This window comes from Citrobacter sp. wls708, from assembly GCF_005281255.1.
GTDB classification, from domain to species: domain Bacteria; phylum Pseudomonadota; class Gammaproteobacteria; order Enterobacterales; family Enterobacteriaceae; genus Citrobacter; species Citrobacter werkmanii.
The window spans coordinates 1-44,202 of sequence record NZ_SZXE01000035.1; the positions used below are offsets into that span (position 1 = coordinate 1).

Annotated in this window: 62 protein-coding genes; 44 read left to right on the top strand and 18 right to left on the bottom strand. The window is 49.5% G+C overall.

Annotation, left to right across the window (positions count from 1 at the left end; translation table 11 throughout):
• From FDW97_RS19230 to bfr, 5 genes are all read left to right on the top strand, one after another.
• Positions 1-516, top strand: a 516-nt coding sequence (locus FDW97_RS19230; RefSeq protein ID WP_249359805.1) for an EF-Tu/IF-2/RF-3 family GTPase, incomplete at its 5' end; no start/stop codon positions are given.
• A 263-nt stretch (positions 517-779) separates the two neighbouring features.
• Positions 780-3,203, top strand: coding sequence for a glycosyl hydrolase family 18 protein (locus FDW97_RS19235; RefSeq protein WP_137351492.1), 2,424 nt, complete (start codon positions 780-782; stop codon positions 3,201-3,203).
• Positions 3,204-3,774: 571 nt separating this feature from the next.
• A complete protein-coding gene (locus tag FDW97_RS19240) occupies positions 3,775-6,030 on the top strand; it encodes a glycosyl hydrolase family 18 protein (RefSeq protein WP_085049681.1) in 2,256 nt (751 codons plus the stop codon).
• A gap of 134 nt (positions 6,031-6,164) precedes the next feature.
• Positions 6,165-6,359, top strand: coding sequence for a bacterioferritin-associated ferredoxin (gene bfd, locus FDW97_RS19245; RefSeq protein ID WP_038634750.1), 195 nt, complete (start codon positions 6,165-6,167; stop codon positions 6,357-6,359).
• 71 nt (positions 6,360-6,430) lie between these two features.
• Complete coding sequence (bfr, locus tag FDW97_RS19250; RefSeq protein ID WP_038634748.1) at positions 6,431-6,907, top strand: bacterioferritin; 477 nt, start codon at positions 6,431-6,433, stop codon at positions 6,905-6,907.
• 46 nt (positions 6,908-6,953) lie between these two features.
• On the opposite strand, the gene FDW97_RS23725 is transcribed toward bfr, so the two are convergent.
• From FDW97_RS23725 to gspC, 12 genes are read right to left on the bottom strand one after another with little or no spacing between them, the layout of a single operon-like run.
• Positions 6,954-7,733, bottom strand: a complete 780-nt coding sequence (locus tag FDW97_RS23725) for an A24 family peptidase (protein ID WP_137351493.1) — start codon at positions 7,731-7,733, stop codon at positions 6,954-6,956.
• Positions 7,726-8,208, bottom strand: a complete 483-nt coding sequence (gspM, locus tag FDW97_RS19260) for a type II secretion system protein GspM (RefSeq protein WP_161668184.1) — start codon at positions 8,206-8,208, stop codon at positions 7,726-7,728. The genes FDW97_RS23725 and gspM overlap by 8 nt, the downstream gene beginning before the upstream one ends.
• A complete protein-coding gene (gene gspL, locus FDW97_RS19265; RefSeq protein WP_170973711.1) occupies positions 8,201-9,331 on the bottom strand; it encodes a type II secretion system protein GspL in 1,131 nt (376 codons plus the stop codon). Before gspL ends, gspM begins: the two co-directional genes overlap by 8 nt.
• 10 nt (positions 9,332-9,341) lie before the next feature.
• On the bottom strand, positions 9,342-10,319 hold the full coding sequence (gene gspK, locus FDW97_RS19270) for a type II secretion system minor pseudopilin GspK (protein ID WP_069325304.1): 978 nt from the start codon (positions 10,317-10,319) through the stop codon (positions 9,342-9,344).
• Positions 10,316-10,909: a type II secretion system protein J gene (locus FDW97_RS19275; RefSeq protein ID WP_051594490.1), complete on the bottom strand. Its 594-nt coding sequence runs from the start codon at positions 10,907-10,909 to the stop codon at positions 10,316-10,318. Before FDW97_RS19275 ends, gspK begins: the two co-directional genes overlap by 4 nt.
• Positions 10,906-11,262: a type II secretion system minor pseudopilin GspI gene (gene gspI, locus FDW97_RS19280; RefSeq protein WP_137351495.1), complete on the bottom strand. Its 357-nt coding sequence runs from the start codon at positions 11,260-11,262 to the stop codon at positions 10,906-10,908. Before gspI ends, FDW97_RS19275 begins: the two co-directional genes overlap by 4 nt.
• Entirely contained in the window at positions 11,259-11,759 is a 501-nt protein-coding gene (gene gspH / locus FDW97_RS19285) for a type II secretion system minor pseudopilin GspH (protein WP_137351496.1), read from the bottom strand. The genes gspI and gspH overlap by 4 nt, the downstream gene beginning before the upstream one ends.
• Positions 11,760-11,761: 2 nt before the next feature.
• The gene (gspG, locus tag FDW97_RS19290; protein WP_038634727.1) at positions 11,762-12,205 is read right to left on the bottom strand and encodes a type II secretion system major pseudopilin GspG; all 444 of its coding nucleotides are present in this window, start codon (positions 12,203-12,205) and stop codon (positions 11,762-11,764) included.
• Between the two features lie 9 nt (positions 12,206-12,214).
• On the bottom strand, positions 12,215-13,414 hold the full coding sequence (gspF, locus tag FDW97_RS19295) for a type II secretion system inner membrane protein GspF (protein WP_137351497.1): 1,200 nt from the start codon (positions 13,412-13,414) through the stop codon (positions 12,215-12,217).
• On the bottom strand, positions 13,411-14,886 hold the full coding sequence (gene gspE, locus FDW97_RS19300; RefSeq protein WP_121529622.1) for a type II secretion system ATPase GspE: 1,476 nt from the start codon (positions 14,884-14,886) through the stop codon (positions 13,411-13,413). The genes gspF and gspE overlap by 4 nt, the downstream gene beginning before the upstream one ends.
• Positions 14,883-16,880: a type II secretion system secretin GspD gene (gene gspD / locus FDW97_RS19305; RefSeq protein WP_137351498.1), complete on the bottom strand. Its 1,998-nt coding sequence runs from the start codon at positions 16,878-16,880 to the stop codon at positions 14,883-14,885. The genes gspE and gspD overlap by 4 nt, the downstream gene beginning before the upstream one ends.
• On the bottom strand, positions 16,881-17,807 hold the full coding sequence (gene gspC, locus FDW97_RS19310; RefSeq protein ID WP_137351499.1) for a type II secretion system protein GspC: 927 nt from the start codon (positions 17,805-17,807) through the stop codon (positions 16,881-16,883). It lies immediately after the preceding gene.
• Between the two features lie 41 nt (positions 17,808-17,848).
• Between gspC and FDW97_RS19315 the strand changes: the two genes are divergently transcribed.
• The 33 genes from FDW97_RS19315 (at position 17,849) to FDW97_RS19475 (ending at position 34,787) form a co-directional block, all read left to right on the top strand.
• The gene (locus FDW97_RS19315; protein ID WP_137351500.1) at positions 17,849-19,330 is read left to right on the top strand and encodes a peptidoglycan-binding domain-containing protein; all 1,482 of its coding nucleotides are present in this window, start codon (positions 17,849-17,851) and stop codon (positions 19,328-19,330) included.
• Positions 19,327-19,704 carry a hypothetical protein gene (locus FDW97_RS19320; protein ID WP_137351501.1) on the top strand — a complete coding sequence of 126 codons (378 nt, stop codon included), beginning with the start codon at positions 19,327-19,329 and terminating at the stop codon, positions 19,702-19,704. Before FDW97_RS19315 ends, FDW97_RS19320 begins: the two co-directional genes overlap by 4 nt.
• A 245-nt stretch (positions 19,705-19,949) precedes the next feature.
• A complete protein-coding gene (gene rpsJ, locus FDW97_RS19325) occupies positions 19,950-20,261 on the top strand; it encodes a 30S ribosomal protein S10 (RefSeq protein WP_001181005.1) in 312 nt (103 codons plus the stop codon).
• Positions 20,262-20,293: 32 nt separating this feature from the next.
• On the top strand, positions 20,294-20,923 hold the full coding sequence (gene rplC / locus FDW97_RS19330; protein ID WP_003031117.1) for a 50S ribosomal protein L3: 630 nt from the start codon (positions 20,294-20,296) through the stop codon (positions 20,921-20,923).
• A 10-nt stretch (positions 20,924-20,933) separates the two neighbouring features.
• Complete coding sequence (gene rplD / locus FDW97_RS19335) at positions 20,934-21,539, top strand: 50S ribosomal protein L4 (RefSeq protein ID WP_000424395.1); 606 nt, start codon at positions 20,934-20,936, stop codon at positions 21,537-21,539.
• A complete protein-coding gene (gene rplW / locus FDW97_RS19340; RefSeq protein WP_000617546.1) occupies positions 21,536-21,838 on the top strand; it encodes a 50S ribosomal protein L23 in 303 nt (100 codons plus the stop codon). The genes rplD and rplW overlap by 4 nt, the downstream gene beginning before the upstream one ends.
• A 17-nt stretch (positions 21,839-21,855) precedes the next feature.
• Positions 21,856-22,677, top strand: a complete 822-nt coding sequence (gene rplB, locus FDW97_RS19345; protein WP_038634702.1) for a 50S ribosomal protein L2 — start codon at positions 21,856-21,858, stop codon at positions 22,675-22,677.
• Positions 22,678-22,693: 16 nt separating this feature from the next.
• On the top strand, positions 22,694-22,972 hold the full coding sequence (rpsS, locus tag FDW97_RS19350; RefSeq protein WP_001138115.1) for a 30S ribosomal protein S19: 279 nt from the start codon (positions 22,694-22,696) through the stop codon (positions 22,970-22,972).
• Between the two features lie 14 nt (positions 22,973-22,986).
• A complete protein-coding gene (rplV, locus tag FDW97_RS19355) occupies positions 22,987-23,319 on the top strand; it encodes a 50S ribosomal protein L22 (protein WP_000448832.1) in 333 nt (110 codons plus the stop codon).
• 17 nt (positions 23,320-23,336) lie between these two features.
• Entirely contained in the window at positions 23,337-24,038 is a 702-nt protein-coding gene (gene rpsC, locus FDW97_RS19360) for a 30S ribosomal protein S3 (protein ID WP_000529945.1), read from the top strand.
• A 12-nt stretch (positions 24,039-24,050) separates the two neighbouring features.
• Positions 24,051-24,461, top strand: a complete 411-nt coding sequence (rplP, locus tag FDW97_RS19365; RefSeq protein WP_000941208.1) for a 50S ribosomal protein L16 — start codon at positions 24,051-24,053, stop codon at positions 24,459-24,461.
• Entirely contained in the window at positions 24,461-24,652 is a 192-nt protein-coding gene (rpmC, locus tag FDW97_RS19370) for a 50S ribosomal protein L29 (RefSeq protein WP_000644742.1), read from the top strand. The genes rplP and rpmC overlap by 1 nt, the downstream gene beginning before the upstream one ends.
• Positions 24,652-24,906 carry a 30S ribosomal protein S17 gene (gene rpsQ / locus FDW97_RS19375; protein WP_003031120.1) on the top strand — a complete coding sequence of 85 codons (255 nt, stop codon included), beginning with the start codon at positions 24,652-24,654 and terminating at the stop codon, positions 24,904-24,906. The genes rpmC and rpsQ overlap by 1 nt, the downstream gene beginning before the upstream one ends.
• Positions 24,907-25,069: 163 nt before the next feature.
• The gene (rplN, locus tag FDW97_RS19380; RefSeq protein ID WP_000613954.1) at positions 25,070-25,441 is read left to right on the top strand and encodes a 50S ribosomal protein L14; all 372 of its coding nucleotides are present in this window, start codon (positions 25,070-25,072) and stop codon (positions 25,439-25,441) included.
• A gap of 10 nt (positions 25,442-25,451) precedes the next feature.
• Positions 25,452-25,766: a 50S ribosomal protein L24 gene (gene rplX, locus FDW97_RS19385; protein WP_004106345.1), complete on the top strand. Its 315-nt coding sequence runs from the start codon at positions 25,452-25,454 to the stop codon at positions 25,764-25,766.
• Positions 25,767-25,780: 14 nt separating this feature from the next.
• Positions 25,781-26,320, top strand: coding sequence for a 50S ribosomal protein L5 (rplE, locus tag FDW97_RS19390; protein ID WP_003031123.1), 540 nt, complete (start codon positions 25,781-25,783; stop codon positions 26,318-26,320).
• A 14-nt stretch (positions 26,321-26,334) separates the two neighbouring features.
• Positions 26,335-26,640: a 30S ribosomal protein S14 gene (gene rpsN / locus FDW97_RS19395; RefSeq protein WP_003031125.1), complete on the top strand. Its 306-nt coding sequence runs from the start codon at positions 26,335-26,337 to the stop codon at positions 26,638-26,640.
• A gap of 30 nt (positions 26,641-26,670) precedes the next feature.
• Positions 26,671-27,063, top strand: coding sequence for a 30S ribosomal protein S8 (gene rpsH, locus FDW97_RS19400; RefSeq protein ID WP_003031127.1), 393 nt, complete (start codon positions 26,671-26,673; stop codon positions 27,061-27,063).
• A gap of 12 nt (positions 27,064-27,075) precedes the next feature.
• Positions 27,076-27,609, top strand: a complete 534-nt coding sequence (gene rplF / locus FDW97_RS19405) for a 50S ribosomal protein L6 (RefSeq protein ID WP_006687355.1) — start codon at positions 27,076-27,078, stop codon at positions 27,607-27,609.
• A 9-nt stretch (positions 27,610-27,618) separates the two neighbouring features.
• Complete coding sequence (gene rplR, locus FDW97_RS19410; RefSeq protein ID WP_000358956.1) at positions 27,619-27,972, top strand: 50S ribosomal protein L18; 354 nt, start codon at positions 27,619-27,621, stop codon at positions 27,970-27,972.
• Between the two features lie 14 nt (positions 27,973-27,986).
• Positions 27,987-28,490 carry a 30S ribosomal protein S5 gene (gene rpsE / locus FDW97_RS19415; protein ID WP_003031131.1) on the top strand — a complete coding sequence of 168 codons (504 nt, stop codon included), beginning with the start codon at positions 27,987-27,989 and terminating at the stop codon, positions 28,488-28,490.
• A 3-nt stretch (positions 28,491-28,493) separates the two neighbouring features.
• A complete protein-coding gene (gene rpmD / locus FDW97_RS19420) occupies positions 28,494-28,673 on the top strand; it encodes a 50S ribosomal protein L30 (RefSeq protein ID WP_001140434.1) in 180 nt (59 codons plus the stop codon).
• 3 nt (positions 28,674-28,676) lie between these two features.
• The gene (gene rplO / locus FDW97_RS19425; protein WP_001238917.1) at positions 28,677-29,111 is read left to right on the top strand and encodes a 50S ribosomal protein L15; all 435 of its coding nucleotides are present in this window, start codon (positions 28,677-28,679) and stop codon (positions 29,109-29,111) included.
• Positions 29,112-29,118: 7 nt separating this feature from the next.
• The gene (secY, locus tag FDW97_RS19430) at positions 29,119-30,450 is read left to right on the top strand and encodes a preprotein translocase subunit SecY (RefSeq protein WP_001118864.1); all 1,332 of its coding nucleotides are present in this window, start codon (positions 29,119-29,121) and stop codon (positions 30,448-30,450) included.
• Positions 30,451-30,480: 30 nt separating this feature from the next.
• Positions 30,481-30,597: a 50S ribosomal protein L36 gene (gene rpmJ, locus FDW97_RS19435; RefSeq protein WP_000868187.1), complete on the top strand. Its 117-nt coding sequence runs from the start codon at positions 30,481-30,483 to the stop codon at positions 30,595-30,597.
• Positions 30,598-30,743: 146 nt separating this feature from the next.
• Positions 30,744-31,100 (top strand): 30S ribosomal protein S13, encoded by a 357-nt coding sequence (rpsM, locus tag FDW97_RS19440; RefSeq protein ID WP_003031135.1) that lies wholly within the window; start codon positions 30,744-30,746, stop codon positions 31,098-31,100.
• Between the two features lie 16 nt (positions 31,101-31,116).
• On the top strand, positions 31,117-31,506 hold the full coding sequence (gene rpsK / locus FDW97_RS19445) for a 30S ribosomal protein S11 (RefSeq protein WP_003031137.1): 390 nt from the start codon (positions 31,117-31,119) through the stop codon (positions 31,504-31,506).
• A gap of 33 nt (positions 31,507-31,539) precedes the next feature.
• Positions 31,540-32,160 carry a 30S ribosomal protein S4 gene (rpsD, locus tag FDW97_RS19450; RefSeq protein WP_003031138.1) on the top strand — a complete coding sequence of 207 codons (621 nt, stop codon included), beginning with the start codon at positions 31,540-31,542 and terminating at the stop codon, positions 32,158-32,160.
• A gap of 25 nt (positions 32,161-32,185) precedes the next feature.
• On the top strand, positions 32,186-33,175 hold the full coding sequence (rpoA, locus tag FDW97_RS19455; protein WP_003031139.1) for a DNA-directed RNA polymerase subunit alpha: 990 nt from the start codon (positions 32,186-32,188) through the stop codon (positions 33,173-33,175).
• Between the two features lie 40 nt (positions 33,176-33,215).
• A complete protein-coding gene (gene rplQ / locus FDW97_RS19460; protein ID WP_001216370.1) occupies positions 33,216-33,599 on the top strand; it encodes a 50S ribosomal protein L17 in 384 nt (127 codons plus the stop codon).
• 105 nt (positions 33,600-33,704) lie between these two features.
• Entirely contained in the window at positions 33,705-34,073 is a 369-nt protein-coding gene (locus FDW97_RS19465) for a DUF1992 domain-containing protein (protein WP_038634662.1), read from the top strand.
• 10 nt (positions 34,074-34,083) lie between these two features.
• Positions 34,084-34,509: a Zn(2+)-responsive transcriptional regulator gene (zntR, locus tag FDW97_RS19470; protein WP_038634659.1), complete on the top strand. Its 426-nt coding sequence runs from the start codon at positions 34,084-34,086 to the stop codon at positions 34,507-34,509.
• A gap of 59 nt (positions 34,510-34,568) precedes the next feature.
• Positions 34,569-34,787: an alternative ribosome-rescue factor A gene (locus FDW97_RS19475; protein ID WP_137351502.1), complete on the top strand. Its 219-nt coding sequence runs from the start codon at positions 34,569-34,571 to the stop codon at positions 34,785-34,787.
• On the opposite strand, the gene mscL is transcribed toward FDW97_RS19475, so the two are convergent.
• From mscL to def, 5 genes are all read right to left on the bottom strand, one after another.
• The gene (gene mscL / locus FDW97_RS19480; RefSeq protein ID WP_003031152.1) at positions 34,784-35,197 is read right to left on the bottom strand and encodes a large-conductance mechanosensitive channel protein MscL; all 414 of its coding nucleotides are present in this window, start codon (positions 35,195-35,197) and stop codon (positions 34,784-34,786) included. The genes FDW97_RS19475 and mscL overlap by 4 nt on opposite strands.
• A gap of 141 nt (positions 35,198-35,338) precedes the next feature.
• Positions 35,339-36,715: a Trk system potassium transporter TrkA gene (gene trkA / locus FDW97_RS19485; protein ID WP_006687350.1), complete on the bottom strand. Its 1,377-nt coding sequence runs from the start codon at positions 36,713-36,715 to the stop codon at positions 35,339-35,341.
• Between the two features lie 21 nt (positions 36,716-36,736).
• Complete coding sequence (rsmB, locus tag FDW97_RS19490) at positions 36,737-38,026, bottom strand: 16S rRNA (cytosine(967)-C(5))-methyltransferase RsmB (protein WP_137351503.1); 1,290 nt, start codon at positions 38,024-38,026, stop codon at positions 36,737-36,739.
• A 51-nt stretch (positions 38,027-38,077) separates the two neighbouring features.
• Complete coding sequence (gene fmt, locus FDW97_RS19495; RefSeq protein WP_121529618.1) at positions 38,078-39,025, bottom strand: methionyl-tRNA formyltransferase; 948 nt, start codon at positions 39,023-39,025, stop codon at positions 38,078-38,080.
• 14 nt (positions 39,026-39,039) lie between these two features.
• Positions 39,040-39,549: a peptide deformylase gene (def, locus tag FDW97_RS19500; RefSeq protein ID WP_038634641.1), complete on the bottom strand. Its 510-nt coding sequence runs from the start codon at positions 39,547-39,549 to the stop codon at positions 39,040-39,042.
• A 129-nt stretch (positions 39,550-39,678) separates the two neighbouring features.
• Between def and dprA the strand changes: the two genes are divergently transcribed.
• Genes dprA through FDW97_RS19530 form a run of 6 tightly spaced genes read left to right on the top strand, consistent with a single transcriptional unit; the run spans position 39,679 to position 43,471 of the window.
• Positions 39,679-40,803 (top strand): DNA-protecting protein DprA, encoded by a 1,125-nt coding sequence (gene dprA / locus FDW97_RS19505; protein WP_085049666.1) that lies wholly within the window; start codon positions 39,679-39,681, stop codon positions 40,801-40,803.
• Positions 40,775-41,248: a DUF494 family protein Smg gene (gene smg, locus FDW97_RS19510; RefSeq protein ID WP_038634635.1), complete on the top strand. Its 474-nt coding sequence runs from the start codon at positions 40,775-40,777 to the stop codon at positions 41,246-41,248. Before dprA ends, smg begins: the two co-directional genes overlap by 29 nt.
• Before the next feature lie 26 nt (positions 41,249-41,274).
• The gene (locus FDW97_RS19515; protein ID WP_069325294.1) at positions 41,275-41,817 is read left to right on the top strand and encodes a type I DNA topoisomerase; all 543 of its coding nucleotides are present in this window, start codon (positions 41,275-41,277) and stop codon (positions 41,815-41,817) included.
• Positions 41,818-41,821: 4 nt separating this feature from the next.
• On the top strand, positions 41,822-42,394 hold the full coding sequence (gene tsaC, locus FDW97_RS19520) for an L-threonylcarbamoyladenylate synthase type 1 TsaC (RefSeq protein ID WP_137351504.1): 573 nt from the start codon (positions 41,822-41,824) through the stop codon (positions 42,392-42,394).
• A 1-nt stretch (position 42,395) separates the two neighbouring features.
• Complete coding sequence (gene aroE / locus FDW97_RS19525) at positions 42,396-43,217, top strand: shikimate dehydrogenase (RefSeq protein WP_137351505.1); 822 nt, start codon at positions 42,396-42,398, stop codon at positions 43,215-43,217.
• Entirely contained in the window at positions 43,214-43,471 is a 258-nt protein-coding gene (locus tag FDW97_RS19530; protein WP_038634625.1) for a DUF1488 domain-containing protein, read from the top strand. Before aroE ends, FDW97_RS19530 begins: the two co-directional genes overlap by 4 nt.
• On the opposite strand, the gene FDW97_RS19535 is transcribed toward FDW97_RS19530, so the two are convergent.
• On the bottom strand, positions 43,447-44,001 hold the full coding sequence (locus FDW97_RS19535; RefSeq protein ID WP_137351506.1) for a gamma carbonic anhydrase family protein: 555 nt from the start codon (positions 43,999-44,001) through the stop codon (positions 43,447-43,449). The two genes, FDW97_RS19530 and FDW97_RS19535, sit on opposite strands and share 25 nt — an antisense overlap.
• Positions 44,002-44,202 lie beyond the last annotated feature (201 nt).

The window sequence follows — 44,202 nt, forward strand, 5'->3', positions numbered from 1 at the left end:
CGTGGTACCGTTGTTACCGGTCGTGTAGAACGCGGTATCATCAAAGTTGGTGAAGAAGTTGAAATCGTTGGTATCAAAGAGACTGCTAAGTCTACCTGTACTGGCGTTGAAATGTTCCGCAAACTGCTGGACGAAGGCCGTGCTGGTGAGAACGTTGGTGTTCTGCTGCGTGGTATCAAACGTGAAGAAATCGAACGTGGTCAGGTACTGGCTAAGCCGGGCTCTATCAAGCCGCACACCAAGTTCGAATCTGAAGTGTACATCCTGTCCAAAGACGAAGGCGGCCGTCATACTCCGTTCTTCAAAGGCTACCGTCCGCAGTTCTACTTCCGTACTACTGACGTGACTGGCACCATCGAACTGCCGGAAGGCGTAGAGATGGTAATGCCGGGCGACAACATCAAAATGGTTGTTACCCTGATCCACCCGATCGCGATGGACGACGGTCTGCGTTTCGCAATCCGTGAAGGCGGCCGTACTGTAGGTGCGGGCGTTGTTGCTAAAGTAATGAGCTAATATTACGTTTATTTAACGTAGTTAGTTTAAAAGCCCCGAATATATTTCGGGGCTTTTTTATTTGTGTTTATTTAAAGATTTCAGAAATATTAGTTAATCTCAATATATAAATAATTTATCTGGTAGGATAAGTTTGTTCATTTCTTAAAGCATTGCGATTTGTATTTTATTAATTGAACTTGTTTGTTGTTATATCTACCTTATGCGTTATTACATACATATGTAATAAATTGATGGATTTATAACAACAGGAATGTTTAATAATGCAATTAAATCTCGCAACAAAAGCCTTATTTTGTATGGGGCTGACATGTGCTGCCTTGCCAGCATTTGCCCTGGAAGCATGGAGCGGTCAGGAAGGCGGCAGTACGTATGAAGTGATTTTCGACAGCGGCGTGTATAGCAATGCGTGGTGGGTAGGTGCATCGGATTGTCCGGGAAACGCCGCGGGCGACGAAGCGAATAACCCATGGCGCTACGAGCGAGCAGCGACCGCTGATGAAATAACGAAATATGGTAATCCAACAACCTGCGATACGGGTGGCGGTACGGTAACTTACCCAGCATATGACAATAGTATCGCTTATAATGCTGGTGATATTGTTATTTATAATAATGCGACGTATAAAACGTCTGTCGCGCAAAGCGCTTATGGTTTTGCTCCTGGTCAGGAAAATCCATGGGAGGCTTATGCCGTTGTCACGCAATGGGCGTCCTCGACCGTCTATAATAAAGGCGATAAAGTTCAGAAAAATGGCCAGGAATATGAAGCCCTGTTTTATACCGTAGGGGATGATCCTTCTCTTCCAGCTAATCAAAACCCAACCGGCACAAATGGTCGTCCATGGAAACCACTGGGCACTGTTGTCTCTTATACTCAGGACCAGTTGAATAAAGCTCCAGAATATAATTCCTCCACTGTATATGAAAGCGGCACGCTGATCCGCTATAACGGTGGTAATTACGTTTCGCAGTCCAAAGTACAGAAAGTCTCCCCATCTGATACCAATCCATGGCGCGTGTTTATCGACTGGACCGGCACCAAAGAAAAAGTAGGCACGCCGAAGTCACCATGGCCTGCGCATGTCTATGCCCCATATGTCGATTTTACCCTCAACTCACAGCCGGATCTGGCAAGCCTTGCGCAGAACCAGAATGTCACCCACTTCACCATGGCTTTCGTGGTCAGTAAAGATGCTGATACCTGCCTGCCGACATGGGGTACCGCATATAACGTTAACGACTACGCTCAGTACAGCAAAATTAAAGCGCTGCGTGAAGCAGGTGGCGACATCATGGTTTCCATTGGCGGAGCGAATAACTCCCCACTGGCAGCGTCTTGTAAGAATGTGAATGACCTGAAGCAGCATTATTACGATATCGTAGACAACCTGAATCTTAACGTGCTGGACTTCGATATTGAAGGCACCTGGGTTGCGGATCATGAATCCATAAACCGTCGTAATGAAGCGGTGAAGGCTGTTCAGGACACCTGGAAAGCAGAAGGTCGTAGCGTCGGAATTTGGTACACCTTGCCTATTCTGCCGACGGGCCTGACGGCTGAAGGTCTTTACGTGCTTGAAGATGCGAAAACCAAGGGCGTTGAACTGGCTGGTGTCAACGTCATGGCGATGGATTACGGTAACAGCATCTGCCAGTCTGATGGTACTGAAGGCCAAAACATTCATGGCAAATGTGCGACATCCGCCATTGAAAACCTCCATAGCCAGATGAAGCAAATTTTCACTGACAAGAGCGATGCGGAAATCAACGCCATGATGGGCACGACGCCGATGATCGGTTACAACGACGTTCAGGGCGAAGTGTTTTATATGTCTGATGCGAAACTGGTGATGCAGGATGCCACTGATCGTGGTCTGGGCATGATTGGCATATGGTCCATGATGCGCGATCAGCCTGGCGTGGCCAGGCAGGTTTCCCCTGAGCACAGCGGTCTGACCGAACAGCAGGCTGCGAAATACGCCTTTAGCGAAGTCTTTGCCCCGTTTACCCAAAGCGAAACTGCAGGTGATTTAGCGGGTGATGTCAAAGCCGTTTACATTGATGTTTTTGATGGCTCACAGCGAGTCAATGTGAACTTTGATGCCAGCAAGCTGAGTGATTCTAATAACTACCGTGTTGAGGTCGATGGTAAATATGTTTTCTCGACGGAAGGGAAGAAGAATTATTACAGCTACCGTTATAACTATGGCGAACAGTCGACTCTGCGTACTGGCGGCTTGAGTTATATGCTTCATCCTGGCAGCGTGGTGACAGTGAAGCGTACTCACCCTGATGCTCAGGTACTGGCGACGCTCACCGTGACGGATGACATGCTGGCAGGCAATAATCCACTGGTAGGCAGTGCGGATGTGTCTTCTCTGACGGTGAAGAAAGAGAATGGCATTCCTATGGTGTATGTCGATTTTGCCGCTGATAAAGTTGCTGCAGGCACCAACAGCGCATATATGGTTAAAGTTATGGGGGATGAGAAAAACGGTAACTACGTCTTCAGCTGTGATAATGGCAAATGTTACTACTCTTCGAAATCAACCAAAAATGGTGTGACAACCGTAAAATCTGATGAGCGTGCAATTTCAGTGGGTGAAACGGTGGTTGTCGAGCGTGTGACACCAAATCCGGCGACCATTGCGAAAGTAGTTGTTACGGAAGATATGCTGAAATAACTGAAAACAGTTTATGCCCTTAATCATTCGGGTTACAGGCTAAAAACATCCAAAGGTTGCCTTTGAACGAGGGACAAGGAGGTTCCTCATTCATCCTCAGCAGCAAAAGGTTACTGTGTGATTGTGGAGAGTGAGCGCGGTCATTGCAGTTGTAACCTGAAGTATTACAAATCGAGTTAGTCTCAAGGCCTGAGTCAGATAACCTATTCTGCTCAGGCTTTTTTATGATGCTCCCATCTGTAATAAAAAATTACACTTTTTATTATTCACACTACCTATTTTATTTGGATGGCGTAGGGGTGAATGAAGTGATATCGGTTATCGTTTTTCTTTGACATGCGTGATTGGCCAGATATGTAACGGATCTTTATATTGTGATTATTGACTGCTGTGATGATATTTTTGCCAGTAATACTCCCTTTCTGACGGTATATTAGTGAGGTTTATATATAGCAATAATCGCTGGTTTGATGAGAAATGTATTAATTGTTATTGCTGGTTCTATTACCTATTCTAACATTGCCAAAAATGGCTATTTACCGAGCGATAATTTTATCATTAAGGATAATGTATGAAACTAAATAAATTAACAGCGGCAATACTTGCTGCTGGGATGTCATTGTCTTTTTCATCATTTGCTGCAACGTTGTCGATGAATGACGACACTAATACAATCAGCGGCCTTGATAATAGTCAGATGTTGACGAAGGATAATGGTAATACCTGGGTCGCTTATACAGACAGTAGTCAAAATAATTTTCCGGGTACGGTGACGGTAACCGTAGCGGAAAAGGATAATAACGCAATTAATTCTGTAGACTATGATCCCACTGCCACTTATGGTACGACAGGAACAATTGTTCGATATAATGGCTATTACTGGAAAAGTCAGTGGTGGGTTGATCCCGGTATGGTTCCAGGAAGTGACTCTGTATGGCTGAAGGTCGGTCCTATTCAAATACAAAATCTTGCCACGTTCAGTTTTACGCCTTATACCGGCCAGAAAGCGGCAGATCTGCAAAAACAAGGTAAAGATAAGGCTGCCGCGCAACGTAAAGTTATCGGCTATTTCCCTGAGTGGGGCGTTTATGAAGCACATAACTATTTCACGCCGGATAAAATTGACTTCAGTCAGTTAACCCACCTTAACTATGGCTTTGCGGTTATTAAGGATGGTGAAGTTATTGTCCATGATACCTATAAAGGCCCGGATCTGCTCCGTCAGCTGGACAAACTGACTGAGCAAAACAACGTCACAAATATGGTCTCCGTTGGCGGATGGAATAACTCTGAAGAAGGTGTATTCGAAGAAGCCACCAAAACGGATGACGGTATCAATAAACTGGCAGACAGCATGATTGCTTTCATGCAGGAGTGGGGGTTTGATGGTATTGATGTAGACTGGGAATACCCGGATAGCGATACTGAAAAGACCAATTTCACTAAACTTATCCAGACGCTCAGAAGTAAACTGGATACCCTTGGTTTACAGAGCGATAAGTACTTCCAACTTTCCGCAGCAGTAACAACCAACCATAATAATATTGAGTACATCAACCCAGAGGTCACCGCACCATTGCTGGATAGCGTCAATGTCATGGCATATGATATTCATGGCGCTTTTGACCCTATCACAGGCCACAATGCTCCGCTCTATGCCAACAGCCAGGATGCCGATCAGTTGCTAAATGTCGCTTCCACGATGCAGGAATACAGTTCGAAATGGCATGTGCCCAAAAGTAAGCTGATGATGGGGATCCCGTTCTACGGCCGTGGCTGGGGTAGCGTGGCGCCGACGGAAATCGTTAAAGGTCTGCCTGGTCTGTTCGCTTCAGGTTCCGCTACCGTACACGGCGCGTGGGATGATGAAGATCAGTATACCGGTACTAACCCCTACTATCTGTTAAAACAGTATTCTTCGTCTGCTGACTACACTCGCTACTGGGATCCGGAATCACAGGTTCCTTACTTGTATAATGCGAAAACGCAAGAGTTCTTGACGTATGACGATCCGGAGTCGATTCAGAAAAAAGTTGCTTACATTAACCAGCAAGGATACGGCGGAGCGATCATCTGGGATATTAGCGGTGATACTCCAGAACATGAATTGGGTGAGATTGTCGATGATATAATGGAAGTGCCTTTATCCGAATGCCGCGCGAATCTGTCAGATTTTGGCATATATCTGCGAGACGGTACGCCGATGACGGAATTCACCATCACCAAAGCGGCACATGAGGCCAGGAATATGAACTATTCTGTTTATCAGAATGGAAAATATTACGGTAAGAGCCAGTACGGCACCATTTATGATTGGGGTAAAAAAGAAATTAATGAAGAGGAAGGTACTGTTACCGCGAGCTGGGGAATGCCGCTGAAGGTTGGCGATCTTATTGAACTGAGCTGCTACAGCAATGGTGTACTCTACCCACTGGAGCAAGTAACGGTGACAGAAGAAACTCTGGCAGGTAAAAAAGATATGCGTCCGGAGATTGCCAGTGAACTGAAAGAGTTCCAGGTTGTTATTCAGGACGACAAGCCTGCGTTAAGTATGACTCTGACTACTGCCGCTCATGAGGCAAGAAATAAAAACTACTCTATTCAGTTAAATGGAAAATATATCGGCAAAAGCCAGTTTGGTTCAATCAGTGGTGGTCAGAAACGCGTTAATAAGGCGAATGATACCGTCACGGGGACCTGGGTCAAAGAATTGAAAGCGGGAGATACTGTTCGCTTGTATCGTTTCAGTAATAGCGTTGAAACGACTATTGCAGAAGTGGTACTCACAGACGATATTCTGAAGGATGGTGGTGCTCTGGTCCATTAATGATTAGTTGTTAACTCGTTGAAATAAATCCCAAACCCGATTCTGTGCAGGGGGAGGGATTTATTTCTTTTAGATGACGTTGTATTGAGAACAATAATCATTTATCCTGATGGTGTTCATGGTTGGGAGCATATATGTACATTTGTTTATGTAACGGCATCAGTGATAAAAAAATTCGTCAGGCGGTACGCCAGTTTCACCCACAGTCATTTCAGCAGTTACGCAAGTTTATTCCTGTTGGAAATCAATGTGGTAAATGTATTCGGGCCGCGCGCGAAGTGATGCAGGAAGAATTAATGCAAATGCCAGAATTTAAAGAGATCGCCTGAGTCACACTCTTTTTTTTGACATCCCGCTAGCCCCATCTACTCTCTAAGAGTGGAAGCGGAGGGACTATATAATGAAAGGTGATGTTAAGGTAATAAATTATCTCAATAAATTATTGGGAAACGAGCTTGTCGCCATCAACCAGTATTTTCTTCATGCGAGAATGTTCAAAAACTGGGGTTTCAAACGTCTGAATGACGTTGAATATCATGAATCTATCGACGAGATGAAACACGCCGATAAGTACATTGAGCGTATTCTTTTTCTTGAAGGTATTCCCAATCTCCAGGATCTGGGCAAACTTGGCATCGGTGAAGATGTTGAAGAGATGCTGCGTTCGGATCTGGCTCTTGAGCTGGAAGGTGCAAAAGACCTGCGTGAAGCAATCGCCTATGCCGACAGCGTATTTGATTACGTCAGCCGTGACATGATGATTGAAATTCTGGCGGATGAGGAAGGCCATATCGACTGGCTGGAGACCGAGCTGGATCTTATCGATAAACTGGGGATCCAGAATTATCTGCAGGCGCAAATTCGCGAAGAAGAGTAGAAGCAGAGTCGTTAATACAGGAAGGAGTTAATCCTTCCTGTTGAGTTCACCAACTTATCCAACAAAAGTAACCCCACCCACTTACGGCCAGTGCCGGACCAAAAGGAATCAGCGCGCCGCGACGTCCTTTTTTTGCCCATAACAGAAGACCATACATAATCCCTGTGATGGAAGCTGCGTAAAGAATCATTGGTATACTTTGCCAACCGCTCCAGGCCCCGGCAGCGGCCAGCATTTTGAAGTCCCCGTAGCCGATCCCCTCTTTATGCCATAACAACCTGACTAACCAGTAGATCAACCACAAAATCATATATCCCGCAACGGCTCCAATGATGGCGTCTTTGCCGGGTATAACACCGAAACTGGCGTTGAATAACAGCCCGAGCCACAGCAATGGCAGCGTGAGTTTGTCAGGCAGAAGATAATGCTGCAGGTCGATTACGCTGAGTGCGAGCGCAAACCAAAAATAGATAAAGAGCGCCAGCGCCAGCAGGATTTCGTTGGGATGTAGGGCGTAACAGAAAACGGCCATAACAGCACAGAGCGCTTCGAGCAAAGGATAGCGTTTCGAGACAGGAAGACCACAATGACGACACTTCCCCTTCAGACATAGCCAACTCAGTAGGGGAATGTTGTCATACCACGCCAGCGGGGTTTGGCAGTGGCAGCAATGCGAACCAGGCAGCCATAAATTAAAAGGGGAGAGCGCTCCGTCTGCGGGGGAGGGGGGGAGCACCATCAGAGGCAGGCGCCAGGTGAGCATTCCCATGGTGCTGCCCGCCAGTAGTCCAACGACAAGGGACAATATTGCTAACCCGTTATCCATTTTTTTTCGCTCCAATCGTCAGTCGTGTCAGCGTAATACTGTCGGCATCGTCTTTACTGGCGTGAAACTCAAGCGCCACGATGTGCAGACCATATTCGCCCTGTAACACCGCCAACCAGCGTACGAAGGTGTCCATCTTGATGGTGGAGGCGCTGATATTGAGTCCACCACCGTGAGCCGGCTGGAGTGTTGCGTTAAGTCCCGATTTTTTAAGACTGCGCTTCACCAGCGTTTCCAGGGAGTCCGATTGCGTCCGCTGTGGAAGAAGACCGGCTGCTGAAGCCTGTTTGTGAAGCCACTGTATGTCGAGCTGTAACTTTTCGTCCCGGGATTGCATTGTATCGATAGCCTGACCTAAAGGCTGCCAGGCGCCAAACCAAAAAATGGCCAACAGGCAGCATCCGAACAACGTTATAAAGATGCGTTGCTCATGCGTATTTTTATGATGAAACCAGACCTGAGCACGTTTAATCATTTCGAAGTGTCCACATTCCCTGTTCATGTTTTTCGACTTTTAATGGCAAGCCATAGATGCGCGCTTTGATGAATGCCTGTACCTGGCTTTCATCACTGGCGTAGATGAAAAGCTGCAAAGATTTACTCGCCGGATCATAGTTCAGTCCTTCCAGCGCCAATCCCGGGAATGCTGACAGCTTTGACTGCAACTGCTGCAAGAACAAATAGGGGGCGGGGATATGTTGTTGTAACTGTTTCGGCAGATAGGTTCGCAAATTGCTACTGTGTCTGTTCTCAGGAATGTATCGCTGCCACTGCTGTACCAGATCCTGACTGAGCTGCTTCTCCAGGCTATGGAGTTGCCAGTAGGTAATAGAGCGGGTAAGCAGTGCGACACCCGCAGCCAGCATGATGCTGAATAGCGCGACGCGCTTCAGGAGCGCGGTCGTGGGCGAGCGTGGAGAAGGGGCGCGAATCTTATCGTGTAGAAGATTAGGTACATTGCCGTTTGGGTAGAGAGTCAGAATATGGCGTTCAGGTTGACTCTCTGTACTGGAACAGGCCAGTGGTAACGAACCGTAGTTTACCAACTGCGGAGGGCCGAAATGCGTAAGCAGGTGGGTAAGCCACGCCTCCGTCAGGCAGGAGAGATAATTTTCCTGTGTTCTGAGCAACCACCGATCGCCCTCTCTTAATACCGTCCAGCCATTGTCGCATGCCGGCAGGCAACAGGCGTCAAACGTGACACATGTGGTGTTAATACCTGCATCGGCAAGGGTTCGGAGCTGAGACGCAAGCCAGCCGGCATCAATGCCTGCAACAGTGAGACGAGACCCCTGACGGGACAGTAATGTCCAGTGCAATGAGGGCGCCCCTTCGTCGAGCGTTTCATCAGCGAGCCAGTGAAGCTTTTGGTCAGTCAGTTCATACTCTTCATCCGGTATGACGATTGTTTTACATGTCGCCATACTGGCGGAAAGAAGCAGATGTGCGGACTGCGCCGCTGGAAGTGTACCAAGCTCCGCTAACAGTTCCATGGACAGATGCTGGATTTCACCTCCGCCACCTTCAGTATATTCCACCCATTCCACGGGGGCTGACGGCTGTTTTTGCAGGCGGATAAGCAGTTTTGGTGAGGACACTGAAACTGCTTTACTCTTCGCTGCTGCCATCCGTAAGTTGGCGTAAATAGATTTTAATTGTTTTATTTTTTTCATCATAAAAGAAAAATGTGCGCATACCGGAAGTAAGGTCACCCTCGTGGGCTGTAGATGTGGTCAAAAAAAAGGTGCTATTGGCGGTTAACTGTTTTTTAAGCGAATCCGTCAGGGGTTTGGCGGCGCTGTAATCTTGTTGTGCCTGATAGAGAAAGGCATCTACCGTTTTCCAGCCACCTTCAGGGCGTTTCTTCAGCAGTGTTTTTGCATCTGAGTCACTGAGGTTATTGAGAAATAGCGCAGCTAATAGAGGGGCCTGCTGCTCAGTAAGAGTATTAATATTTATGGCGAGTTCATTGCTGAATGTCGCGCAGATAAAAGGGGATAATTTTTGATAAATAGCGTCGGTCATTCCTTTGAGCTTGCGTATTTCGGCAGGTAAAAAGATCATCTGGCCTGCTGTAAGAAAACCCGGTTGGCTGGACTTGTAATACTCATCTTCAGCGCCTTTGACACGGGGCGTCACGTCAGCGTCAATGTAATCTGCGCCAGATTGAGCGATCTCGTCTGCGCGATACTTTTCCACGCCGATTTTTTCCAACAGGGCTGCGAACACCTCGATTTTATAGGGCAGAGTGGTCATCGGGTCCGTCGGCACATCTGCTAATGCATTCAGATTGAAGCAATGTTGTAGATCGCTGGTTTGCCAGCTTACCGTTGTGTTGTCGCGAAGTTCTGCAAACTGGGGGAGCTCATCAAATTGGCTAAGCTTATCCTTGGCATTCTGCAGCGTTTGTGCAGTGGCTTGCGCTTCGGCATACAGCAGCGCATATTTCCCCTGGATACTGTCATTTGTGCGTCGGCTGCGCTGCAACTGAGTCTGAAAGCTGATCGTCATTTCTGAAGCCAGCGCGGCCATCAGCGCCAGAATCATCAACACGATCAGTAACGCCGATCCCCTTTGATTACTCATTTAGCTGTCCCTGTAGCCGCCCCTGAAGTCGGGCTGGATTTCTGTTTCTCCGGGAACCAGCCGGGCAGAATAAAAAGACGAGTAAGAATCTCTCCGTTTTCACGCTCCAGCGTTATTTTAGCCGTTGTGGATGCACTGTCGCCCTCAGCGAGAGCCATTGTTGCGGACAGATGAGCGATGTCGGAGAGTAACGCTTGTGGCGGTGCCTCCTTTTTGCCATCGGGCGAGCGTCTCATCGCGCGGTATAACGTGCCGTTGTCCACATACCAGTGGACGGTAGTGAGAATGAAAGCGGCCTCGAAAGGCATGGCTGGGTCTCGTGTCTGGGTAGTGAAAATCGCGCCATCTTTTTCGCTGAAAAAAGGCTGATTCGTCTGACGGTTTTTTCGCGGAACGTACTGCATCAAATCGTTTTCAAACAGCAGCATCGTATGCTGAATAGCATCAAAATTATCGGCTGTCTTTTTTGCACGCTGATGCTGCTCTGAGGCCTGGGAAAAAACCATTGAGGCCAAAAAACTGAGCGTCGAGAAAATGGCAATTGCCAGCATCACTTCCAGTAACGTGAAGCCCCGCGGCATCTTACTCATTTTTTGTCTCCGTTTTCTGGCGTCCAGGAGTACAGATTAAGCGTCCGTCCGCTGGCGGAGGTTACGCTGGCTTGCTTTTGATTAATGGCTGACTGGTTTTGCAGGCTACCCGACAACTGCCAGGAGAAAGTCTCTTTCAGCAGTATTGTCTGACCTTTTCCCGAGGTGGTCTGGTCGTTAATGGTTCCAATCAAGGCGTTGTCCGCAGCCCAGAGTGCCAGAGTTTCTTGCTTCAGCGTGTCGAGAGCAGAGAGTTGCCATTGCATACTGCTAATCAGCCCTATTACAGCGGTCGCAAAGATTGCCATCGCCAGCAATACCTCAAGCAGGAGCATTCCGCTTTGTTGCTTCATTGCGCATCCTCAAGACGAGTGATATCCAGCGGTAGCGATCCGTCACACCGCAGAGTCACGAATTTTGCACCGTCTTCATCTCTGAACATCACGGTAAAAGGCGTCAGTTGACCATCGGGTAAGATCATAATTTGTGGATTTGCATTTTCTGCTGAAGGCGTTACTTCAGGTTTCGCTGGCGCATCCCAGTCACCGTAAAGCGGTAAACTGTCGCTGTCGGCCAGCTCTTGCCAGTTCCATTTGTGGGTTGAATCCTTTTGCGGTAGGTAAAAAGCCCAGCCTTCAGTGGTCAACCGCAAACCGACCACATGCTTTTCCAGCAACGCCAGGTCTGACGCGTATTTCACCGTCTGCCTGAAGGTGTCGATCCGCTGTAGTAGCTTTCCGCCTGATCCCAGCCGGTCACTTTGCATGGCGATAATGCCCGTAGCTGAGATGGCGATAATGACCACAACCAGCATCACTTCCAGCAACGTGAATCCTTTCTGATGCGTCATGTTTATTGCGATTTTTTGTTATTATCCCAGTTGTTAATGTCATCCGCCGTTCCAGCTTCTCCATCTGGCCCTACGGAGCTGATATCAATAGCGCCATGTTCGCCGGGGCTTATCAGGATATAGTCGTTCCCCCAGGGGTCTGCAGGGAGACGTCGGATATAACCGTCAGTATTGTAATTCTCGGCCTTGGGAGAGAGCTCCGGCGCGGTGATGAGTGCTTCCAGACCTTGTTCCGTCGTGGGGTAGCGATGGTTGTCCAGCTTGTACATGTCCAGCGCATTTTCGAGCGCGACAATGTCGCTGACCGCCTTTTGTCTGTCCGCGCGATCTTTGTTGCCCATCAGATTCGGCACGACCAGGCTTGCCAGAACCCCCAAAATCACAATGACCACCATCAATTCCATGAGGGTAAAGCCACGCTCTGTGGCCCGTGTCTGTTGTTCCATAACCTTTCCTTAGTTCATTAATGAGTTAAGTTGTAAAATTGGCTGCATAACCGAGACGACAATGAACAAAACGATCATCGCCATCACAACGATCAACGCAGGTTCAAAAATTGCCAGCGTCAGTGCGATGCGGTTTTGTAGCTGGATTTCCTGATTTTCTGTTGCCCGCTGCATGAGTTCTCCAAGCTGACCGCTTTTTTCCCCGGAGGCGATCATGTAGAGCATCATCGCGGGAAAAATCTTCGTCTTCTCCAGCGACTGGCTAACGCTGTTGCCCTGGCGAACGCTCTCAGCCGCTTCACCCAGACGCTGGCGTATTTCCTGATTACTCACCCCCTCAGCGGAAAGCGACATAGCTTGTAAAAGAGGAACGCCGCTGCTGTTAAGAATGCTCAGGGCGCGTAAGTAGCGAGCGCTATTGATGGCGCATACTAAAGGCGACGTTAAGCGAAACTGAATTAACCAACGGTGAAATCGATGCCGGTTTCCCTTTTGTTTAAGCCAGAAAGAAAACAGGCAGCCACCGCCAATGAGGGTGAGCAGGATCCAAGGGCCATATGCCGACAAAAAATTGCTGATCGCGAGCAGGATCCGAGTGGTGAGCGGCAATGCGTGTTTGAGGTGGATAAACTGCGCTGCAACTTTAGGCACCACGGTGGTGAGCAAAATAATAACCACCAGAATAGCGACCGTAGTGAGCAGGGAAGGATAGATTAAAGCCTGCGTAAGCTTGCTGCGCATTCGCTGGCGCGCTTCGTTAAAATCCGCCAGTCTTTCCAGAACTGCGCCTAACTGACCCACCGTTTCGCCCGCTTTAACGAGCGTACAAAAGACGGCATCAAACAGGCGGGGATACGCCTGCATCGCAGTTGACAGTGATTGTCCTTCAAGAATGGACTGCCGAAGAGTCGTAATCACATCGGCAAGTTTCTTATTTTCTTTTTGTTGCCGAACCACGTCGAGGGCTTCATCCAGCGGTAATGCTGCGGCGATTAGCGTTGCAATCTGACGCGTAAAAAGCGTTAATTCACTGTGACTGACTCGTGCAGGGAAGGTCTTCAGGGGGATCCCGCGTCGTTGGGGTTTTATCGTTTGCGGCAATAGGGCCTGGCTACGCAGTTGCGCCACCATGTCCCGTTCGTTTGCGGCCTCGCTAACGCCAGTAATACGATTTCCCTTCACATCTGTTGCGGTCCAGCAATATTTCATTCAGGCTGCTCCGTCGGTGTTTGCCCTTCCGATGTCACTCTTAGCACCTCCTCCAGCGATGTAATGCCTTCTGCGGCGACGCGGAGACCGTTTGCCAGCAAACTACGATGGTGACGACGCTGAATTTGCTCCAGATGCTGTTCGTTGGTCTCTGTGTGAATGGCTTCGCGCAGTTCAGGCGTAACAAGTAACAGCTCGTGAATTGCCAGTCGCCCCTGATAGCCGCTATGCCTGCATGCCTCGCAGCCCCCGGCATGCCAGACCTGAGAGGTATTGACCCCTTGAGCCAGCAGGAGTTGTTGTTGCTGGTGGGTGGCGGGGCGCGGTATTTTGCAGTGGTTACACAGTCGTCTTACCAGACGCTGGGCAATAACCCCGACAAGTGATGAAGAAAGCAGAAACGATTCCACCCCCATATCCCGCAATCGTGTTACGGCTCCGCTGGCGCTGTTTGTATGGAGAGTCGAAAGAACCAGATGTCCGGTCAACGACGCCTGAACAGCAATCTGCGCTGTTTCGGCGTCGCGAATTTCACCTACCATCACGACATCAGGATCCTGACGTAAAATGGCGCGTAGCCCACGGGCAAAAGACATATCTACGCGACTATTGACCTGTGTTTGACCTATCCCTTCCAGTTCATATTCAATCGGATCTTCAACGGTGAGGACGTTACGCTCCGGGCTATTCAGTGCGGAAAGGATGGCGTATAGCGTGGTACTTTTTCCTGAACCCGTTGGGCCGGTGACCAGAATAATGCCGTGGGGGAGGGCAATCAGATCTTTCAGGCTGCGTGTGTCTTCTGCTGACATATCCAGCTTATCGATTGATAACCGCAGGCTGGTTTTATCCAGCAGACGCAAAACGACACGTTCGCCATGCTGTGAGGGGAGCGTAGAGACGCGCACATCCACATTTCGCTGGCCTATTTTTAACGTTATGCGGCCATCCTGTGGGAGGCGCTTTTCGGCAATATCCAGCTTGGCCATCACTTTGATACGTGAGATCAGCAGGGCCGCCAGCTTTTTATTAGGCTGAACCACTGGACGCAGAACGCCATCGACGCGAAAGCGGATCCCCATCGTTTTCTCAAATACTTCGATATGAATATCGGATGCATGTTCCTTGATTGCTTCACTGAGTACGGCATTAATCAGCCGTATGACTGGCGCATCGGATTGTTCGTTAAGCAGATCTTCATTGGACTGGATCTCTTCAGAAAGAATGTTGAGATCATCAAGGTTATTCATATCTTCTGCGATCAACTGGGCAGTGCCGCTGTTCTGTTGATACAGGTGCTCGAGTTTTTCCTCAAACTGTTGCGCAGAGAGCCGGGTAAACCGGCTACATTCAGGCGCTGTTGCGGCTACGTCCAGCATAGATTCAAGCGAGGTATTTTCAGCATAAATCAGCTCTTCCTGCTGTACGGCAATACCGTATCGCTGTGCTTTTTTCCACGTAAAGGCTGTCATTTTGCACTGCCGTTATGGAACGGATTTTTGCTGTTTGACGTAGCTGGTGTGGCCACAGAGGAGTCAAATGCGTGGTCATCTAATGATTCAATGGCATCGACATCAATCAGGCTACCGTTTTGCTTGCTACTCCTGTTTTGTTGCATCTCCTTGAAGCCAGTATATTTATCCCTCGAAAGCGAATGGTAGACTTCATCATCTCTGATGATGGTTGGTCGGATGAACACCATCAAGTTGCGTTTATTTTTTTCATTTGAGGTATAGCGAAAAAGTTGCCCAATGAGGGGGATATCACCCAGTAAGGGAACTTTCGAAACCTCTTGTTTACTTGAGTCATCCATCAATCCGCCCAATACCACGGTTTCACCGCTTTTTACCAGGACGGCGTTTTGAATAGTACGGGTATTAAATGTAGGGCCGAGAGTGGATGAGGTTGCCGTAGAATCGACACTGGACACCTCTTGCTCAATTTCCATTAATACGGAATCGCCTTCATTGATTTGCGGCGTAACCTTTAGCTTAGTGCCGACTGTCTTACGTTCGACGGTGCTGTAAATATTATCGCCCGAGGTGGTTTGCGACCCGGAAAGCACCGGAACGTCTTGTCCGGCGTTGAAAGATGCCTCTTTGTTATCAAGTGTCACGATACTCGGAGTAGAAAGAATATCATTCTTGCTATTGCTACTCAGCGCGGTAAGGAGCACCCCCCAGTCACCGTTGAAGAATCCTGCGGCAAGGCCGTTGAAGTTACTGAACAAATCATATGCAGGGTTATCGCTGGTGGTACCGCCCTGTCTCTTGAATTCTTGAACCCCTTGTGCGGCATTGAAAATGGGAAGATTGGTCTTGGTAAACTGCTGCACGCCGACGTTTTTGTTGGCCCACTGGACCCCAAGATTAATGCCTTTACCATCCTGAACTTCCACGATGATAGCTTCGACCAGAACCTGGGCGCGGCGAATGTCCAGTTTGGCGATGACATCTTCTAACTGCTGGAGAATACTTTGGTCTGCGGTAATAACCAGCGAGTTGGTTTGTTCATCTGCCGTGATGGATATATCGTTATTGCTGCTGCTGGCAGATGATTTTGAAGCGCTGCTTTTTTCATCCTTCATCTTTTGCGTGACGCCGGTTAAAACTTCAACCAGTTTATCTGCTTTGGCATATTTCAAATACCAGACACGGGTGTTGCCTTCACCTTGATCTTGCGTATCCAACCGGGAAATAAGTTGTGCCATGCGCGCCCGGGCACGATCGGAACCGCTGACAATTAACGCATTACTACGTTTATCTGCAACGATGCGCGTCTGAAGCGTGGCCGGTTTAGCCTCTTTGCCATTTTCTCGCGCCAGGTCATTGAGGACGTCGGCCAGGTCGGTCGCTGAGGCATACTTCAGTGTGAAAACCTGTTCTTTGGCATCACCCATCACATCGACACGTTTAACCACCTCCAACAGACGATTGACGGTTGAGGCTTTGCCGGTGATGATCAATGCATTTGATGGTTCGTAATGCACAACATTACCGACCTTACCGCCATCAAGCATTTGTCGAAGCAAGGGGGACAATACGCGAGCAGGAACGTTTTCCAGTGACACAATACGCGTCACCAGTTCATCTCCTTTGCCGGGTTTCGTCCCGCTAATGAGTCTTCCTGGCATTGTTTTGACTTGCTCTGAACGCACTACCTTAAGTAACCCATTATCAAGAGTAATAATTGAGAAACCGTAGAGATCAAGTACGCTCAGGAAAAACTGATAATATTCATCCTCATTGAAGGTATCATTGCTTCTGACGGATATTGAAGCCTTAACATCGGGATCAATCAGAATGGTTTTACCCATATTTTGGCCGACAATATTGACAAATGTCTGAATGTCCGCATTGTCAAAGTTAGCGGTATAATCGACTGCGAATGCAGTGCGGCAGGAGGCTGCGAGTAAAAGTATCAACGACCAACTTTTCAGTCGCCGATGTAAAACAGTTCTCTCCATTTAGTCTTCCTTTCCATCCTGGAATTGTTGAACTGAAACATTAATTAACCGTGGCGAAGCATTACGTAAGACGGTGAACTGAGCCATTTTAAGGTGCTTAAGCGCATTTTGTGCTTTGCCTAAATTTGCCTGTTGAGTCAACTTGATATTATTTAGCTGAATGGCTATATCCCCAGGTTCGAGGGAAGAATGCTTAAAAAACTGAACCTGTTTTCGTGGTAGAAGGCGTAAACCACGTAAAGTGTTCTTATCCACTACAGGACTGGCATCAATGAAATCAGCCAGCGTTACCGCTTGTTGCTCTTGCCGGGATGCTACCGCCCCCTGAGGCCTGGACTGTTGTGCCAGTTCAGCAAGCAATGTCAGTTGCAGTGTTTGCTCACCAGAAGAAAACATTATCTGATTCTTTGTAATACCCGTAACACGTATTTTGCTGGAGGACTTCAGATAATCATTAATGGCATAAACATTTTGCTCACCATTTTCCTGCAAGATTGCGCGGGAAATGGATTTATTTGAACTATGAATAATTCCGCTGACAACGACCCCGGACAGCAATGCCTCTTGCGCATGCGATTGTTGATGGGGGGAAACATTCATATCTGTATCTAAGGGCACGGATGATAAATGCCATTTTTGTTTTCTGTTTGAGATATTCTCCTGATGAATTTGACTTGATGCTGTCCGCAATGTTTTGTTTTCAAACCACTGTTCATATCCTTTATGTATACAAGCAAAAACACATATAACGCTTGCAAATATCACTATGAGGTAGGCGCCATGATAAAATAGCGTGCTTTTGAATACGTGGCGGATAGTTTTCATAAAATTATGATTAAGAATAACTAACAAGTTAATCTGTTTCTTGTTAATGATAACGATAATATATTTATCCTGCTGCCAGGCGACAAGCGTTTTGGCTCCCACGTTCCTACTTTAGGAAATAATAAATTTTATGGAAAATATGAATGTTCATGGATGAGTTCATTTCTGTTTTGACCTCCCGCCAGCAACAGTTGCGGGATAATATCCTTTCCGCGTTTTTGAACGAACAATGGCTGGTATTACATGGGGCAAAAGGCACCGGAAAAAGCACGCTTGCACGCAGTGTAGAAGCGTTATGGCCACATCGGGTGCTAACTCTGGCACCTGTAAATAGAAAAGGTTATAGGTGGGAATGGCAGGTTATCGCAGATACGCAAAAGGTGGGCTGTTTAACCGGACGGTCATTTTCTGGCGAGACGATCTGGAGCGAATTACTTGGTCTGATAACCGTTAAGGGATGCGATAAGCCTCTGTTTATTTTGGAAGACGGACATCAGGTCACCACCGGTATTGCTGCAACGGTTAAGGCGTTTATCGCCATAATGCCGAAGGCCCGGCTGCTAGTAACCGGTAGATACAGTCTGAGACAGCAGCGCCAGTTACGTACGATGCATCCGCTCTGGTTCGACGTACCCATCCCGGATATTGAGGATTACCGTAGGGTAATCGCACCCTGTATCGAAACGGAACAGGAGGGCCAGGATGCTCTTCCTGAGACATTTATCCGACATATCATGAAACGTTGCCGCGGTAATCTGCATCTGGCGGCGCGTGTCGGGTGGAATCTTACGCGTAATAAAACGAAACAGGGTGAACAACAAACCAGCATCACGCCGCTTCAGCAACGTGAAGCGCTGCGTTGTCTGCCTGCGCCTCGTCGAACCGGGGGGACGTGTCTGGCAGTGGTTGTCGTCGCGGCGCTATGTGGTAGCGCTGGCTGGCACTTCAGTCCATTGCTTGACAGATGGTTGCCGCCCATAGCCAGCATATGGCCTGCAGGACAGCCATCGGCTGCATCACTTTCTTCCACAACGCTGACGTCAACGATTATGTCAACTAATGAGTCGCTCGCGCGGCTTTACAGCGTCTGGGGATATGAAGTCAATAAAGGGGAAGCATGGTGCGATCAGGCGTACCGGGCGGGTTTGGTTTGCCTGTCGGGCACTGATACGCTGGAATCGCTTCTGGCCCAGCAACTCCCCTGGATAGCAACGCTAAAGGTAGATAATAGCCTTATACCTGTTGTCGTGATTGGAGAAAGCAACCAGACCATCACTGCCCAGTCGGGCGCTGGTACATGGATTATGGATAAAGCCTGGTTCAGTGAAGTGTGGCAAGGGAATTACACGCTAATGTGGAAACCTTCACCAGACGGTAATGTGAGCATCATGAAGAAAAGCAGCGTCGACGACATTCTCTGGCTGGATATGATGCTGAGTCGCGTGTTGAATGTTGAGGCTGAGAGCACGGGAGAGTGGAGCCCTCTTTTATCGGAAAAAGTCCGCCAGTTTCAAATGCAAAATAAGATTAAGGCTGACGGTATGGTAGGGCGGCTTACTCTTATTCGTCTATGGCAGGCGCTGGATGAAAGCCCAAAACTGATGCATGACGGAGGGAAAGCATGAAAACGGATCATGAATATTATTGTGGCGAAAACCTGCGTTTTGACCGTCCAGATATGCCGCTTACGTTATGGCGGGGCGCGCGTATCGCGCTTTCATGGCTGGGGTTGAGCATTGGCATGGTAATCATAGGCTACTATACGCATAGCGCGTTTATTCAGCATACCGCGACGCCAGCCGTGCCGCCGAACTTTCGTCTGTCTGACGCGCACTATATATATAAGCAGCAGCCGCTGCCGGAACCGGAAGAGACCGTTGAAGAAGAAGGCGCGGATGATATGCGCAGCGAAGAACCGTCAGCGCCTGACGAGCCTGTTCAAAACGGTGATCTCAAAGCGCGAGTGAAGCAGGCCATAGCGGAAATTGACCAGCAATAACGTCGTTCTGCGAAAGGTTGGTTATTATCGATACAACTTCACTTGCATTAAGCCCGCAGATACGTATAATGCGCGGGCTTGTCTTAATTGACGGCTGGTTCGATATGAGCCACTGATAGTCGATTTGACTATCTGACAATGTTCCCAATCGGGGAACTCTGTAAGAACGGTTACACTCTCCCATCAATCGTAATGGGTTTGAGGAGTAACTATTTCGTCTATAAAATAATTGGAGCTCTGGTCTCATGCAGAACCAAAGAATCCGTATCCGTTTGAAAGCGTTTGATCATCGTCTGATCGATCAATCAACCGCGGAAATCGTCGAGACTGCCAAGCGCACTGGTGCGCAGGTTCGTGGTCCGATCCCGCTGCCGACCCGCAAAGAGCGTTTCACCGTTCTGATCTCTCCGCACGTTAACAAAGACGCGCGTGATCAGTACGAGATCCGTACTCACAAGCGTCTGGTTGACATCGTTGAGCCAACTGAAAAAACCGTTGATGCTCTGATGCGTCTGGACCTGGCTGCCGGTGTAGACGTGCAGATCAGCCTGGGTTAATCAGGTCATCGAGCGATTGAGAGGTTGATACAATGATTGGTTTAGTCGGTAAAAAAGTGGGTATGACCCGCATCTTCACTGAAGATGGCGTCTCTATCCCAGTAACCGTTATCGAAGTTGAAGCAAACCGCGTTACTCAGGTTAAAGATCTGGCTAACGACGGCTACCGCGCTGTTCAGGTTACCACCGGTGCTAAAAAAGCTAACCGTGTAACTAAGCCGGAAGCTGGCCACTTTGCTAAAGCTGGCGTAGAAGCTGGCCGCGGCCTGTGGGAGTTCCGTCTGGCAGATGGTGAAGAATACACCGTTGGTCAGAACATTAGCGTTGAACTGTTTGCTGACGTTAAAAAAGTTGACGTAACCGGTACCTCTAAAGGTAAAGGTTTCGCTGGTACCGTTAAGCGCTGGAACTTCCGTACCCAGGACGCTACTCACGGTAACTCCTTGTCTCACCGCGTTCCGGGTTCTATCGGTCAGAACCAGACTCCGGGCAAAGTGTTCAAAGGCAAGAAAATGGCAGGTCAGCTGGGCAACGAACGTGTAACCGTTCAGAGCCTGGACGTAGTACGTGTTGACGCTGAGCGCAACCTGCTGCTGGTTAAAGGTGGTGTTCCGGGTGCGACCGGTTGCGACCTGATCGTTAAACCAGCTGTGAAGGCGTAAGGGGATAGCAATGGAATTAGTATTGAAAGACGCGCAGAGCGCGCTGACTGTTTCCGAAACTACCTTCGGTCGTGATTTCAACGAAGCGCTGGTTCACCAGGTTGTTGTTGCTTATGCAGCTGGTGCTCGTCAGGGTACTCGTGCTCAGAAGACTCGTGCTGAAGTAACTGGTTCAGGCAAAAAGCCGTGGCGCCAGAAAGGTACCGGCCGTGCGCGTTCAGGTTCTATCAAGAGCCCGATCTGGCGTTCAGGTGGCGTGACCTTCGCTGCTCGCCCGCAGGACCACAGTCAAAAAGTTAACAAAAAGATGTACCGCGGCGCGCTGAAAAGCATCCTGTCCGAACTGGTACGTCAGGATCGTCTGATCGTTGTCGAGAAGTTCTCTGTAGAAGCGCCTAAAACTAAGCTGCTGGCACAGAAACTGAAAGACATGGCTCTGGAAGATGTGCTGATCATCACCGGTGAGCTGGACGAAAACCTGTTCCTGGCTGCGCGCAACCTGCACAAGGTTGACGTACGCGATGCAACTGGTATCGACCCGGTTAGCCTGATCGCCTTCGACAAAGTCGTAATGACTGCTGATGCTGTTAAGCAAGTTGAGGAGATGCTGGCATGATTCGTGAAGAACGTCTGCTGAAGGTGCTGCGCGCACCGCACGTTTCTGAAAAAGCGTCTACTGCGATGGAAAAAACTAACACCATCGTTCTCAAAGTTGCTAAAGACGCGACCAAAGCAGAGATCAAAGCTGCTGTGCAGAAACTGTTTGAAGTCGAAGTCGAAGTCGTTAACACCCTGGTAGTTAAAGGGAAAGTTAAACGTCACGGACAGCGTATCGGTCGTCGTAGCGACTGGAAAAAAGCTTACGTCACCCTGAAGGAAGGCCAGAATCTGGACTTCGTCGGCGGCGCTGAGTAAGTCGGAGGAGTAATACAATGGCAGTTGTTAAATGTAAACCGACATCTCCGGGTCGTCGCCACGTTGTTAAAGTGGTCAACCCAGAGCTGCACAAGGGCAAACCTTTTGCTCCGCTGGTTGAAAAAAACAGCAAATCCGGTGGTCGTAACAACAATGGCCGTATCACCACTCGTCACATCGGTGGTGGTCACAAGCAGGCTTATCGTATTGTTGACTTCAAACGCAACAAAGACGGTATCCCAGCAATTGTTGAACGTCTTGAGTACGATCCGAACCGCTCCGCGAACATCGCGCTGGTTCTGTACAAAGACGGTGAACGCCGTTACATTCTGGCCCCTAAAGGCCTGAAAGCTGGCGACCAGGTTCAATCTGGCGTTGATGCTGCAATCAAAGCAGGTAACACCCTGCCGATGCGCAATATCCCGGTTGGTTCTACCGTTCATAACGTAGAAATGAAACCAGGTAAAGGCGGTCAGCTGGCACGTTCCGCTGGTACTTACGTTCAGATCGTTGCTCGTGATGGTGCTTATGTCACCCTGCGTCTGCGTTCTGGTGAAATGCGTAAAGTCGAAGCAGACTGCCGTGCAACTCTGGGCGAAGTTGGCAATGCTGAGCATATGCTGCGCGTTCTGGGTAAAGCAGGTGCTGCACGCTGGCGTGGTGTTCGTCCTACCGTTCGCGGTACTGCGATGAACCCAGTCGATCACCCACATGGTGGTGGTGAAGGTCGTAACTTTGGTAAGCACCCGGTAACTCCGTGGGGCGTTCAGACCAAAGGTAAGAAGACCCGCAGCAACAAGCGTACTGATAAATTCATCGTACGTCGCCGTAGCAAATAATTTTAGAGGATAAGCCATGCCACGTTCTCTCAAGAAAGGTCCTTTTATTGACCTGCACTTGCTGAAGAAGGTAGAGAAAGCGGTGGAAAGCGGAGACAAGAAGCCCCTGCGCACTTGGTCCCGTCGTTCAACGATCTTTCCTAACATGATCGGTTTGACCATCGCTGTCCATAATGGTCGTCAGCACGTTCCGGTATTTGTTTCCGACGAAATGGTCGGTCACAAACTGGGTGAATTCGCACCGACTCGTACTTATCGCGGCCACGCTGCTGATAAAAAAGCGAAGAAGAAATAAGGTAGGAGGAAGAGATGGAAACTTTAGCTCAACATCGCCATGCTCGTTCTTCTGCTCAGAAGGTTCGCCTTGTTGCAGACCTGATTCGCGGTAAGAAAGTGTCGCAGGCTCTGGATATTCTGACCTACACCAATAAGAAAGCGGCTGTACTGGTTAAGAAAGTCCTGGAATCTGCCATTGCTAACGCTGAACACAACGATGGCGCTGACATTGACGATCTGAAAGTTACGAAAATTTTCGTAGACGAAGGCCCGAGCATGAAGCGCATTATGCCGCGTGCAAAAGGTCGTGCAGATCGCATCCTGAAGCGCACCAGCCACATTACTGTGGTTGTGTCCGATCGCTGAGACTCTGGAGACTAGCAATGGGTCAGAAAGTACATCCTAATGGTATTCGCCTGGGTATTGTAAAACCATGGAACTCAACCTGGTTTGCGAACACCAAAGAATTCGCTGACAACCTGGACAGCGATTTTAAAGTACGTCAGTACCTGACTAAGGAACTGGCTAAAGCGTCTGTATCTCGTATCGTTATCGAGCGTCCGGCTAAGAGCATCCGTGTGACCATTCACACCGCTCGCCCGGGTATCGTTATCGGTAAGAAAGGCGAAGACGTAGAAAAACTGCGCAAAGTCGTAGCTGATATTGCTGGCGTTCCTGCCCAGATCAATATCGCCGAAGTGCGTAAACCTGAACTGGACGCAAAATTGGTTGCTGACAGCATCACTTCTCAGCTGGAACGTCGCGTTATGTTCCGTCGTGCTATGAAGCGTGCTGTACAGAACGCAATGCGTCTGGGCGCTAAAGGTATTAAAGTTGAAGTTAGCGGCCGTCTGGGCGGCGCGGAAATCGCACGTACCGAATGGTACCGCGAAGGTCGCGTACCTCTGCACACTCTGCGTGCTGACATCGACTACAACACCTCTGAAGCGCACACCACTTACGGTGTAATCGGCGTTAAAGTGTGGATCTTCAAAGGCGAGATCCTGGGTGGTATGGCTGCTGTTGAACAACCGGAAAAACCGGCTGCGCAACCTAAAAAGCAGCAGCGTAAAGGCCGTAAATAAGGAGCGTCGCTGATGTTACAACCAAAGCGTACAAAATTCCGTAAAATGCACAAAGGCCGTAACCGCGGTCTGGCTGCTGGCGCGGATGTTAGCTTCGGCAGCTTCGGTCTGAAAGCTGTTGGCCGTGGTCGTCTGACTGCCCGTCAGATCGAAGCAGCACGTCGTGCTATGACCCGTGCAGTTAAGCGTCAAGGTAAGATCTGGATCCGTGTATTCCCGGACAAACCGATCACTGAAAAGCCGCTGGCAGTGCGTATGGGTAAAGGTAAAGGTAACGTGGAGTATTGGGTTGCCTTGATTCAGCCGGGTAAAGTCCTGTATGAAATGGACGGCGTACCGGAAGAGCTGGCCCGTGAAGCATTCAAGCTGGCAGCAGCGAAACTGCCGATTAAAACCACCTTTGTAACTAAGACGGTGATGTAATGAAAGCAAAAGAGCTGCGTGAGAAGAGTGTTGAAGAGCTGAACACCGAGCTGCTGAATCTGCTGCGTGAGCAGTTCAACCTGCGTATGCAGGCTGCAAGTGGCCAGCTGCAACAGTCTCACCTGTTGAAGCAAGTGCGTCGTGATGTCGCACGCGTTAAGACTTTACTGACTGAGAAGGCGGGTGCGTAATGACCGATAAAATCCGTACTCTGCAAGGTCGCGTTGTTAGCGATAAAATGGAGAAATCCATCGTTGTTGCTATCGAACGTTTTGTGAAACACCCGATCTACGGTAAATTCATTAAGCGTACGACCAAACTGCACGTACATGACGAGAACAACGAATGCGGTACTGGTGACGTGGTTGAAATCCGCGAATGCCGTCCGCTGTCCAAGACTAAGTCCTGGACGCTGGTTCGCGTTGTAGAGAAAGCTGTTCTGTAATACAGTAGGCATTCTCAACGAATAAACGGCTCAGCGATGAGCCGTTTATTTTTTCTACCCATATCGTTTGAGCGGTGTTATAATGCCGCGCCCCCGATATGGGGCTTTTTTAACGACCTGATTTTCGGGTCTCAGTAGTAGTTGACATTAGCGGAGCACTAAAATGATCCAAGAACAGACTATGCTGAACGTCGCCGACAACTCCGGTGCACGTCGCGTAATGTGTATCAAGGTTCTGGGTGGCTCGCACCGTCGCTACGCAGGCGTCGGCGATATCATCAAGATCACCATCAAGGAAGCAATTCCGCGTGGTAAGGTCAAAAAAGGTGATGTGCTGAAGGCGGTAGTGGTGCGCACCAAGAAGGGTGTTCGTCGCCCGGACGGTTCTGTCATTCGCTTCGATGGTAATGCATGCGTTATTTTAAACAATAACAGCGAGCAACCTATCGGTACGCGTATTTTTGGGCCGGTAACTCGTGAACTTCGTAACGAGAAGTTCATGAAAATTATCTCTCTGGCACCAGAAGTACTCTAAGGAGCGAATCATGGCAGCGAAGATCCGTCGTGATGACGAAGTTATCGTGTTAACCGGTAAAGATAAAGGTAAACGCGGTAAAGTTAAGAATGTCTTGTCTTCCGGCAAGCTCATTGTTGAAGGTATCAACCTGGTTAAGAAACACCAGAAGCCGGTTCCGGCTCTGAACCAACCAGGCGGCATCGTTGAAAAAGAAGCTGCTATTCAGGTTTCTAACGTTGCAATCTTCAACGCGGCAACCGGCAAGGCTGACCGTGTAGGCTTTAGATTCGAAGACGGCAAAAAAGTCCGTTTCTTCAAATCTAACAGCGAAACTATCAAGTAATTTGGAGTAGTACGATGGCGAAACTGCATGATTACTACAAAGACGAAGTAGTCGCTAAACTCATGACTGAGTTTAACTACAATTCTGTCATGCAAGTCCCTCGGGTCGAGAAGATCACCCTGAACATGGGTGTTGGTGAAGCGATCGCTGACAAGAAACTGCTGGATAACGCAGCAGCTGACCTGACAGCAATCTCCGGTCAAAAACCGCTGATCACCAAAGCACGCAAATCAGTTGCAGGCTTCAAAATCCGTCAGGGCTATCCGATCGGCTGTAAAGTAACTCTGCGTGGCGAACGCATGTGGGAGTTCTTTGAGCGTCTGATCACTATTGCTGTTCCACGTATCCGTGACTTCCGTGGCCTGTCCGCTAAGTCATTCGATGGTCGTGGTAACTACAGCATGGGTGTCCGTGAGCAGATCATCTTCCCAGAAATCGACTACGATAAAGTCGACCGCGTGCGTGGTTTGGATATTACCATTACCACTACTGCGAAATCTGACGAAGAAGGCCGTGCTCTGCTGGCTGCCTTTGACTTCCCGTTCCGCAAGTAAGGTAGGGTTACTGAATGGCTAAGCAATCAATGAAAGCACGCGAAGTAAAGCGCGTAGCTTTAGCTGATAAGTACTTCGCAAAACGCGCTGAACTGAAAGCTATTATCTCTGATGTGAACGCGACCGACGAAGATCGTTGGAACGCAGTTCTGAAGCTGCAGTCTCTGCCGCGTGATTCCAGCCCGTCCCGTCAGCGTAACCGCTGCCGTCAAACAGGTCGTCCGCATGGCTATGTGGGCAAGTTCGGGTTGAGCCGTATCAAACTGCGTGAAGCCGCTATGCGCGGTGAAGTACCAGGCTTGAAAAAGGCTAGCTGGTAATTACCAATTGAATCACGGGAGTAAAGACAGATGAGCATGCAAGATCCGATCGCGGATATGCTGACCCGTATCCGTAACGGTCAGGCCGCGAATAAAGCTGCGGTCACCATGCCTTCCTCCAAGCTGAAAGTGGCAATTGCCAACGTGCTGAAGGAAGAAGGTTTTATTGAAGATTTTAAAGTTGAAGGCGACACCAAGCCGGAACTGGAACTTACTCTTAAGTATTTCCAGGGTAAAGCTGTTGTAGAAAGCATTCAGCGTGTCAGTCGCCCAGGTCTGCGCATTTATAAGCGTAAAGACGAGCTGCCGAAGGTTATGGCTGGCATGGGTATCGCAGTTGTTTCTACCTCTAAAGGTGTTATGACTGATCGTGCAGCGCGCCAGGCTGGTCTTGGTGGCGAAATTATCTGCTACGTAGCCTAATCGGAGGAAAAAATGTCTCGTGTTGCTAAAGCACCGGTCGTTATTCCTGCCGGCGTTGATGTAAAAATCAACGGTCAGGTTATTACGATCAAAGGTAAAAACGGCGAGCTGACTCGTACTCTCAACGATGCTGTTGCAGTAAATCATGCAGATAATGCACTGACCTTCGGTCCGCGTGATGGTTACGCAGATGGATGGGCTCAGGCTGGTACCGCGCGTGCCCTGCTGAATGCAATGGTTGTCGGTGTTACCGAAGGCTTCACTAAGAAGCTGCAGCTGGTTGGTGTAGGTTATCGTGCAGCGGTCAAAGGGAATGTAGTAAACCTGGCTTTAGGTTTCTCTCATCCAGTTGATCATCAGCTGCCGGCAGGTATCACTGCAGAATGTCCGACTCAGACTGAAATCGTGCTGAAAGGCGCTGATAAACAGCTGATCGGTCAGGTTGCGGCAGATCTGCGCGCCTACCGTCGTCCTGAGCCTTACAAAGGCAAGGGTGTTCGTTACGCCGACGAAGTCGTGCGTACCAAAGAGGCTAAGAAGAAGTAAGGTAACACTATGGATAAGAAATCTGCTCGTATCCGTCGTGCGACCCGCGCACGCCGCAAGCTCAAAGAGCTGGGCGCAACTCGCCTGGTGGTACATCGTACCCCGCGTCATATTTACGCACAGGTAATTGCACCGAACGGTTCTGAAGTTCTGGTAGCTGCTTCTACTGTAGAAAAAGCTATCGCTGAACAACTGAAGTACACCGGTAACAAAGACGCTGCAGCAGCTGTGGGTAAAGCTGTCGCCGAACGCGCTCTGGAAAAAGGCATCAAAGATGTGTCCTTTGACCGTTCCGGGTTCCAATATCATGGTCGTGTCCAGGCACTGGCAGATGCTGCCCGTGAAGCTGGCCTTCAGTTCTAAGGTAGAGGTGTAAGATGGCTCACATCGAAAAACAAGCTGGCGAACTGCAGGAAAAGCTGATCGCGGTAAACCGCGTATCTAAAACCGTTAAAGGTGGTCGTATTTTCTCCTTCACAGCTCTGACTGTAGTTGGCGATGGTAACGGTCGCGTTGGTTTTGGTTACGGTAAAGCGCGTGAAGTTCCAGCAGCGATCCAGAAAGCGATGGAAAAAGCCCGTCGCAATATGATTAACGTCGCGCTGAACCACGGCACCCTGCAGCACCCGGTTAAGGGTACTCACACGGGTTCTCGTGTATTCATGCAGCCGGCTTCCGAAGGTACCGGTATCATCGCCGGTGGTGCAATGCGCGCCGTTCTGGAAGTCGCTGGAGTTCGTAACGTTCTGGCTAAAGCGTATGGTTCCACTAACCCGATTAACGTGGTTCGTGCAACTATCGACGGTCTGGAAAATATGAAATCTCCGGAAATGGTCGCTGCCAAGCGTGGTAAATCCGTTGAAGAAATTCTGGGGAAATAAACCATGGCAAAGACTATTAAAATTACTCAAACCCGCAGTGCAATCGGTCGTCTGCCGAAACACAAGGCAACGCTGCTTGGCCTGGGTCTGCGTCGTATTGGTCACACCGTAGAACGCGAGGATACTCCTGCAGTTCGTGGTATGGTCAACGCGGTTTCCTTCATGGTTAAAGTTGAGGAGTAAGAGATGCGTTTAAATACTCTGTCTCCGGCCGAAGGCTCCAAAAAGGCGGGTAAACGCCTGGGTCGTGGTATCGGTTCTGGCCTCGGTAAAACCGGTGGTCGTGGTCACAAAGGTCAGAAGTCTCGTTCTGGCGGTGGCGTACGTCGCGGTTTCGAGGGTGGTCAGATGCCTCTGTACCGTCGTCTGCCGAAATTCGGCTTCACTTCACGTAAAGCAGCGATTACAGCCGAAGTTCGTCTGTCTGACCTGGCTAAAGTTGAAGGCGGTGTTGTAGACCTGAACACGCTGAAAGCAGCTAACATTATCGGTATCCAGATCGAGTTCGCGAAAGTGATCCTGGCTGGTGAAGTCACTACTCCGGTAACTGTTCGTGGCCTGCGTGTTACTAAAGGCGCTCGTGCTGCTATCGAAGCTGCTGGCGGTAAAATCGAGGAATAAGTAGCAGATGGCTAAACAACCGGGATTAGATTTTCAAAGTGCCAAAGGTGGCTTAGGCGAGCTGAAACGCAGACTGCTGTTTGTAATCGGTGCGCTTATTGTGTTCCGTATTGGCTCTTTCATTCCGATCCCTGGTATTGATGCCGCTGTACTTGCCAAACTGCTTGAGCAACAGCGAGGCACCATCATTGAAATGTTTAACATGTTCTCTGGTGGTGCTCTCAGCCGTGCTTCTATCTTTGCTCTGGGGATCATGCCGTATATTTCGGCGTCGATCATTATCCAGCTGCTGACGGTGGTTCATCCAACGCTGGCAGAAATTAAGAAAGAAGGGGAGTCTGGTCGTCGTAAGATCAGCCAGTACACCCGCTACGGTACTCTGGTGCTGGCGATATTCCAGTCGATCGGTATTGCTACCGGTCTGCCGAATATGCCTGGTATGCAGGGCCTGGTAATGAATCCAGGCTTTGCATTCTATTTCACCGCTGTTGTAAGTCTGGTTACAGGGACTATGTTCCTGATGTGGTTGGGCGAACAGATTACTGAACGTGGTATCGGCAACGGTATCTCAATCATTATCTTCGCCGGTATTGTTGCGGGACTCCCGCCAGCCATTGCCCATACTATCGAGCAAGCGCGTCAAGGCGACCTGCACTTCCTCGTGTTGCTGTTGGTTGCAGTATTAGTATTTGCAGTGACGTTCTTTGTTGTATTTGTTGAGCGTGGTCAACGCCGTATTGTGGTAAACTACGCGAAACGTCAGCAAGGTCGTCGTGTCTATGCTGCACAGAGCACACATTTACCGCTGAAAGTGAATATGGCGGGGGTAATCCCGGCAATCTTCGCTTCCAGTATTATTCTGTTCCCGGCGACCATCGCGTCATGGTTCGGGGGCGGGACTGGTTGGAACTGGCTGACAACAATTTCGCTGTATTTGCAGCCTGGGCAACCGCTTTATGTGTTACTCTATGCGTCTGCAATCATATTCTTCTGTTTCTTCTACACGGCGTTGGTTTTCAACCCGCGTGAAACAGCAGATAACCTGAAGAAGTCCGGTGCATTTGTACCAGGAATTCGTCCGGGAGAGCAAACGGCGAAGTATATCGATAAAGTAATGACCCGCCTGACTTTGGTTGGTGCGCTCTACATTACCTTTATCTGCCTGATCCCGGAGTTCATGCGTGATGCAATGAAAGTACCGTTCTACTTTGGTGGGACCTCACTGCTTATCGTTGTTGTCGTGATTATGGACTTTATGGCTCAAGTGCAAACTCTGATGATGTCAAGTCAGTACGAGTCTGCATTGAAGAAGGCGAATCTGAAAGGCTACGGCCGTTAACAGTCGCCCGAGAAGTTACGGAGAGTAAAAATGAAAGTTCGTGCTTCCGTCAAGAAATTATGCCGTAACTGCAAAATCGTTAAGCGTGATGGTGTCATCCGTGTGATTTGCAGTGCCGAGCCGAAGCATAAACAGCGCCAAGGCTGATTTATTCGCATATTTTTCTTGCAAAGTTGGGTTGAGCTGGCTAGATTAGCCAGCCAATCTTTTGTATGTCTGTGCGTTTCCATTTGAGTATCCTGAAAACGGGCTTTTCAGCATGGTGCGTACATATTAAATAGTAGGAGTGCATAGTGGCCCGTATAGCAGGCATTAACATTCCTGATCAGAAACATGCTGTGATCGCATTAACTTCGATCTACGGCGTCGGCAAGACCCGTTCTAAAGCCATTCTGGCTGCAGCGGGTATCGCTGAAGATGTTAAGATCAGTGAGCTGTCTGAAGAACAAATCGACACGCTGCGTGACGAAGTTGCCAAATTTGTCGTTGAAGGTGATCTGCGCCGTGAAGTTAGCATGAGCATCAAGCGCCTTATGGACCTTGGTTGCTATCGCGGTTTGCGTCATCGTCGTGGTCTCCCGGTTCGCGGTCAGCGTACCAAGACCAACGCACGTACCCGTAAGGGTCCGCGCAAACCGATCAAGAAATAATCGGGGTGATTGAATAATGGCAAAGGCACCAATTCGTGCACGTAAACGTGTAAGAAAACAAGTCTCTGACGGCGTGGCTCATATCCATGCTTCTTTTAACAACACCATCGTTACCATTACTGATCGTCAGGGTAACGCACTGGGTTGGGCAACAGCCGGTGGTTCCGGTTTCCGTGGTTCTCGCAAATCCACTCCGTTTGCAGCTCAGGTTGCAGCAGAGCGTTGCGCTGAAGCCGTAAAAGAATACGGTATCAAGAATCTGGAAGTTATGGTCAAAGGACCGGGTCCAGGTCGCGAATCTACTGTTCGTGCTCTGAACGCCGCTGGTTTCCGCATCACTAATATTACTGATGTGACTCCGATCCCTCATAACGGTTGTCGTCCGCCGAAAAAACGTCGCGTATAACGCTGTCGTTTCTAGGATTGTTGGAGAAAGAAAATGGCAAGATATTTGGGTCCTAAGCTCAAGCTGAGCCGTCGTGAGGGCACTGACTTATTCCTTAAGTCTGGCGTTCGCGCGATCGATACCAAGTGTAAAATTGAACAAGCTCCTGGCCAGCACGGTGCGCGTAAACCGCGTCTGTCTGACTATGGTGTGCAGTTGCGTGAAAAGCAAAAAGTTCGCCGTATCTATGGTGTGCTGGAGCGTCAGTTCCGTAACTACTACAAAGAAGCAGCACGTCTGAAAGGCAACACCGGTGAAAACCTGTTGGGTCTGCTGGAAGGTCGTCTGGACAACGTTGTATACCGTATGGGCTTCGGTGCCACTCGTGCAGAAGCACGTCAGCTGGTCAGCCATAAAGCAATTATGGTAAACGGTCGTGTTGTTAACATCGCTTCTTATCAGGTTAGTCCGAATGACGTTGTTAGCATTCGTGAGAAAGCGAAGAAGCAGTCTCGCGTGAAAGCCGCTCTGGAGCTGGCTGAGCAGCGTGAAAAGCCAACCTGGCTGGAAGTTGATGCTGGCAAGATGGAAGGTACGTTCAAGCGTAAGCCGGAGCGTTCTGATCTGTCTGCGGACATTAACGAACACCTGATCGTCGAGCTTTACTCCAAGTAAAGCTTAGTACCAAAGAGAGGACACAATGCAGGGTTCTGTGACAGAGTTTCTAAAACCGCGCCTGGTAGATATCGAGCAAGTGAGTTCGACGCACGCCAAGGTGACCCTTGAGCCTTTAGAGCGTGGCTTTGGCCATACTTTGGGTAACGCACTGCGCCGTATTCTGCTCTCATCGATGCCGGGTTGCGCGGTGACCGAGGTTGAGATTGATGGTGTACTACATGAGTACAGCACCAAAGAAGGCGTTCAGGAAGATATCCTGGAAATCCTGCTCAACCTGAAAGGGCTGGCGGTGAGAGTTCAGGGTAAAGATGACGTTATTCTTACCTTGAATAAATCTGGCATTGGCCCTGTGACTGCAGCCGACATTACCCATGATGGTGATGTCGAAATCGTCAAGCCACAGCACGTGATCTGCCACCTGACCGATGAGAACGCATCTATTAGTATGCGCATCAAAGTTCAGCGCGGTCGTGGTTATGTGCCGGCTTCTACCCGAATTCATTCGGAAGAAGATGAGCGCCCAATCGGCCGTCTGCTGGTCGACGCATGCTACAGCCCTGTAGAGCGTATTGCCTACAATGTTGAAGCAGCGCGTGTAGAACAGCGTACCGACCTGGACAAGCTGGTCATCGAAATGGAAACCAACGGCACAATCGATCCTGAAGAGGCGATTCGTCGTGCGGCAACCATTCTGGCTGAACAACTGGAAGCTTTTGTTGACTTACGTGATGTACGTCAGCCGGAAGTTAAAGAAGAGAAACCAGAATTCGATCCGATCCTGCTGCGCCCTGTTGACGATCTGGAATTGACTGTCCGCTCTGCTAACTGCCTCAAAGCAGAAGCTATCCACTATATCGGTGATCTGGTACAGCGTACTGAGGTTGAGCTTCTTAAGACGCCTAACCTTGGTAAAAAATCTCTTACTGAGATTAAAGACGTGCTGGCTTCCCGTGGACTGTCTCTGGGCATGCGCCTGGAAAACTGGCCACCGGCAAGCATCGCTGACGAGTAACCGGATCACAGGTTAAGGTTTTACTGAGAAGGATAAGGTCATGCGCCATCGTAAGAGTGGTCGTCAACTGAACCGCAACAGCAGCCATCGCCAGGCTATGTTCCGCAATATGGCAGGTTCACTGGTTCGTCATGAAATCATCAAGACGACTCTGCCGAAAGCGAAAGAGCTGCGTCGCGTAGTTGAGCCGCTGATTACTCTTGCCAAGACTGATAGCGTAGCTAATCGTCGTCTGGCATTCGCCCGTACTCGTGATAACGAGATCGTGGCAAAACTGTTTAACGAACTGGGCCCGCGTTTCGCGAGCCGCGCCGGTGGTTACACTCGCATTCTGAAGTGTGGTTTCCGTGCAGGCGACAACGCGCCGATGGCATACATCGAGCTGGTTGATCGTTCAGAGAAAACAGAAGCTGCTGCAGAGTAATCTGTAGTAACGTAAAAAAACCCGCCTCGGCGGGGTTTTTTATCCGCCATATCCCCACTTATCTACAATATCTGTACTCTTTTTGTTCATCCCCTGGAGCGTCATATGTGGTTACTGGACCAGTGGGCGGAGCGCCATATTATTGCTGCACAGTCTAAAGGCGAGTTTGATGATTTACCTGGTACAGGCGAACCGCTTACTCTTGACGATGATTCCCATATTCCGCCTGAACTCCGGGCCGGATACCGTTTATTAAAAAATGCAGGCTGCCTTCCACCTGAGCTTGAGCAGCGCAGAGAGGCGATCCAACTGCTTGAAATACTCGCGGGGATCCGCAAAGATGATCCCAGTTATCAGGAAGTCAGTCGACGGTTGTCGCTACTGGAGCTAAAACTTCGACAGGCTGGGCTTAGCACCGAGTTTTTACACGGTGAATACGCAGATAAGCTGCTACAGAAGATCAACGACAAATAGCGGAGAGAGCATGTACCGAATTGGTGAATTAGCGAAGCTGGCTGACGTGACGCCGGATACTATCCGTTACTATGAAAAGCAGCAGATGATGGAACATGAAGTACGTACCGAAGGCGGGTTTCGCCTCTACACGGAAAGTGATCTTCAGCGTCTTAAGTTTATTCGTTATGCCCGTCAGCTTGGTTTTACACTGGAGTCGATTCGCGAACTGCTTTCGATCCGCATAGATCCAGAGCACCATACCTGCCAGGAATCAAAAGGGATAGTTCAGGAAAGATTACAAGAGGTCGAAGCGCGCATAGCGGAGCTTCAGGCGATGCAACGATCGTTACAGCGATTAAATGATGCGTGCTGTGGTAAAGCACACAGCAGTGTATACTGTTCTATTCTTGAAGCACTTGAACAAGGCGCCAGCGGAACACTATCAGACCGTTGATTTTTTGCACGGTCAGGTCTACACTCCTGGCGTAAATTACCCCACAAACTGGAGAGAGTATGAGCCATTATCAGCATACCAAAGGACAGATAAAGGACAACGCCATTGAGGCGCTTCTGCATGATCCACTGTTCAGGCAGCGCGTTGAGAAAAATAAGAAAGGAAAAGGAAGTTATCTACGTAAAGGTAAACATGGCAATCGGGGAAACTGGGAGGCCAGTGGCAAGAAAGTGAAGCACTTTTTTACCACTGGCCTTTTTGTTTCAGTGAACGCTTAAGAGCGATTATTCTGTTCTTTCAGCAGGTCACGAATTTCACTTAGTAATACTTCTTCTTTAGATGGTGCTGGGGGTGCCGCTGGCTCTTCAGCTTTTTTACGATTCAATTTATTGATCAGTTTGATTGCCATAAAGATAGCAAACGCAACAATAATGAAATCGAAGACATTCTGAATGAATACGCCGTAATGCATGACCACCGCCGGGATGTCTCCCTGCGCATCACGTAACGTTAATGCAAACTGTTTAAAATCAATCCCACCAATTAGCAACCCCAGTGGCGGCATGATGATATCGGCAACCAGTGATGAAACGATCTTACCGAATGCCGCACCAATAATGACACCCACTGCCAAATCGACAACATTCCCGCGCATCGCGAATTCGCGAAACTCTTTAATAATGCTCATTTTATTCTCCCTATGCAGCTGACGTTTATAAGTTTAACAAATGTTTAGGCAATTTCCATTTATGTATTGCGGAAAGGAAAAATTATTAGGCCCTGATAAATAAAGGGAAATAAAAAAGGCGCTATATTAGCGCCTAAATTATTACAGGAAGAAGGGGCTTGGCTGGAATAAGCGCTCGACGTCGGTAATAAACTTTTTATCTGTCAGGAACATAATAACGTGATCGCCTTGTTCAATACGCAGGTTGTCATTGGCAATCATCACATCATTACCCCGTACAACAGCGCCAATAATGGTGCCGGGCGGAAGTTTAATTTCATCAATCGAGCGACCTACTACCCGTGATGTTGTCTCATCACCGTGTGCGACGGCTTCAATGGCTTCCGCTACGCCGCGGCGTAGTGATGAAACACCAACAATATCAGCTTTACGAACATGGCTCAGGAGTGCGGAGATGGTCGCCTGCTGCGGTGAAATCGCAATATCGATCACGCTGCCCTGCACCAGATCGACGTACGCTCTGCGTTGGATCAGCACCATCACTTTCTTGGCGCCCATTCGTTTAGCCAGCATCGCCGACATGATGTTAGCTTCATCGTCATTGGTCACCGCGATGAACAGATCAACCTGATCGATGTGTTCTTCCGCCAGAAGCTCTTGATCCGAAGCATCGCCAAAAAAGACGATCGTATTTTGCAGTTTCTCTGCAAGCTCCGATGCGCGCTGCTGATTACGCTCGATCAGTTTGACGCTGTAATCTTTTTCCAGACGCCGCGCGAGCCCTGCACCGATATTACCGCCACCGACTAACATAATGCGTTTGTACGGCTTTTCCAGACGCTGTAGCTCGCTCATGACGGCGCGAATGTGCTGTGATGCCGCGATAAAGAAGACTTCATCACCCGCTTCAACGATGGTAGAACCCTGCGGGCGAATTGGCCTGTCATGACGGAATATCGCCGCAACGCGGGTATCGATATGCGGCATGTGATCGCGCATTGTCGACAACGCATTACCGATTAGCGGTCCGCCGTAATAAGCTTTCACGACCGCCAGACTGACTTTGCCCTCGGCAAAATTCACGACCTGCAATGCGCCCGGATATTCAATCAGGCGATAAATGCTATCGATAACCAGTTGCTCAGGCGCAATCAGATGATCGATAGGGACGGCATCGGATTGAAATAGCTTGTCTGCATCGCGAACGTAATCCGGTGAACGAATACGGGCGATACGGTTAGGCGTATTAAACAGGGAATAAGCTACCTGGCAGGCAACCATATTTGTTTCATCTGAGCTGGTTACGGCAACCAGCATATCGGCATCGTCGGCACCAGCTTCACGCAATACACGGGGATGTGAACCATGTCCTTGCACGACGCGGAGATCAAACTTGTCCTGCAAGCTGCGCAGGCGCTCACCATTGGTATCGACTACCGTGATATCGTTGTTCTCTCCGACCAGGTTTTCAGCCAGCGTACCGCCAACTTGCCCTGCGCCAAGAATGATAATTTTCATCAGTCGCGACCCGTTATCTCATCACTTTTTGATTAGCTTAGCGTAAAAGAAGCCATCGCCATCTTCTGCACCCGGTAAATTCTGACGTCCCGGCTGCTCTGGCGTACCGGTTTCGCTTAACATCGCATCCGGTGTGCGTGCAAGGAACGCGGCGATCTGCTGTTGGTTTTCTTCTGGCAGAATAGAACAGGTTGCATAGACCAGCGTGCCGCCCGGCTTAAGGTGTGTCCAGGTCGCGTTGAGAATCTCGGCCTGCAACTGAGCGAGTTCGGCAATATCACGATCGCGACGCAACCATTTGATATCCGGATGGCGACGGATCACACCAGTGGCAGAACATGGAGCGTCCAGCAAAATACGGTCAAACTGTTGCTCACCGCACCACTGCTGCGGATAGCGACCATCACCCTGCTTCACGGTTGCTTTCATACCCAGGCGTTTCAGGTTGTCATACACGCGAGACAGGCGTTTATCGTCGACATCGACTGCCATCACGTTCGCATCTGGCGCGACCTCCAGAATGTGAGTGGTCTTGCCGCCGGGAGCGCAACATAAATCAAGGATCTGCTCTCCGTTTTGTGGCTGCAGATAGCTGACGCAACCCTGGGCAGAGGCATCCTGAACGGTGACCCAACCTTGCTCAAAACCTGGCAGGGCGAGCACGGGGGCTGGTGTTTCCAGACGGACCGCATCCGGGTAATCCGGATGAGGGAAACCGGTCAATCCTGCTTCGGCGAGTAGTTCCAGCCAGGCGTCGCGCGTATGGTGGTTGCGATTAACACGGAGCCACATTGGCGGGCGTTGGTTATTAGCCTCAAGGATGGCTTCCCATTGCTGTGGATAAGCGGCTTTAATACGTTTTACCAGCCAGGAGGGGTGTAAGAAACGTAGATCGCTTTGTGCGAACTCGGTCAGTAGTTCTTCCTGACGGCGCTGGAACTGGCGTAATACACCATTGATCAGCCCTTTCAACTGCGGACGCTTAATCACCACCGCGCCTTCTACGGTTTCGGCCAGCGCAGCATGGGGTGGGATACGGGTATGCAGCAGTTGGTAGAAGCCCACCATGATCAGGTAGTGAACGGTACGCTGTTTGCCCGTCATCGGACGTTCCATCAGTTGCTGGATCATCCACTCCAGTTGCGAGAGTGTGCGCAATACGCCGAAGCAAAGCTCTTGCAACAGCGCTTTATCTTTATCGGCAACTTTTTGCTGCATGGCGGGCAGCACATTGCTTAATGATTGCCCCTTTTCGACAACCTGCTCGACGGCCTGGGCCGCCATACTGCGTAAATTAAGATGTTTTTTCATAAGTGCAAAAATAAAAATGCCCGGTCACACCGGGCTTAAAGAGATGAACCGTCAGGCCAGACGGTTTCCGGGTACAAACCACTCCCGGCGCGAATTAAGCAGATCCTGCGCACTCATGGCTTTTTTGCCGGCAGGCTGCAAAGAGACGAGATTCAGGATGCCGTCGCTTGTTGCAACCTGGATACCCTGACGGTTCGCTTCCAGAATTGTGCCTGGTTCAGCGTTAGCGGGCGTATCGATAACCGTCGCCTGCCAAATTTTTACTGGTTGCTCGTCGATGACGATATAGCTCATTGGCCACGGGTTAAAGGCGCGTATGCAGCGCTCCAACTGAGCGGCCGAAAGTGACCAGTCGATACGGGCCTCTTCTTTACTGAGTTTCTCTGCATGCGTAACCAGTGATTCATCTTGTACCACGGGTTTTATCGTGCCAGCAGCCAACTGTTTTAGCGTTTCAATCAGCCCCTGAGGCCCCAGGTCCGCCAGCTTGTCGTATAAAGAACCGCTGGTATCTTCTGCCGTAATCGGGCAGGAGAGCTTAAGCAACATATCACCGGTGTCGAGACCAACATCCATTTGCATGATGGTAACGCCCGTTTCGCTATCGCCAGCCCACAGTGAACGTTGAATCGGTGCTGCGCCACGCCAGCGTGGAAGCAGGGAACCGTGAACGTTGATACAACCCAGGCGCGGCATTTCCAGCACGGCTTTTGGCAGAATCAGTCCATATGCCACTACCACCATCACGTCTGCGTGTAAATCAGCAACCAACTGTTGGTTTTCCTGAGGGCGAAGAGAGACGGGCTGGAAAACCGGTATCCCTTTTTCTTCTGCCAACACTTTTACCGGGCTGGGCATCAGCTTTTTACCGCGTCCCGCAGGGCGGTCCGGTTGGGTAAACACGCCAACGACGTTATGTCCAGAAGACAACAGCGCGTCAAGGTGACGCGCTGCAAAGTCAGGTGTACCCGCAAAAATAATACGTAGTGAGTCTGACACGTTGATTCTTGTCCTTAAGCTCGGGCGTTCAGGCGGTCGAGTTTTTCAACTTTCTGACGAATACGTTGTTGCTTCAACGGAGACAGATAATCGATAAACAGTTTACCGACCAGGTGATCCATTTCATGCTGAATGCAGATAGCGAGCAGGCCATCGGCTTCCAGTTCAAAAGATTTACCGTCGCGATTGAGTGCACGAATTTTTACTTTCTCAGCGCGTGGTACTAACGCACGCTGTTCGGGGATAGACAGGCAACCTTCTTCAATGCCGGTTTCGCCATCTTTCTCCAGCAGCTCTGGGTTGATTAAAACCAACTGCTCGTCGCGATTTTCAGAGACATCAATAACAATGATGCGCTGATGGATGTCGACCTGTGTTGCCGCCAGACCGATACCCTCTTCTGCGTACATCGTTTCGAACATATCATCAACGATACGCTGAATTTCTGCATTCACTTCTTCAACCGGTTTTGCGACTTTGCGAAGGCGCTCGTCCGGAATATGTAACACTTGCAAAACTGACATAGTTATCCAGAGTTGTGTTCAGGAGTTGAAAAGATTATTACCTCTATTCTAGACAAAACCCCCTCTGATTGACAGCATCAGTGACCAATCGCAAAGATTGCCAGGACTGCTTGTGGCAGGGGAACAGGGATGACCCAAATTGAAATTTGGCTACGTTTAGCGCAAGTGAATGAACTGTATGGTGATGAGATGGTGCGCCTTGCCCACTGGCTCAATGCCCAACCTTGTATTAACAACACGATCCTCCAGCACGCAGGATTATCTTCCCGCCAGGCAATGCGCTTTTTAACCTTTTCAGAGCAGTCACTGGAAAAAACGCTGCGCTGGTTGGAGCAGCCGAATCACCATTTAGTGGTTGCCGACAGCGAGCATTATCCGTCCCAGCTGCGCGCGATTGAAGATTACCCTGGGGTGCTTTTCGTTGCCGGTACTCCCGCATGCCTGCATTCATTTCAGGTGGCCGTCGTCGGTAGTCGCCAGCATTCATGGTATGGCGAACGTTGGGGGCGATTATTTTGCGAAAAGCTTGCCGCGTTTGGGGTGACGATAACCAGTGGGCTGGCCCGAGGGATTGATGGCGTGGCGCATCATGCGGCGATAAACCGACAAGGCACGAGTATTGCGGTGCTGGGAAATGGGCTTGAGACCATTCATCCACGACAGCATGTCCGTCTCGCCGAACGTCTGATCGATTCCGGAGGCGCATTGGTGTCTGAGTTCCCATTAGATACGCTCCCGCTGCCGCGCAATTTTCCCCGACGAAATCGCATTATCAGTGGTCTAAGTAAAGGTGTCCTGGTCGTTGAGGCCGCGCAACGTAGCGGTTCATTGGTCACGGCACGCTGTGCGCTGGAGCAGGGGAGGGAGGTTTTTGCTTTGCCTGGGCCGATTGGGAGTCCGGGAAGTGAAGGCCCACATTGGCTTATTCAGCAGGGAGCCACGCTTGTGACCGCACCAGAGGAAATTCTGGAAAATTTGCAATATGGGCTGCAATGGTTGCCAGATGAACCTGAAAAATCAATTTATTCGCCAGATCACGAAGAGGTGGCATTGCCATTTCCTGAGCTCCTGGCTAACGTAGGAGATGAGGTAACACCTGTTGACGTCGTCGCTGAACGTGCCGGCCAACCTGTGCCAGAGGTAGTGGCTCAACTACTCGAACTGGAGTTAGCAGGATGGATCGCAGCTGTACCCGGCGGCTATGTCCGATTGAGGAGGGCATGCCATGTTCGACGTACTAATGTATTTGTTTGAGACATATATCCATAACGAAGCTGAGCTGCGAGTGGATCAGGACAAACTGGAACGGGATCTTACCGACGCTGGTTTTGATCGTGAAGACATCTACAACGCGTTACTGTGGCTGGAAAAGCTTGCTGATTATCAGGATGGCCTTGCCGAACCTATGCAGCTAGCATCTGATCCTCTTTCTCTGCGTATTTATACTGCAGAAGAATGTGAACGGCTGGATGCGAGTTGTCGCGGATTCTTGCTATTCCTGGAGCAGATTCAGGTGCTAAACCTCGAAACGCGAGAAATGGTAATTGAGCGCGTACTCGCGCTGGATACGGCAGAGTTTGATCTGGAAGACCTGAAGTGGGTGATCCTGATGGTGCTATTCAACATTCCAGGTTGTGAAAATGCCTATCAGCAAATGGAAGAATTACTCTTTGAAGTGAATGAAGGTATGCTGCATTAATCAATCTTCATTCAGTATGAGTTGTTATGGCTAAATCAGCACTGTTTACGGTGCGTAAAAACGAGCCCTGCCCACAATGCGGGGCTGAACTGGTTATTCGCTCCGGGAAACACGGCCCGTTTCTCGGTTGTTCACACTATCCAGAATGCGATTATATCCGTCCGCTGAAATCATCTGCAGACGGGCATATTGTCAAAGTTCTGGAGGGTAAGTTTTGCCCTGCATGTGGCGCTGAGTTGGTATTGCGACAGGGGCGATTCGGTATGTTTATCGGATGCAGTGACTATCCTGCATGCGAGCACACCGAGCTTATCGACAAGCCTGATGAAACAGCAATAGTCTGTCCTCAATGCCAGACCGGTCACCTGGTCCAGCGGCGTTCCCGTTATGGCAAAACTTTTTACTCCTGCGATCGCTATCCGGAGTGCCAGTTTGTTATTAACTTCAAACCGTTAGCTGGAGAATGTCCAGAGTGCCATTATCCGCTACTCATCGAAAAGAAAACCGCGCAGGGTGTGAAGCATTTCTGTGCCAGTAAACAATGTGGAAAGCCGATTTCGGCGGAATAAAAAAGTGAATAATAACCTGCCCACAGGCCCTATCGCTGCTGCAATAGAGGTACTGAACCAAGAGAAAGTCATCGCCTATCCAACAGAAGCTGTATTTGGTGTCGGCTGCGATCCCGACAGCGAAACGGCAGTAAGTCGTTTGTTGGAATTAAAACAACGTCCGGTCGAGAAAGGCTTAATTTTGATTGCGGCCAACTTTGAGCAACTTAAGCCCTATATTGACGATAGCTCGCTTACTGATACTCAACGTGAGGCTATCTTCGCTCGCTGGCCTGGTCCCGTCACCTTTGTTTTCCCGGCGCTTGCGACTACACCTCGTTGGTTGACCGGTCGTTTTGATTCGCTGGCCGTGCGTGTCACCGATCATCCGCTGGTGGTTGCACTGTGCCAGGCTTATGGCAAACCTATAGTTTCCACCAGTGCTAATTTGAGTGGCTTACCGCCTTGCCGAACGGTAGAGGAAGTCCGCGCGCAGTTCGGTACAGACTTTCCCGTTGTTGAAGGAGAGACCGGAGGGCGATTGAATCCTTCGGAGATCCGTGATGCACTGACGGGTGAACAGTTTCGACAGGGGTAATATGAAAGAAGCCTATGCTGTTTTTGGTAATCCGATAGCGCACAGTAAATCGCCTTTTATCCATCAGCAATTTGCAGAGCAACTGAAGATTGATTACTCCTATGGACGTGTACTGGCGCCGATCAATGACTTTGTGAATTCGCTGAACGCCTTTTTTGCTGAGGGTGGTAAGGGGGCAAATGTCACCGTTCCTTTTAAAGAAGAGGCGTTTGCGCGTGCCGATGAATTAACAGAGCGGGCATCGCTAGCTGGAGCAGTTAACACCCTTAAACGGCTGGAGGATGGACGTTTGCTGGGAGATAACACGGATGGTATCGGTTTATTAAGCGATCTTGAGCGTTTATCTTTCATTCGTCCCGGATCGCGAATTCTGCTGATTGGTGCGGGTGGTGCATCCCGTGGGGTATTGCTACCTCTTCTTTCTATGGATTGTGCGGTAACCATTGTTAATCGTACGGCCTACCGCGCTGAAGAATTGGCACAGCTCTTCTCTCATACCGGTAGCGTGCAGGCGGTGGGAATGGACGAACTTGATAATCACAGCTTTGATCTGATTATTAACGCGACGTCCAGCGGTATTAGCGGTGAGGTCCCGTCTATTCCTGCATCTCTTATCCATCCCTCCGTCTACTGCTACGACATGTTTTATCAGAAAGGGAATACGCCGTTCCTTTCCTGGTGTGAAAAGCATGGGGCGAAACAGTATGCCGATGGTCTGGGGATGCTGGTGGGGCAAGCTGCACATGCTGTTTTACTCTGGCATGGTGTTTTACCCCAGATTGAGCCGGTCATTAAAAGCATGCGACAGGAATTGTCGGCATGAATCAGGCGATCCAGTTTCCCGATCGAGAAGAATGGCGGACGGATGTAAATGCCATTGTTTTCCCTGCAATGGTTCATGGTATGCAGTTAACATGTGCCATATCGGGAAAGATGTTGGCGTCCCGCTTTGGCGGCGACACGCCTGAACAGTGGCTGGAAACCTTTCGATTACATCGCTGGGACCTGGAAGAAGAGGCCGAAGCATTGATCCAGGACCAGCAGGAAGACGCTCAGGGTTGGGTGTGGTTACTCTGACTTAAATACTCATCTTTCCACTTAACATAGTTGTTAGCTGAGTATTGCAAGCCTGCTTTCTCTTCATCGCTTAATGGACGAATCTGCTTAACCGGGCTTCCCAGGTACAGATATCCACTCTGCAGGCGTTTGTTTTGCGGAACCAGGCTTCCCGCCCCAATCATAACGTCGTCTTCAACAACGACACCGTCCAACAGAATCGATCCCATGCCGACTAATACGCGGTTACCAATGGTACAACCGTGCAGCATGACTTTATGACCAACTGTGACATCTTCACCTACGATCAGCGGATTACCCTGCGGATTGGATGTAGATTTATGTGTGACATGTAGAACGCTGCCGTCCTGAATGTTTGTACGCGCACCGATTTGCACGTAGTTCACGTCGCCACGGATCGCGACCAGTGGCCAAATTCCGACATCATCAGCCAAACGAGCATCGCCAATGACGACACTACTGGTGTCGATCATCACGCGTTTTCCGATCTGTGGGAAAAGATCCTTATAAGGGCGCAGTACATCAGACATGTTTACCTCAGCGAAAATAGAGCGGTAATGAAGACTTTGGTTGGATTATCGAGACTGTGCAAGTGATTTATCTATCAAAAATCAGCCAAATTGCGCAGGAATATAGCGAAAGGGGTGAAAAACAAGCATTCAGCAAAAAAGATCCAAAAAACACTTGTGCTAAAAAATGGGATCCCTATAATGCGCCTCCATCGACACGGC

What these genes read in the sequence shown, in the direction of transcription:
- FDW97_RS19235 (WP_137351492.1), top strand. Translation starts at nt 780, where the DNA reads ATGCAATTAAATCTCGCAACAAAAGCCTTATTTTGTATGGGGCTGACA.
- FDW97_RS19240 (WP_085049681.1), top strand. Translation starts at nt 3,775, where the DNA reads ATGAAACTAAATAAATTAACAGCGGCAATACTTGCTGCTGGGATGTCA.
- bfd (WP_038634750.1), top strand. Translation starts at nt 6,165, where the DNA reads ATGTACATTTGTTTATGTAACGGCATCAGTGATAAAAAAATTCGTCAG.
- bfr (WP_038634748.1), top strand. Translation starts at nt 6,431, where the DNA reads ATGAAAGGTGATGTTAAGGTAATAAATTATCTCAATAAATTATTGGGA.
- FDW97_RS23725 (WP_137351493.1), bottom strand. Translation starts at nt 7,733, where the DNA reads ATGGATAACGGGTTAGCAATATTGTCCCTTGTCGTTGGACTACTGGCG.
- gspM (WP_161668184.1), bottom strand. Translation starts at nt 8,208, where the DNA reads ATGATTAAACGTGCTCAGGTCTGGTTTCATCATAAAAATACGCATGAG.
- gspK (WP_069325304.1), bottom strand. Translation starts at nt 10,319, where the DNA reads ATGAGTAATCAAAGGGGATCGGCGTTACTGATCGTGTTGATGATTCTG.
- FDW97_RS19275 (WP_051594490.1), bottom strand. Translation starts at nt 10,909, where the DNA reads ATGAGTAAGATGCCGCGGGGCTTCACGTTACTGGAAGTGATGCTGGCA.
- gspI (WP_137351495.1), bottom strand. Translation starts at nt 11,262, where the DNA reads ATGAAGCAACAAAGCGGAATGCTCCTGCTTGAGGTATTGCTGGCGATG.
- gspH (WP_137351496.1), bottom strand. Translation starts at nt 11,759, where the DNA reads ATGACGCATCAGAAAGGATTCACGTTGCTGGAAGTGATGCTGGTTGTG.
- gspG (WP_038634727.1), bottom strand. Translation starts at nt 12,205, where the DNA reads ATGGAACAACAGACACGGGCCACAGAGCGTGGCTTTACCCTCATGGAA.
- gspF (WP_137351497.1), bottom strand. Translation starts at nt 13,414, where the DNA reads ATGAAATATTGCTGGACCGCAACAGATGTGAAGGGAAATCGTATTACT.
- gspE (WP_121529622.1), bottom strand. Translation starts at nt 14,886, where the DNA reads ATGACAGCCTTTACGTGGAAAAAAGCACAGCGATACGGTATTGCCGTA.
- gspD (WP_137351498.1), bottom strand. Translation starts at nt 16,880, where the DNA reads ATGGAGAGAACTGTTTTACATCGGCGACTGAAAAGTTGGTCGTTGATA.
- FDW97_RS19315 (WP_137351500.1), top strand. Translation starts at nt 17,849, where the DNA reads ATGTTCATGGATGAGTTCATTTCTGTTTTGACCTCCCGCCAGCAACAG.
- FDW97_RS19320 (WP_137351501.1), top strand. Translation starts at nt 19,327, where the DNA reads ATGAAAACGGATCATGAATATTATTGTGGCGAAAACCTGCGTTTTGAC.
- rpsJ (WP_001181005.1), top strand. Translation starts at nt 19,950, where the DNA reads ATGCAGAACCAAAGAATCCGTATCCGTTTGAAAGCGTTTGATCATCGT.
- rplC (WP_003031117.1), top strand. Translation starts at nt 20,294, where the DNA reads ATGATTGGTTTAGTCGGTAAAAAAGTGGGTATGACCCGCATCTTCACT.
- rplD (WP_000424395.1), top strand. Translation starts at nt 20,934, where the DNA reads ATGGAATTAGTATTGAAAGACGCGCAGAGCGCGCTGACTGTTTCCGAA.
- rplW (WP_000617546.1), top strand. Translation starts at nt 21,536, where the DNA reads ATGATTCGTGAAGAACGTCTGCTGAAGGTGCTGCGCGCACCGCACGTT.
- rplB (WP_038634702.1), top strand. Translation starts at nt 21,856, where the DNA reads ATGGCAGTTGTTAAATGTAAACCGACATCTCCGGGTCGTCGCCACGTT.
- rpsS (WP_001138115.1), top strand. Translation starts at nt 22,694, where the DNA reads ATGCCACGTTCTCTCAAGAAAGGTCCTTTTATTGACCTGCACTTGCTG.
- rplV (WP_000448832.1), top strand. Translation starts at nt 22,987, where the DNA reads ATGGAAACTTTAGCTCAACATCGCCATGCTCGTTCTTCTGCTCAGAAG.
- rpsC (WP_000529945.1), top strand. Translation starts at nt 23,337, where the DNA reads ATGGGTCAGAAAGTACATCCTAATGGTATTCGCCTGGGTATTGTAAAA.
- rplP (WP_000941208.1), top strand. Translation starts at nt 24,051, where the DNA reads ATGTTACAACCAAAGCGTACAAAATTCCGTAAAATGCACAAAGGCCGT.
- rpmC (WP_000644742.1), top strand. Translation starts at nt 24,461, where the DNA reads ATGAAAGCAAAAGAGCTGCGTGAGAAGAGTGTTGAAGAGCTGAACACC.
- rpsQ (WP_003031120.1), top strand. Translation starts at nt 24,652, where the DNA reads ATGACCGATAAAATCCGTACTCTGCAAGGTCGCGTTGTTAGCGATAAA.
- rplN (WP_000613954.1), top strand. Translation starts at nt 25,070, where the DNA reads ATGATCCAAGAACAGACTATGCTGAACGTCGCCGACAACTCCGGTGCA.
- rplX (WP_004106345.1), top strand. Translation starts at nt 25,452, where the DNA reads ATGGCAGCGAAGATCCGTCGTGATGACGAAGTTATCGTGTTAACCGGT.
- rplE (WP_003031123.1), top strand. Translation starts at nt 25,781, where the DNA reads ATGGCGAAACTGCATGATTACTACAAAGACGAAGTAGTCGCTAAACTC.
- rpsN (WP_003031125.1), top strand. Translation starts at nt 26,335, where the DNA reads ATGGCTAAGCAATCAATGAAAGCACGCGAAGTAAAGCGCGTAGCTTTA.
- rpsH (WP_003031127.1), top strand. Translation starts at nt 26,671, where the DNA reads ATGAGCATGCAAGATCCGATCGCGGATATGCTGACCCGTATCCGTAAC.
- rplF (WP_006687355.1), top strand. Translation starts at nt 27,076, where the DNA reads ATGTCTCGTGTTGCTAAAGCACCGGTCGTTATTCCTGCCGGCGTTGAT.
- rplR (WP_000358956.1), top strand. Translation starts at nt 27,619, where the DNA reads ATGGATAAGAAATCTGCTCGTATCCGTCGTGCGACCCGCGCACGCCGC.
- rpsE (WP_003031131.1), top strand. Translation starts at nt 27,987, where the DNA reads ATGGCTCACATCGAAAAACAAGCTGGCGAACTGCAGGAAAAGCTGATC.
- rpmD (WP_001140434.1), top strand. Translation starts at nt 28,494, where the DNA reads ATGGCAAAGACTATTAAAATTACTCAAACCCGCAGTGCAATCGGTCGT.
- rplO (WP_001238917.1), top strand. Translation starts at nt 28,677, where the DNA reads ATGCGTTTAAATACTCTGTCTCCGGCCGAAGGCTCCAAAAAGGCGGGT.
- secY (WP_001118864.1), top strand. Translation starts at nt 29,119, where the DNA reads ATGGCTAAACAACCGGGATTAGATTTTCAAAGTGCCAAAGGTGGCTTA.
- rpmJ (WP_000868187.1), top strand. Translation starts at nt 30,481, where the DNA reads ATGAAAGTTCGTGCTTCCGTCAAGAAATTATGCCGTAACTGCAAAATC.
- rpsK (WP_003031137.1), top strand. Translation starts at nt 31,117, where the DNA reads ATGGCAAAGGCACCAATTCGTGCACGTAAACGTGTAAGAAAACAAGTC.
- rpsD (WP_003031138.1), top strand. Translation starts at nt 31,540, where the DNA reads ATGGCAAGATATTTGGGTCCTAAGCTCAAGCTGAGCCGTCGTGAGGGC.
- rpoA (WP_003031139.1), top strand. Translation starts at nt 32,186, where the DNA reads ATGCAGGGTTCTGTGACAGAGTTTCTAAAACCGCGCCTGGTAGATATC.
- rplQ (WP_001216370.1), top strand. Translation starts at nt 33,216, where the DNA reads ATGCGCCATCGTAAGAGTGGTCGTCAACTGAACCGCAACAGCAGCCAT.
- FDW97_RS19465 (WP_038634662.1), top strand. Translation starts at nt 33,705, where the DNA reads ATGTGGTTACTGGACCAGTGGGCGGAGCGCCATATTATTGCTGCACAG.
- zntR (WP_038634659.1), top strand. Translation starts at nt 34,084, where the DNA reads ATGTACCGAATTGGTGAATTAGCGAAGCTGGCTGACGTGACGCCGGAT.
- FDW97_RS19475 (WP_137351502.1), top strand. Translation starts at nt 34,569, where the DNA reads ATGAGCCATTATCAGCATACCAAAGGACAGATAAAGGACAACGCCATT.
- mscL (WP_003031152.1), bottom strand. Translation starts at nt 35,197, where the DNA reads ATGAGCATTATTAAAGAGTTTCGCGAATTCGCGATGCGCGGGAATGTT.
- trkA (WP_006687350.1), bottom strand. Translation starts at nt 36,715, where the DNA reads ATGAAAATTATCATTCTTGGCGCAGGGCAAGTTGGCGGTACGCTGGCT.
- rsmB (WP_137351503.1), bottom strand. Translation starts at nt 38,026, where the DNA reads ATGAAAAAACATCTTAATTTACGCAGTATGGCGGCCCAGGCCGTCGAG.
- def (WP_038634641.1), bottom strand. Translation starts at nt 39,549, where the DNA reads ATGTCAGTTTTGCAAGTGTTACATATTCCGGACGAGCGCCTTCGCAAA.
- dprA (WP_085049666.1), top strand. Translation starts at nt 39,679, where the DNA reads ATGACCCAAATTGAAATTTGGCTACGTTTAGCGCAAGTGAATGAACTG.
- smg (WP_038634635.1), top strand. Translation starts at nt 40,775, where the DNA reads ATGTTCGACGTACTAATGTATTTGTTTGAGACATATATCCATAACGAA.
- FDW97_RS19515 (WP_069325294.1), top strand. Translation starts at nt 41,275, where the DNA reads ATGGCTAAATCAGCACTGTTTACGGTGCGTAAAAACGAGCCCTGCCCA.
- aroE (WP_137351505.1), top strand. Translation starts at nt 42,396, where the DNA reads ATGAAAGAAGCCTATGCTGTTTTTGGTAATCCGATAGCGCACAGTAAA.
- FDW97_RS19530 (WP_038634625.1), top strand. Translation starts at nt 43,214, where the DNA reads ATGAATCAGGCGATCCAGTTTCCCGATCGAGAAGAATGGCGGACGGAT.
- FDW97_RS19535 (WP_137351506.1), bottom strand. Translation starts at nt 44,001, where the DNA reads ATGTCTGATGTACTGCGCCCTTATAAGGATCTTTTCCCACAGATCGGA.